This window comes from Pyxidicoccus sp. M15 (assembly GCF_056858435.1).
Genome location: NZ_CM166495.1, coordinates 631395 through 688779, shown reverse-complemented (window position 1 = coordinate 688779; position 57385 = coordinate 631395). Strand labels below are relative to the sequence as shown.

The 57385-nt window shown below is 70.4% G+C and carries 45 protein-coding genes, 4 tRNA genes and 1 pseudogene (2 of these 50 only partly in view); 24 read left to right on the top strand and 26 right to left on the bottom strand.

The window, feature by feature from the left end:
* A pseudogene (locus tag ACX9TP_RS02695) lies at positions 1 to 8506 on the top strand (non-ribosomal peptide synthetase) (its annotated part extends 2093 nt beyond the left edge of the window); the annotation flags it as partial.
* Positions 8507 to 8569: 63 nt separating this feature from the next.
* On the opposite strand, the gene ACX9TP_RS02690 reads toward ACX9TP_RS02695, so the two are convergent.
* The 4 genes from ACX9TP_RS02690 to ACX9TP_RS02675 form a co-directional block, all read right to left on the bottom strand.
* Positions 8570 to 8640, bottom strand: a tRNA-Ala gene (locus ACX9TP_RS02690).
* Positions 8641 to 8662: 22 nt separating this feature from the next.
* Positions 8663 to 8738, bottom strand: a tRNA-Pro gene (locus tag ACX9TP_RS02685).
* 3 nt (positions 8739 to 8741) lie between these two features.
* Positions 8742 to 8813, bottom strand: a tRNA-Gly gene (locus tag ACX9TP_RS02680).
* Positions 8814 to 8838: 25 nt separating this feature from the next.
* Positions 8839 to 8910: transfer RNA gene (locus ACX9TP_RS02675), tRNA-Gly, on the bottom strand.
* Positions 8911 to 9278: 368 nt separating this feature from the next.
* Here ACX9TP_RS02675 and ACX9TP_RS02670 point away from each other — a divergent pair.
* From ACX9TP_RS02670 to ACX9TP_RS02655, 4 genes are all read left to right on the top strand, one after another.
* Complete coding sequence (locus ACX9TP_RS02670) at positions 9279 to 10631, top strand: hypothetical protein (RefSeq protein ID WP_482978129.1); 1353 nt, start codon at positions 9279 to 9281, stop codon at positions 10629 to 10631.
* Between the two features lie 105 nt (positions 10632 to 10736).
* Complete coding sequence (locus ACX9TP_RS02665; RefSeq protein WP_482978128.1) at positions 10737 to 13265, top strand: ATP-binding protein; 2529 nt, start codon at positions 10737 to 10739, stop codon at positions 13263 to 13265.
* Between the two features lie 118 nt (positions 13266 to 13383).
* Positions 13384 to 14709 carry a magnesium transporter gene (gene mgtE, locus ACX9TP_RS02660; protein WP_482978127.1) on the top strand — a complete coding sequence of 442 codons (1326 nt, stop codon included), beginning with the start codon at positions 13384 to 13386 and terminating at the stop codon, positions 14707 to 14709.
* Positions 14710 to 14751: 42 nt separating this feature from the next.
* Positions 14752 to 15675 (top strand): DUF6929 family protein, encoded by a 924-nt coding sequence (locus tag ACX9TP_RS02655; RefSeq protein WP_482978126.1) that lies wholly within the window; start codon positions 14752 to 14754, stop codon positions 15673 to 15675.
* Between the two features lies 1 nt (position 15676).
* On the opposite strand, the gene ACX9TP_RS02650 is transcribed toward ACX9TP_RS02655, so the two are convergent.
* Together ACX9TP_RS02650 and ACX9TP_RS02645 are read right to left on the bottom strand one after the other, a co-directional pair.
* Entirely contained in the window at positions 15677 to 16579 is a 903-nt protein-coding gene (locus ACX9TP_RS02650) for a tetratricopeptide repeat protein (RefSeq protein ID WP_482978125.1), read from the bottom strand.
* Positions 16579 to 16830 carry a hypothetical protein gene (locus ACX9TP_RS02645; RefSeq protein ID WP_482978124.1) on the bottom strand — a complete coding sequence of 84 codons (252 nt, stop codon included), beginning with the start codon at positions 16828 to 16830 and terminating at the stop codon, positions 16579 to 16581. Before ACX9TP_RS02645 ends, ACX9TP_RS02650 begins: the two co-directional genes overlap by 1 nt.
* Before the next feature lie 205 nt (positions 16831 to 17035).
* Between ACX9TP_RS02645 and ACX9TP_RS02640 the strand changes: the two genes are divergently transcribed.
* The 5 genes from ACX9TP_RS02640 to ACX9TP_RS02620 are packed head-to-tail and all read left to right on the top strand — an operon-like array spanning position 17036 to position 20958.
* A complete protein-coding gene (locus tag ACX9TP_RS02640) occupies positions 17036 to 18148 on the top strand; it encodes an AAA family ATPase (protein WP_482978123.1) in 1113 nt (370 codons plus the stop codon).
* The gene (locus ACX9TP_RS02635) at positions 18148 to 19005 is read left to right on the top strand and encodes a hypothetical protein (protein ID WP_482978122.1); all 858 of its coding nucleotides are present in this window, start codon (positions 18148 to 18150) and stop codon (positions 19003 to 19005) included. Before ACX9TP_RS02640 ends, ACX9TP_RS02635 begins: the two co-directional genes overlap by 1 nt.
* Positions 19006 to 19017: 12 nt before the next feature.
* Complete coding sequence (locus ACX9TP_RS02630) at positions 19018 to 19647, top strand: protein phosphatase 2C domain-containing protein (RefSeq protein ID WP_482978121.1); 630 nt, start codon at positions 19018 to 19020, stop codon at positions 19645 to 19647.
* Positions 19648 to 19678: 31 nt separating this feature from the next.
* The gene (locus ACX9TP_RS02625) at positions 19679 to 20128 is read left to right on the top strand and encodes an NADAR family protein (protein WP_482978120.1); all 450 of its coding nucleotides are present in this window, start codon (positions 19679 to 19681) and stop codon (positions 20126 to 20128) included.
* Positions 20125 to 20958, top strand: a complete 834-nt coding sequence (locus tag ACX9TP_RS02620) for an SDR family NAD(P)-dependent oxidoreductase (RefSeq protein ID WP_482978119.1) — start codon at positions 20125 to 20127, stop codon at positions 20956 to 20958. The genes ACX9TP_RS02625 and ACX9TP_RS02620 overlap by 4 nt, the downstream gene beginning before the upstream one ends.
* Positions 20959 to 21052: 94 nt before the next feature.
* Here ACX9TP_RS02620 and ACX9TP_RS02615 read toward each other — a convergent pair whose 3' ends face one another.
* The gene (locus tag ACX9TP_RS02615) at positions 21053 to 22720 is read right to left on the bottom strand and encodes a rhomboid family intramembrane serine protease (RefSeq protein ID WP_482978118.1); all 1668 of its coding nucleotides are present in this window, start codon (positions 22718 to 22720) and stop codon (positions 21053 to 21055) included.
* A 175-nt stretch (positions 22721 to 22895) separates the two neighbouring features.
* On the opposite strand from ACX9TP_RS02615, the gene ACX9TP_RS02610 reads away from it, so the two are divergent.
* From ACX9TP_RS02610 to ACX9TP_RS02600, 3 genes are all read left to right on the top strand, one after another.
* Positions 22896 to 23819, top strand: a complete 924-nt coding sequence (locus tag ACX9TP_RS02610) for an alpha/beta fold hydrolase (protein WP_482978117.1) — start codon at positions 22896 to 22898, stop codon at positions 23817 to 23819.
* A gap of 34 nt (positions 23820 to 23853) precedes the next feature.
* A complete protein-coding gene (locus tag ACX9TP_RS02605; RefSeq protein WP_482978116.1) occupies positions 23854 to 24891 on the top strand; it encodes a sensor histidine kinase in 1038 nt (345 codons plus the stop codon).
* Positions 24892 to 24964: 73 nt separating this feature from the next.
* Positions 24965 to 25687, top strand: coding sequence for a LytR/AlgR family response regulator transcription factor (locus ACX9TP_RS02600; RefSeq protein WP_482978115.1), 723 nt, complete (start codon positions 24965 to 24967; stop codon positions 25685 to 25687).
* Between the two features lie 15 nt (positions 25688 to 25702).
* Here ACX9TP_RS02600 and ACX9TP_RS02595 read toward each other — a convergent pair whose 3' ends face one another.
* From ACX9TP_RS02595 to lspA (ACX9TP_RS02565), 7 genes are all read right to left on the bottom strand, one after another.
* Positions 25703 to 26095, bottom strand: a complete 393-nt coding sequence (locus tag ACX9TP_RS02595; protein WP_482978114.1) for a hypothetical protein — start codon at positions 26093 to 26095, stop codon at positions 25703 to 25705.
* Positions 26096 to 26322: 227 nt separating this feature from the next.
* The gene (locus ACX9TP_RS02590; RefSeq protein WP_482978113.1) at positions 26323 to 26793 is read right to left on the bottom strand and encodes an NUDIX hydrolase; all 471 of its coding nucleotides are present in this window, start codon (positions 26791 to 26793) and stop codon (positions 26323 to 26325) included.
* A 208-nt stretch (positions 26794 to 27001) separates the two neighbouring features.
* Positions 27002 to 27511 (bottom strand): KdsC family phosphatase, encoded by a 510-nt coding sequence (locus ACX9TP_RS02585; protein WP_164001088.1) that lies wholly within the window; start codon positions 27509 to 27511, stop codon positions 27002 to 27004.
* An 8-nt stretch (positions 27512 to 27519) separates the two neighbouring features.
* Positions 27520 to 28680 (bottom strand): MXAN_5187 C-terminal domain-containing protein, encoded by a 1161-nt coding sequence (locus ACX9TP_RS02580; RefSeq protein ID WP_482978112.1) that lies wholly within the window; start codon positions 28678 to 28680, stop codon positions 27520 to 27522.
* Positions 28681 to 28721: 41 nt separating this feature from the next.
* Positions 28722 to 30029: a prolipoprotein diacylglyceryl transferase gene (locus tag ACX9TP_RS02575; protein ID WP_482978111.1), complete on the bottom strand. Its 1308-nt coding sequence runs from the start codon at positions 30027 to 30029 to the stop codon at positions 28722 to 28724.
* A 122-nt stretch (positions 30030 to 30151) separates the two neighbouring features.
* Complete coding sequence (gene lspA / locus ACX9TP_RS02570; protein WP_482978110.1) at positions 30152 to 30772, bottom strand: signal peptidase II; 621 nt, start codon at positions 30770 to 30772, stop codon at positions 30152 to 30154.
* Between the two features lie 32 nt (positions 30773 to 30804).
* Positions 30805 to 31431 (bottom strand): signal peptidase II, encoded by a 627-nt coding sequence (gene lspA / locus ACX9TP_RS02565; RefSeq protein ID WP_482978109.1) that lies wholly within the window; start codon positions 31429 to 31431, stop codon positions 30805 to 30807.
* Positions 31432 to 31572: 141 nt separating this feature from the next.
* Between lspA (ACX9TP_RS02565) and ACX9TP_RS02560 the strand changes: the two genes are divergently transcribed.
* Positions 31573 to 31926, top strand: a complete 354-nt coding sequence (locus ACX9TP_RS02560; protein WP_482978108.1) for a hypothetical protein — start codon at positions 31573 to 31575, stop codon at positions 31924 to 31926.
* A gap of 52 nt (positions 31927 to 31978) precedes the next feature.
* Here the strand turns inward: ACX9TP_RS02560 and ACX9TP_RS02555 are convergent, their stop codons facing one another.
* Complete coding sequence (locus ACX9TP_RS02555; protein ID WP_482978107.1) at positions 31979 to 33583, bottom strand: endonuclease/exonuclease/phosphatase family protein; 1605 nt, start codon at positions 33581 to 33583, stop codon at positions 31979 to 31981.
* 189 nt (positions 33584 to 33772) lie between these two features.
* On the opposite strand from ACX9TP_RS02555, the gene ACX9TP_RS02550 reads away from it, so the two are divergent.
* Complete coding sequence (locus ACX9TP_RS02550; protein ID WP_482978106.1) at positions 33773 to 34534, top strand: Mut7-C RNAse domain-containing protein; 762 nt, start codon at positions 33773 to 33775, stop codon at positions 34532 to 34534.
* Positions 34535 to 34591: 57 nt separating this feature from the next.
* Positions 34592 to 34861: a hypothetical protein gene (locus ACX9TP_RS02545; protein WP_482978105.1), complete on the top strand. Its 270-nt coding sequence runs from the start codon at positions 34592 to 34594 to the stop codon at positions 34859 to 34861.
* Here the strand turns inward: ACX9TP_RS02545 and ACX9TP_RS02540 are convergent.
* The 3 genes from ACX9TP_RS02540 to ACX9TP_RS02530 are packed head-to-tail and all read right to left on the bottom strand — an operon-like array spanning position 34839 to position 38252.
* Complete coding sequence (locus ACX9TP_RS02540) at positions 34839 to 35309, bottom strand: NUDIX hydrolase (protein ID WP_482982354.1); 471 nt, start codon at positions 35307 to 35309, stop codon at positions 34839 to 34841. The two genes, ACX9TP_RS02545 and ACX9TP_RS02540, sit on opposite strands and share 23 nt — an antisense overlap.
* Positions 35309 to 36850 (bottom strand): DUF2380 domain-containing protein, encoded by a 1542-nt coding sequence (locus ACX9TP_RS02535; protein ID WP_482978104.1) that lies wholly within the window; start codon positions 36848 to 36850, stop codon positions 35309 to 35311. The genes ACX9TP_RS02540 and ACX9TP_RS02535 overlap by 1 nt, the downstream gene beginning before the upstream one ends.
* Positions 36840 to 38252: a hypothetical protein gene (locus ACX9TP_RS02530; protein WP_482978103.1), complete on the bottom strand. Its 1413-nt coding sequence runs from the start codon at positions 38250 to 38252 to the stop codon at positions 36840 to 36842. The genes ACX9TP_RS02535 and ACX9TP_RS02530 overlap by 11 nt, the downstream gene beginning before the upstream one ends.
* A gap of 127 nt (positions 38253 to 38379) precedes the next feature.
* On the opposite strand from ACX9TP_RS02530, the gene ACX9TP_RS02525 reads away from it, so the two are divergent.
* Positions 38380 to 38511, top strand: a complete 132-nt coding sequence (locus ACX9TP_RS02525) for a hypothetical protein (RefSeq protein WP_482978102.1) — start codon at positions 38380 to 38382, stop codon at positions 38509 to 38511.
* A gap of 475 nt (positions 38512 to 38986) precedes the next feature.
* Positions 38987 to 41311, top strand: coding sequence for a Kelch repeat-containing protein (locus ACX9TP_RS02520; RefSeq protein WP_482978101.1), 2325 nt, complete (start codon positions 38987 to 38989; stop codon positions 41309 to 41311).
* Positions 41312 to 41414: 103 nt separating this feature from the next.
* On the opposite strand, the gene ileS is transcribed toward ACX9TP_RS02520, so the two are convergent.
* From ileS to ACX9TP_RS02485, 7 genes are all read right to left on the bottom strand, one after another.
* A complete protein-coding gene (gene ileS / locus ACX9TP_RS02515; RefSeq protein WP_482978100.1) occupies positions 41415 to 44315 on the bottom strand; it encodes an isoleucine--tRNA ligase in 2901 nt (966 codons plus the stop codon).
* 35 nt (positions 44316 to 44350) lie between these two features.
* Positions 44351 to 45238 (bottom strand): hypothetical protein, encoded by an 888-nt coding sequence (locus ACX9TP_RS02510; RefSeq protein WP_482978099.1) that lies wholly within the window; start codon positions 45236 to 45238, stop codon positions 44351 to 44353.
* A gap of 37 nt (positions 45239 to 45275) precedes the next feature.
* The gene (locus ACX9TP_RS02505; RefSeq protein ID WP_482978098.1) at positions 45276 to 45599 is read right to left on the bottom strand and encodes a hypothetical protein; all 324 of its coding nucleotides are present in this window, start codon (positions 45597 to 45599) and stop codon (positions 45276 to 45278) included.
* 26 nt (positions 45600 to 45625) lie between these two features.
* Entirely contained in the window at positions 45626 to 46654 is a 1029-nt protein-coding gene (locus tag ACX9TP_RS02500; RefSeq protein ID WP_482978097.1) for a pilus assembly protein, read from the bottom strand.
* Between the two features lie 8 nt (positions 46655 to 46662).
* Positions 46663 to 48321, bottom strand: a complete 1659-nt coding sequence (locus tag ACX9TP_RS02495; RefSeq protein WP_482978096.1) for a pilus assembly protein TadG-related protein — start codon at positions 48319 to 48321, stop codon at positions 46663 to 46665.
* Positions 48321 to 49085 (bottom strand): TadE/TadG family type IV pilus assembly protein, encoded by a 765-nt coding sequence (locus ACX9TP_RS02490; protein ID WP_482978095.1) that lies wholly within the window; start codon positions 49083 to 49085, stop codon positions 48321 to 48323. Before ACX9TP_RS02490 ends, ACX9TP_RS02495 begins: the two co-directional genes overlap by 1 nt.
* 186 nt (positions 49086 to 49271) lie before the next feature.
* Positions 49272 to 50705 (bottom strand): sigma 54-interacting transcriptional regulator, encoded by a 1434-nt coding sequence (locus ACX9TP_RS02485; protein ID WP_482978094.1) that lies wholly within the window; start codon positions 50703 to 50705, stop codon positions 49272 to 49274.
* A 78-nt stretch (positions 50706 to 50783) separates the two neighbouring features.
* Between ACX9TP_RS02485 and ACX9TP_RS02480 the strand changes: the two genes are divergently transcribed.
* Both ACX9TP_RS02480 and ACX9TP_RS02475 read left to right on the top strand, forming a co-directional pair.
* Complete coding sequence (locus ACX9TP_RS02480; RefSeq protein WP_482978093.1) at positions 50784 to 51791, top strand: ATP-grasp domain-containing protein; 1008 nt, start codon at positions 50784 to 50786, stop codon at positions 51789 to 51791.
* Positions 51792 to 51963: 172 nt separating this feature from the next.
* On the top strand, positions 51964 to 52635 hold the full coding sequence (locus tag ACX9TP_RS02475) for a DsbA family oxidoreductase (RefSeq protein ID WP_482978092.1): 672 nt from the start codon (positions 51964 to 51966) through the stop codon (positions 52633 to 52635).
* A gap of 84 nt (positions 52636 to 52719) precedes the next feature.
* Here the strand turns inward: ACX9TP_RS02475 and ACX9TP_RS02470 are convergent, their stop codons facing one another.
* Positions 52720 to 53730, bottom strand: a complete 1011-nt coding sequence (locus ACX9TP_RS02470) for a hypothetical protein (RefSeq protein ID WP_482978091.1) — start codon at positions 53728 to 53730, stop codon at positions 52720 to 52722.
* A gap of 254 nt (positions 53731 to 53984) precedes the next feature.
* Between ACX9TP_RS02470 and ACX9TP_RS02465 the strand changes: the two genes are divergently transcribed.
* The 4 genes from ACX9TP_RS02465 to ACX9TP_RS02450 form a co-directional block, all read left to right on the top strand.
* The gene (locus ACX9TP_RS02465; protein WP_482978090.1) at positions 53985 to 55202 is read left to right on the top strand and encodes a hypothetical protein; all 1218 of its coding nucleotides are present in this window, start codon (positions 53985 to 53987) and stop codon (positions 55200 to 55202) included.
* A 231-nt stretch (positions 55203 to 55433) separates the two neighbouring features.
* Complete coding sequence (locus tag ACX9TP_RS02460) at positions 55434 to 56297, top strand: carboxypeptidase regulatory-like domain-containing protein (RefSeq protein WP_482978089.1); 864 nt, start codon at positions 55434 to 55436, stop codon at positions 56295 to 56297.
* Between the two features lie 115 nt (positions 56298 to 56412).
* Positions 56413 to 56838 carry a hypothetical protein gene (locus ACX9TP_RS02455; protein WP_482978088.1) on the top strand — a complete coding sequence of 142 codons (426 nt, stop codon included), beginning with the start codon at positions 56413 to 56415 and terminating at the stop codon, positions 56836 to 56838.
* Between the two features lie 191 nt (positions 56839 to 57029).
* Positions 57030 to 57385, top strand: the start of a protein-coding gene (locus tag ACX9TP_RS02450) for a sensor histidine kinase (RefSeq protein WP_482978087.1). Its footprint extends 2011 nt past the window's final position; only the first 356 of its 2367 coding nucleotides appear in the window; it begins with the start codon at positions 57030 to 57032; the stop codon falls past the right edge of the window.

Here is a 57385-nt window from a genome sequence, read left to right as displayed (position 1 = left end):
GGTCTTCACCACGCTGTGCTCCGGCGCCACGCTGGTGCAGGCACCGCTGGAGGAGCTGATGCCCGGCGCGCCGCTGCGGGAGCTGCTGCGCGCCGAGGCCGTCACCGTCATCAGCCTCACCCCGGCGGCCCTCGCGGCCACACCCGCCGAGGAGCTTCCGGAGCTGCGCACCATCATCTCCGGAGGTGAGGCGCTGCCCGCCGAGGTGGTGGCGCGCTGGGCCACTCCGGGCCGGCGCTTCGTCAACAGCTATGGCCCGACGGAAGCCACGGTGGTGGCCACGCTCACCGAGTGCGTCGCGGACGGGCGCGTGCCCGCCATCGGTCGCCCGCTGGCCAACGTGCGCGCGTACGTGCTGGACGCGCGCGGCGAGCCCGTACCCGTGGGCGTGAAGGGAGAGCTGTTTATCGGTGGCGTGGGCGTGGCGCGCGGCTACGCGGGAAGGCCGGGGCTCACCGCCGAGCGCTTCCTGCCGGACCCGTTCTCCGGTGAGACAGGCGCACGCCTGTACCGCACCGGCGACGTGGTGCGCTGGCGCGAGGACGGCACGCTGGAGTTCGTCGGCCGCGCGGATGCGCAGGTGAAGGTGCGCGGCTTCCGCATCGAATTGGGCGAAGTGGAGGCCGCGCTGTCGAAGCTGCCCCCGGTGCGCGAGGCCGTTGTCATGGCCCGCGAGGACGGCCCCGGCGGAAAGCGCCTCGTGGGCTACGTCGTGGCGCACGAGGGTGTGCAGACGGACGGCGCCACGCTGCGGGCCGCGCTGAAGGAGACGCTGCCCGAGTACATGGTGCCCTCGGCCATCATGGTGCTGCCGGCCATGCCGCTCACCGCGAATGGAAAGGTGGACCGCAAGGCCCTGCCGGCCGCCGACCTCGCGGGGATGGCCACGCGCGAGTACGTGGCACCGCGCACCGCCACCGAGGAGCGCCTGGCCGGGCTCTGGCAGGAGCTGCTCGGCGTGAAGCGCGTGGGGGCCGAGGACAGCTTCTTCGACCTGGGCGGCCACTCGCTCCTGGCCACGCAGGCGGTCAGCCGCATCCGTCACGCGTTCGGCGTGGAATTGCCCCTCCGCCGGCTCTTCGAGTCCCCCACCGTCGAAGCCGTGGCTCGACTCATCGACGAAGCCCTCGCGGGACGGGGGGCACCGACGGCGGACAAGCGCCAGGAGTCACGCCCACGCCCGAGGCCCACGCGCCCCCTGGAGGACGTCGCGCGCGAGCTGGAAGCGCGGACCTCCTCCACGACACACGGGGCTGTCGCCACCGAGGAAGCCCGGCGACTGCTGGTGGAGTGGAATGCCACCGCCTCCGAGTACCCGCGTGACTCCACCCTGCCCGACGTCTTCGCGCAGGTGGTGGCCCGCTCTCCCGACAAGGTCGCCGTCGTGTTCGGCGACGCGACGCTCACCTACCGGCAGCTGGATGAGCGGGCGAACCAGCTCGCCTGGCACCTGCGCGAGCTGGGTGTGTCCACCGACTCGCGCGTGGCCGTGGCGCTGGAGCGCTCGCTGGAGCTGATTGTCTCGCTGGTGGGCATCCTCAAGGCCGGTGGCGCCTACGTGCCGCTGGACCCGGCGTATCCGCGCGAGCGACTCGCCGCCATGGTGGAGGACTCGGCGCCTCAGGTGCTCGTCACCACGCGCGCCTTCGTGGAGGCGCTCCCCGCGGTGACGCACACGGTGCTCGTGGAGGAGGCGCGACTCTCCGAGCGGCCCACGCACGCGCCGCCTCCCTCCGCGCATCCCGGCAGCCTCGCGTATATCGACTTCACGTCTGGAAGCACCGGACGGCCCAAGGGCGTCGGCACTCCGCAGGCCGCCGTGCTTCGCACCGTCTTCGGCGTCGACTACGCGCACCTCGGGCCGGAGGAGACGTTCCTCCTCATCGCCCCCGTGTCCTTCGATGCGTCCACCCTGGAGCTGTGGGGGCCGCTGCTGCATGGCGCTCGGCTCGTCGTCTTCCCGCCCCGTCCTCCCAGCGACTTGAAGGAACTGGAAGCCGTGCTGGTGAAGCACGGCGTGACGACGCTGCACCTCACCGCGGGCCTGTTCACCCAGGTGGTGGAGTACGGCCTCGCCGCGCTGCGCGGCGTGAAGCAATTGCTCACCGGCGGTGACGTGGTGAGCGCGCCGCACGTGCGCCGGGTGCTGGAGGAGCTGCGCATTCCAGTGACGGCCTGCTACGGCCCCACCGAGGGCACCCTCTTCACCTCCTGCCACCGCATGACGGACGTCGCCCACGTCGGCACCTCCGTTCCCATCGGCCGCCCCATCGGCAATACGCAGGTGTACGTGCTGGACCCCTCCGGCCAGCCCGTGCCCGTGGGTGTCACCGGTGAGCTGTTCGTCGGTGGCGATGGCGTGGCCCGCGGCTACGTGGGCCAGCCCGCGCTCACCGCGGAGCGCTTCGTCCCAGACTGCTTCTCTGCTGTCCCCGGGAAGCGCCTCTACCGCACTGGAGACCTCGCGCGCTGGCGGGCTGACGGCGTGCTGGAGTTCCTCGGCCGCGCCGATGCCCAGGTGAAGGTGCGCGGCTACCGCATCGAATTGTCCGAGGTCGAAGCCGCCCTGCTGGCGTGCGAGGGAGTGAAGGAAGCGGTGGTGCTCGCTCGCGAGGACGCGCCGGGTGACAAGCGCCTCGTGGGCTACGTGGTGGCCTCCGAGGCCCATGACCCCGTGACGCTCCGCGCGCTGCTCGAGGAGCGGCTGCCCGAGTACATGGTGCCCTCGGCCGTGGTGGTGCTGGACGCCTTCCCCCTCACGTCCAACGGCAAGGTGGACCGCAAGGCCCTGCCCACACCGGATGCCACCCTGCTGCGCCGCGCGCCCTCCCGGGCTCCGCGCACGGACACCGAGCAACTGCTCGCGACGCTCTATGAAGAGGTGCTCCACACCGGAACGGTGGGCGCCGAGGACGACTTCTTCGAGCTGGGCGGCCACTCCCTGAGCGCCACCCAGGTCCTCTCGCGCATCCGCCGTGCGTTCCAGGTGGAGCTGCCCCTGGCCGACTTCTTCACCGCGCCCACCGTGGAGGCCGTGGCCCGCCGCCTGGAGGCCCTGGGCGCCGTGCGGAACACGCTCGCGGTGCCTGCGCTCAAGCCCGCGCCGCGCGACGGAAACCTGCCCCTGTCCTTCGCGCAGCAGCGCCTGTGGTTCTTCGCGAAGCTGGAGCCCGAGAGCGCCGCCTACAACCTGCCCGCCGCCGTGCGCCTGGATGGCGTGCTCGACGTGCCCGCTTTCACCAAGGCCCTGCGGGCCTTACAGCAGCGCCACGAGTCCCTTCGCACGACGTTCCGCGACGCGGAAGCAGGCCCCGTCCAGGTCATCGCTCCCGAGCCTCCGCTCCCCGCCGGGTGGATGGACCTGGAGACGGTGCCGGAGCAGGAGACCGCGCTGCGGGCCCTCGTCGAGGACGAGGCGCGACAGGTCTTCGACTTCGAAGCCGGCCCGCTCTGGCGCGTGCTCCTGGTGCGCCTGGGCGAGCAGCGCCACGTGTTGCTGCTCACCATGCACCATGTCATCTCCGACGCGTGGTCCATGGGCGTGCTCATCCATGAGCTGACCACGCTGTACTCGGCCCACCTGGAGGGCCGGACACCGCGCCTGACACCGCTGCCGGTGCAGTACCCGGACTTCGCCCTGTGGCAGCGCGGCTGGCTGCGCGACGAGGCGCTGGAGGCACAGCTCGGCTGGTGGCGGCGACAGCTCCACGGGGCACCGCGTGCCCTGGAGCTCCCCACCGACCGACCGCGCCCCCGGACCCAGTCCTTTCGCGGCGCGGCGTGGCCCTTCCAGTTCCCCCGCGCGCTGTCGGACGCAATGCACGCGCTCTGCCGCCGCGAGGGCGTCACGCCGTCCATGGTGGTGCTCGCCGCGTTCCAGACGCTGCTGGCCCGCTACAGCGGACAGGAGGACGTCTGCGTGGGCTCGCCCATCGCCGGCCGGCACCACGCCGAGCTGGAGGGGCTCATCGGCTTCTTCGTCAACACGCTGGTGCTGCGCACGCGGCTGGACGGAGACCCCACCTTCCGTGAGCTGCTCGCCCGCGTGCGCGACGTGGCGCTCGGGGCGTACGAGCACCAGGACGTCCCCTTCGAGAAGCTGGTGGAGGCGCTGCGGCCCGAGAGGGATTCGAGCCGCTCGCCCCTCTTCCAGGTGATGCTCGCGTACCAGAACGCGCCCATGCCGGAGATGATGGGCCCGGGCTTGAGCCTCCACCGCATCGAGGTGGAGGGCAGCACCGCGAAGTTCGACCTGACGCTGGCCCTGAGCGACACGGACCAGGGGCTGAAGGGCGTGCTGGAGTACAACACCGACCTCTTCGACGCGGCGACGGCGGGCCGCATGGTCGGCCACCTGCGCACGCTGCTGGAGGAAGCCCTCGCCACGCCGGAGCGCCGCCTCTCCGCGCTGCCCATGCTCACGCCCGCGGAGCGGCACCTGCTGTTCGAGGCGTGGAACCAGCCCACCGCCGCCACGGCGGAGGACGCCTGTCTGGAGCGGCTGCTCCAGGCGCAGGCCCGCCTGTGTCCGGACACGGTCGCCGGAGAGCACGAGGGCCAGGCCCTCACCTGGGCGGAGCTGCACGGGCATGCCCGGCAGGTGCTCCGGGGATTGCGCGCGCGGGGCGTGGTGGCACCGGCTGCACCGCCGCCGCTCGTCCCCGTGCCGCGCACGGGCCCCGTGCCGCTGTCCTTCGCCCAGCAGCGACTGTGGTTCATCGACCAGCTCGAGCCCGGCGGCGCCACGTACAACATGCCCGCCTTCGTGCGGCTGGAGGGTCCGCTGGACGTGGAGTCACTCCGGCGCGCGCTCTCGGAGTTGATGCGCCGGCACGAGGCGCTGCGGACCACCTTCATCCAGGTGGACGGCGAGCCACGCCAGCGCATCGCCCCCCACGAGGAGCTGCGGTTGGACGTCGTGGACCTGGAGGGACTCGCGCCCGAGACCGCCGAGAACGTGCTGCGGCGGCAGCTTCGCGAGGAGTTGCTGCACCGCTTCGACCTCGCCACGGGCCCGCTCGTCCACGCACGGCTGTGGAAGCGGGGGCCGCTGGAGCACGTGCTCGCGCTGAACATGCACCACATCGTTTCGGACGCGTGGTCCATGGGCGTGCTGCTGCGTGAAGTCGCCGCGCTCTACGAGGCCTTCAGCCACGGCCGGCCCTCGCCGCTGCCGCCTCCGACGCTCCAGTACGCGGACCATGCCGTCTGGCAACGGCAGTGGCTCCAGGGCGAAGTGCTGGACGAGCAGCTCTCCTGGTGGCGCCAGCACCTCTCGGGGCTCGCCACGCTGGAGCTGCCCACGGACAAGCCGCGCCCGCCCGTGCGGACGTTCCAGGGTGCACAGGTCCCCGTCGCCCTCTCGGCCGCGGCCTCGCGCGCGCTCCGGACGGTGTGCCAGCACGTGGGAGCCACGCCCTTCATGGCGCTGCTGACCCTCTTCCAGGTGCTGCTGTCGCGCTACACGGGGCAGGAGGACATCGCCGTCGGCTCGCCCATCGCCGGCCGGCATCACGGTGAACTGGAAGGGCTCGTCGGCTTCTTCGTCAACACGCTGGTGCTGCGCGCGCACGTGGACGTTCGCGCTTCGTTCCAGCACCTGCTGCGGAAGGTCCGCGAGACGGCCCTCGGGGCCTATGCCCATCAGGATGTGCCCTTCGAGCAACTGGTGGAAGCGCTCCAGCCCGCGCGGGACTTGAGCCGCGCGCCGCTGTTCCAGGTGCTCTTCACGTTGCAGAACACGCCCATGCCTTCGCTCCGGCACGGGGCGCTCGCGCTGCACCCGCTGGAGGTGGAGGGCGCCGCGGCCAAGTTCGAGCTGCAGCTGAACCTGAGAGAGGTGCCCGAGGGCTACCAGGGCATGCTCGACTACAACACCGACCTGTTCGAGGCGGAGACCGCCGCGCGCATGGCGGCGCACTTCGCCACTCTGGCGGAGGCTCTCGCCACCCGGCCCGACGCGCCCCTGGCCACGGTCTCCATGCTGACGGCGGCCGAGCGACAGCGGCTGTTGGTGGAGTGGAACGCCACCGCCAGCGAGTACCCGCGTGACTCCACCCTGCCCGACGTCTTCGCGCAGGTGGTGGCTCGCTTCCCCGACAAGGTCGCCGTCGTGTTCGGTGAAGCGACGCTCACCTACCGGCAGCTGGATGCGCGGGCGAACCAGCTCGCCTGGCACCTGCGAGGCCTGGGCGTGTCCACCGACTCGCGCGTGGCCGTGGCGCTGGAGCGCTCACTGGAGCTGATTGTCTCGCTGGTGGGCATCCTCAAGGCCGGTGGCGCCTACGTGCCGCTGGACTCGACGTACCCGCGCGAGCGGCTCGCCGCCATGGTGGAGGACGCACGTCCCACCGTGCTCATCACCACGCGCGAGCTGCTGGCGAAGCTGCCGGCCGAAGAGCTGTCCACCGTGGTGCTGGGAGAGGTGCCCCTGGAGGCACAGCCCACGCATGCGCCGTCCATGACCGCGCTGCCCGACAGCCTCGCGTATATCGACTTCACGTCTGGAAGCACCGGTCGGCCCAAGGGCGTCGGCACTCCGCAGGCCGCCGTGCTTCGCACCGTCTTCGGCGTCGACTACGCGCGCCTCGGGCCGGAGGAGACGTTCCTCCTCATCGCTCCGGTGTCCTTCGATGCGTCCACCCTGGAGCTGTGGGGGCCGCTGCTGCATGGCGCCCGGCTCGTCGTCTTCCCGCCGCACTCGCCCTCGGATGTGTACGAGCTGGAGTCGGTGCTGGTGAAGCACGGCGTGACGACGCTGCACCTCACCGCGGGGCTCTTCTCGCAGATGGTGGACAGCCACCTGCCCGGGCTGAAGACGGTGAAGCAGCTCCTCACCGGTGGCGACGTCGTGAGCGCGCCCCATGTCCGGCGGGTGCTGGAAGGAACGTTCATTCCGGTGACGGCCTGCTACGGCCCCACCGAGGGCACCCTCTTCACCTCCTGCCACCGCATGACGGACGTCGCCCACGTCGGCACCTCCGTTCCCATCGGCCGCCCCATCGGCAATACCCAGGTGTACGTGCTGGACCCCTCCGGCCAGCCCGTGCCCGTGGGTGTCACCGGTGAGCTGTTCGTCGGTGGCGATGGCGTGGCCCGTGGCTACGTGGGCCAGCCCGCGCTCACCGCCGAGCGCTTCGTCCCGGACTGCTTCTCTGCTGTCCCCGGGAAGCGCCTCTACCGCACCGGAGACCTCGCGCGCTGGCGGGCTGACGGCGTGCTGGAGTTCCTCGGCCGCGCCGATGCCCAGGTGAAGGTCCGCGGCTACCGCATCGAATTGTCCGAGGTCGAAGCCGCCCTGCGCTCGCTGCCCGTGGTGCGCGAGGTGGCCGCCCTGGTTCGTGAGGACGCTCCCGGCGACAAGCGACTGGTGGCCTACGTCGTCGCGGACCCGGGCCTGCCCTGGGAGCCGGAGGCGCTGCGCCACGCGCTCGCGTCCCGGCTGCCGGCGTTCATGGTGCCCTCGCACCTGGTGAAGCTGGAGGCACTGCCCCTGACGCCGACCGGGAAGGTCGACCGTCGGCGCCTGCCCGCACCGGACACACAGCTCCGGAGCGACAGCGCGCCCTTCATCGCGCCCCGGACGCCACTGGAAGAGCAGCTCGCCACGGCCTTCGCGGACGTGCTGCGCGTGCCTCGCGTCAGCGTCAGCGACGACTTCTTCGCGCTGGGCGGCCACTCACTGCTGGCCCTGCGACTGGTCTCCCGCATCCGCGAGCACACCGGCCAGACGCTCCCGGTGGCGGTCCTCTTCCAGGACTCCACGGTGGAGCGGCTCGCGCAGCGGATGCAGCAGGCGCCCGGGGCCACGCGCAACCTGGTGCTGCTGGCCCCGGGAGCTGTCTCCGAGCGCCCTCTCTTCCTCGTACACGGAGGCGGCGGCAGCGTGCGGGGCTACTCCGACCTGGTGCGCGAGCTGCGCGGCCACGGCCCGGTGTACGGCCTGCACGCTTCCGAGCTGGAGGGCGACGTCTCCGTCGAAGCCCTGGCGCGTGACTACCTCGCGCAGGTGCGGGCCGTGCAGCCTCGCGGGCCCTATCTGCTGGGAGGCTGGTCCTTCGGCGGGCTGGTGGCCTACGAGATGGCGCTCCAGCTTCAAGCCGCGGGCGAGCCGGTGGCGTTGCTGGCCCTCCTGGACACCGAAGCGCCCGAGACCCAACCGCGTCCGGCGCCGGATGCGCTCGGCGTGCTGGCGGCCTTCGGCCGGATGCTCGGCGTGTCCTGGCAGGACCTGCGCCTGGACCTGGAGCACCTGCGACGCCTGGGGCCGGAGGAGCAACTGGCCCGCGTGCTGGAGCAGGTGCCCTCCATCGACGGGGACGGCGCCAGGCGGCTCTTCGCCCTCGTGCAGCGGCTCGCCGCCGCGCAGCAGGCCTACGTACCGGCCAGCACGTGGGCGGGCCCGGCGCTCCTCTTCCGGAGCACCGACTCCGCCATGCGTCCGGAGGACCTGGGCTGGCGCGCATGGCTCACGGGCGCGCTCACGGTGTGCGAGGCGCCTGGAGACCACTTCTCGTTGCTGAGCGCGCCCCATGCCACGCAGGTGGCGGAGCGGCTCGGCCATCAGTTGTGGAACCACCGGGAATCGAACCCGGATCTCCCGGACGCCAGCCGGGTGCTCTCCCGTTGAGCCATGATCCCATGTGAAACAGGGTGTTTCGAGTCGGGATGACTGGATTCGAACCAGCGACCTCGCGCACCCCAAGCGCGCGCTCTTGTCCAAGCTGAGCTACATCCCGATAAGCAGTCGGCGGGACTCGAACCCGCATCGTCCTGGTTGGCACCCAGGTACCTCACCTCTCGGCCACGACTGCATGTGTTGCGAACAGACTCCCGCTAAGCAGTCGGCGGGAGTCGAACCCGCGTCGTCCTGAGTGGCGCTCAGGTGCCTTGCCTCTCGGCCACGACTGCATGTGTTGCGAACGGCCCCGGAAACGGCAGAGGCCGGGTTCCCCTCTGGGAGCCCGGCTTCTGGTCACCTCGCGGCTTCGGGTGACGAAGCGTGCGGGCGTCAGAGTCCGGGCGGTCGACCGCAAGCGGCGGGACCGGGCACGGGGGCGGGAGCGGGAGCGGCAGGGTTGTTGAGGGCTTCGGGGTTCATCAGGTTCGCCGAGTTCATGGTCACCGCTCCTTTCAGCGAAAATAGACGCGGCGGAAAATCAATGCCTGACACGGAGATGTCTCATCCTCCGTGTGACACCTCCGGCCGCCAGGGGCTGACCCGGAGGGGTGAATGGAGGTAAGAGGAGAGGAAGGGGCCCTGGACGGCCCTCCCCCCGATGAAGACCGCTCCCCTGCTCGCCCTGACAGCGCTGGTCGCCCTCTGTGGCTGCGCGGCGTCCGACGACTCCTGCATCAACACCCCCCTCTTCAACGGAGGCGTCTCCGGCCCGCCCTCGTTCCGTGTGGGTGTCCCGGCGTCACTCGAGGTCTCCGCCGTCCAGACACTCTCCTGCAACGACAGCGCCGCCTCCCAGGTGCCGGACAGCGTCTCCGCGGAGGTGTTCGACCCGGACAACCACCTCCTCCCCTCCGAGGTGAGTCTCACGGTGAACGGCGTGTCCGCCTTCGTCCGTTTCACTCCCAGGACGACCGGGCGCCACCACGTCCTCGTCGCCTTCGCGCCCGTGGGCAGCGTCCAGCAGCTCGGCGTCTATGTGGCGAAGGACTGGAGCGGGAGCCCCACCGGCACCGCGCTGCCGCTTCCCCGGTGCACGCAGTTGGACCGCACCGCGCGGGGCACCTGGCTGTGCGACGGCGTGGCGCTGCACGAGAGCGGGCGCACGCAGCGGCTCGGCACCTCCACGCTGGCACCGGACGTGGCGGTGGCCGGGAATGTCGTCTGGGTGGTGGGCAACGAGGGCCGCGTGCGCCGCTTCGTGGACACGGGCACCGAGCTGGAGCTGACCGGCTCGCTGCTGCTCAGCACCACTGCGCCGGTGACGACCATCCAGAGCCGGCTCGCCTCGGAGCGTGAGCTGTGGCTGCTCGACAGCCAGCGCCTGCACCGCTTCACCTTCTCGGACACCGGCGTGCTCGCCGCCGCCGGCGCCACCGCGTGGACCTCGGGCGGTGAGCAGCCCTTCGGCACCGACAGCGCGACGGGGCTGCTGGTGCGCACGTCCGCGGACGGGGTGCGGGTGGTGCGGATGCGGAACCGGCCGAACAGCGAGGCGTGCCCGTGGCGACTCGGGCCCGACGGCGCCTTCGCCGTCACGGGTGAGCCCTGCCTGCCGCTGCCGGGCCTGCCGGTGGGCCTCGAGGAGGGCGTGGTGTGGACGCGCGTCGGTGAGCCCTTCCAGGCGGCCGGGCAGACGCTGCGGCGGTGGGTCGTCTCCGGTGACACGATGGAGGAGCAGGGCACGCTGGTGCTGGACGGGCAGGTCGAGGGCGTCGTCTCGCCGCTGCGCGCCGGGTTCGTCGTCCCCGACATCCGCCTGGGCACCCACCCGGGCGCCTTCACCGTGCTGCCGGTGGTGTCCTCCGAGCAGGGCCCCCTCGGCCTGGAGCTGCTCCCCGGCAACTCGACGCTCGGCACCGAGCTGCGCCTCGTGTCCCCCCGCTTCTACTGGGAGGGCGACAACCGGCTGAACAACGCCAGCACCGTGGTGTACGAGCGCTCCGCGGGCTGACGTGCGGACGCTCCTCGCGGAGGCCTTCTCCACCGCCGCCACGGGCGGGGAGGATGGCAACGCGCCGCTCCGCCACCACCTTTGGGCGGGATGAGGATGCTCGTCGTGGAAGCTCCACCGGGTACGGGGCTGGACCTGGAGGACATGCTGGCGCCCCTGGGCCACCCCATCCACCGCGTGAGCGACGGGCACGCGGCATACGAGGCAGGCACCGCCGAGCCCCCCGCCTGCATCCTCATCGACGCCCGCGGCGGCTGGACGGCCGGGCTCGAGATGGCCTTCCACCTGCGCGCGCCCCCGGCGCTGCGGCACACGCCGCTGCTGCTGGTGGGGAAGAGCCCGTGCGAGGAAGCGGCCCTGCTGCGCGGCTATGCGCTGGGCCGGGTGGACTTCCTGCTGGAGCCGCTCCACCCAGAGGTCGTCCGCGCCAAGGTGCGCACGTTCCTGGAGCTGCGAGGCAAGGACGACTCCCGGCGGGAGGCCCAGGAGCGCGCCGGCCACGCGGAGGCCCTGGCGCGCGAGACTGAGCGCATGCTGCACACCCTGCTCGGAAACATCCCGGGCATGGTCTACCGCTGCCACCTCGATCCTCCCTGGCCCATGGTCTACGTCAGCGAGGGCAGCCGGGCCCTGTGTGGCTACGGGCCCGAGGACTTCACCCGGGGCGACGTCCGGTGGGGAGACCTCGTTCCTCCCGAGGACTTCGAGCGAATCTCGAAGGAGATGGAGGAGGCGCTCGCCGCCCGCGCGCCCTTCACCCTCACCTACCGCATCCGCACCCGCTCCGGAGTGGAGCGGTGGATGTGGGAGCGCGGCGTGGGCCTCTCCGGGCCCGGTGGCGAGGTCGAGATGCTGGAGGGCTTCATCACCGACATCACCGACTTCCGGCGCGCGCAGGAGGAGCGGGAGCGGCTGTTGGCCCGGCAGCAGTCGGAGCGGGACAGGCTGGCGTCCATCCTCCAGCAGCTCCCCGTCGCGGTGCACATCGCCGAGGCGCCCTCGGGGCGGACGCTGTACGCCAACGAGGAGGCCGAGCGTGTCCTCGGCCACGCGATGCTGGAGACCACCTGCATCGACGACTTCGCCCGCTACCGCGCCGTGCACCCGGACGGGCGCCGTTACAAGGGCGAGGAGTACCCCATTGCCCGGGTCATCATCACCGGGCGGCCATGGCACGAGCGGGACGTGCTGTACAGCCGGCCCGACGGGGCGCTGCGCATCTTCCACCTGAAGGCCGGCCCCATCCGGGACAGGCAGGGGAAGCTCCAGGCGGTGGTGGCCGGCTTCGTCGACATCACCGAGCTGAAGCGGTCCAAGGAGGACCAGACCTTCCTGGCCGCGGTGAGCCAGACGCTGGCCAGCTCGCTCGAGGCGGAGGCCACGCTCTCCCAGGTGGTGCGGCAGTGCGTCCCCCACCTGGGCGACGGCTGCTTCCTGGACCTGGTGGAGCCCGAGGGCGGCCTCCACCGGCTCACCGTGGCGCACACGGACCCGGCCCGGGAGCTGCTGGTGCGGGAGCTGTCCCGGCGCTATCCGCCCCAGCTCGAGGCCCCCCTCGGGCCCGCCGTGGCCGTGCGCACCGGGGAGACCTGGTGCGAGCCCTTCTTCGACGACGCGGTGCTCTCCCGCTTCGCGATGGACGCTCCGCAGATGGAGCTGCTGCGCGCGCTGGGCATCACCTCGATGCTGTCGGTGCCGCTGCGCTCCAGGGACCAGGTGCTGGGGGTGCTGACGTTCATCCACGGGCGCCCGGACCGCCACCATGACGCCGAGGACCGGCGCGTGGCGGAGGACCTGGCGCGCCGGGCCGCGCTCGCGCTGGACAACGCGCGCCTCTACGCCGAGGCCCAGGCCGCGGTGCGCGTGCGCGACGAGTTCCTCACCGTGGCCTCGCACGAGCTGCGCACGCCGCTGACGCCCCTGCAGCTGACGCTCGCCACGCTGGCGCGCGAGCTGTGGCGGGACGGCATCGCCTCCCAGGACGCGCGCGCGCGGCACCACCTGGACATGGCGCGCGCGCAGGTGCGCAAGCTGACGGCGCTGGTGGGCGCGCTGCTGGACGTGGGGCGCCTCAACCACGGGCGGCTGGCGCTGGAGCTGGTGGAAACGGACCTGGGCGAGGTGCTGCGCGAGGTGGCGAGCTGGTTCGCGCTCGAGGCGGCGAAGGCGGGCTCGAAGCTGAAGCTCGAGTACGCGGAGGACACGCACGGCAGATGGGACCGGCTCCGGCTGGAGCAGATTGTCACCAACCTGCTCTCCAATGCCATCCGCTACGGCGCCGGCGGCGACATCCATGCCCGCGTCGAGGACCTGGGGGACCAGGTGCGGCTGACGGTGCGGGACGAGGGCATCGGCATCTCTCCGAAGGACCAGGAGCGCATCTTCGGCCGCTTCGAGCGGGCCGTGTCCGGCCGGCACTACGGAGGGCTGGGCCTGGGCCTCTTCATCACCCGCAACCTCGTGGAGGCGCTGGGGGGCCACATCCAGGTGGAGAGCCGGCCGATGCAGGGCTCCACCTTCAGCGTCACCCTCCCCCGCGCCGGCAGCGAGACCTCCGAGCTCCCCGAGCGCCCGGCGAAGGTCCTCGGGGCCGTTGGAGCCCACACGGACGGTGCGGGCTCCGGCCCCGGGTAACAGTCGCGCGAAAAAGCGTGGAAAGTCGCCTGCCTGCCTCTCGCGGTGCCCACGGCTCGGGTGTAGAGAGGCCCGCGCGCGGCGAGTACCGAGCGCTCCACCCGCCGGAGGTGAGCCGATGATGGACAGCCCCCAGAGCGCCGCGCTCTCCGTGGAGGACCTGCACGAGGTCTGGCCGGTGCTCTCCGTCGACGAGCGGCTGGAGGGCTTCCGGCTGTTGCCGCCCGCGGTGGCGGACGACTTCTTCATCGGCCTGTCCGCGCGAGACCAGGCGGAGCTCATCCTCCACCTGGCCCCCGGCGAGCGCCGCACCTGGGTGCGCGTGCTGCCGCCGGACGACCTGGCGGACCTGGTGCAGGCGGTGGAGCCCGAGCAGGCGGACGCCATCCTCTCGCAGCTCGACGATGCCAGCCGCCGCGAGGTCAACGTGCTGCTGGCCTACGCGGAGGACGACGCCGGCGGTCTGATGAACCCGCGCTTCGCCCGCGTGCGGCCAGACATGAGCATCGACGAGGCCATCGGCTACCTGCGCAAGCAGGCGCGCGAGAAGGTGGAGACCGTCTATTACGCCTACGCGCTGGACGCCGGGCAGCACCTGCTGGGCGTGCTGTCGCTGCGGCAGTTGTTCCAGGCCGCGCCCGACAAGAAGGTCGCGGACGTCATGCAGCGCGACGTCATCACCGTGGTGGAGAACACGGACCAGGAGGCGGTGAGCCGGCTGTTCAGCGAGCACGGCTTCATGGCCCTGCCGGTGCTCGACGACCAGGGGCGGATGAAGGGCATCGTCACGGTGGACGACATCGTCGACGTCGTGCAGGAAGAGGCCACCGAGGACATCCAGAAGGTCGGCGGCATGGAGGCCCTGGAGGCGCCCTACTTCGAGGTGGGCTTCTTCGGCATGCTGAAGAAGCGCATCGGCTGGCTGCTGGTGCTCTTCCTGGGGCAGATGCTCACCGCCACGGCGATGAGCAGCTTCGAGGACGAAATCGCCAGCGCCGTGGTGCTGAGCCTCTTCGTGCCGCTCATCATCTCCTCGGGCGGCAACTCCGGCAGCCAGACATCCACGCTCATCATCCGCGCGCTGGCGCTGGGGGAGATGCGGCTCAAGGACTGGTGGCGCGTGGCCAAGCGCGAGGCGCTGTCCGGCGTGGTGCTCGGCCTGGTGCTGGGCGTGGTGGGCCTCTTGCGCATCGTCATCTGGCACTCGGTGTCGGACGCGTACGGCGAGCACTTCTTCCGGCTGGGGTGCGCGGTGGCCCTGTCGGTGCTGGGCGTGGTGACGTTCGGCACGCTGGCGGGCTCCATGCTGCCGCTGGTGCTGCGGCGCTTCGGGTTCGACCCCGCGAGCGCGTCCGCGCCCTTCGTGGCCACGCTGGTGGACGTCAGCGGCGTGGTCATCTACTTCACCGTCGCCAGCCTGATTCTGCGCGGTACGCTGCTCTGACGCGGGCGGGCCGGTGGCCCTTTGCGCGCGGGAGGCACGGCCATGATTCGCACCACCCTCAGGCGCACGCTCACCCTCGACGCTCCGGAGGAGCCCGGCCGCGCCGCGCACGTGTCCGCGGCGAGCGGCCTGGTGCGCGCGGGGCCGTGGCTCTACATCGTCGCGGATGACGCCCTGCACCTGGCCGTCTTCCCGGTGACGGGCGACGCGCCGGGCAGGAGCGTCCGCCTGTTTCCCGGCACGCTTCCCGGCGAGCCGAAGGCGCGCAAGGCGGCCAAGCCGGATTTGGAAGCGCTGTGCCTGCTGGGGCCGCTCGGGGACGCGCCGCATGGGGCGCTGCTGGCGCTGCCCTCGGGCTCGGCGCAGACGCGGCTGCGCGGGGCGGTGGTGCCGCTGGGCGCGGATGGGACGCTGGCGGGAGGGGTGCGGACGGTGGACTGCACGGCGCTGTACGCGCAGCTCACGCGGGAGTTGGGGCCGCTCAACATCGAGGGCGCGGCGGTGGTGGGGGGGCGGCTGCGGCTGCTCAACCGGGGCAACGGGGACGTGGGCGTGGACGCGCTGGTGGACCTGGACCTGGAGCGCGCGCGGCGCGGGCTGGAGGTGGGCATGCTGGGGCCGGACGTGGTGCGCACCACGCGGCGGTGGGAGCTGGGCCGGGCCGGCGGCGTGCGGCTGTCCTTCACGGACGCGTCACCGCTGCCGGACGGGCGGCTGGTCTTCACCGCGGCGGCCGAGGACACGCGCGATGCCTACGCGGATGGACAGGTGACGGGCTCGGCGGTGGGCGTGCTGGCGCCGGATGGCTCGCCGGTGTTCCTGGACGCGGTGGACGCGAAGGTGAAGCTGGAGGGCGTGGACGCCCGCGTGGAGGGTGGGCGCGTGCACGTGTTGCTGGTGGCGGACGCGGACGACCCGGCGGTGGCGGCACCGCTGCTGGAGGCGGTGCTCGACGTGCCGGCGTGAGTCAGTTGTGCTCGTTCGAGGCTTCTTCGGGCTTGCCGCCCACGGCCTCCAGCGAGCTGCGCGCCGGGCGGTTGCGGTCGAAGGCGGCCTCGCGGCCCATGGCCTCCGGATGCACGTTGGCGATGCGCTTGCGGGCCCGGGCGATGTAGTCCTGCACGAGCGTGGGGTCCGGGTGTGTCTTCAGGGCCTCCACCCAGGTCTCAATCGCCTTCTCGTTCTCCCCGGAGTCGGCCTTCAGCTTGCCCATCTCGAAGAGGGCGTGCGGGGCGAGCTCGGAGTCGGGGAAGCGCGTGCGCAGGTCCGCGAAGGCGCGCGAGGCCTCCTGGCGGCGGCCCTCCATCATCGCGATGGCCTGGGCCTGGAGGAAGAGCGAGTCGTCCACGAAGGCGCTGGTGGGGAAGCGCTCGGTGAGGCGGCGCGTCTCCAGCTCGCACTGCTGATAGTCCTGCAGCTCGAAGTAGAGCTTGGAGACCTGGTAGTGCAGCTCGGCGCCCTGGGGCGGGTTGAGCTTGAGGGCGGCGGTGAGCTGGTCGATGGCGCCGCGCAAGTCGCGGTAGTGAACGCGCAGCAACTCCGCGAGGATGATGCGGGCGTCGAGCGCCTCGGGCGAGTCGGGGCACTGCTGGATGAGCTCGCGGTAGACGCCGACGGCCTCCTTCACCTTGCGCTGCTCCAGCCAGTAGACGTCGGCGGCGCCCTTGAGGGCGCGGGCGCGCAGGACGAGGGCCTCGGCGGACTCGTCGTGGCGGAGCCCGTCGAAGGCCTTGCGGTACTCGACGAGGGCCTCGTCGGGACGCTTCTCGAACGTTGCGTCGCGAGCGCGCTGGAGGTGGTCCACGGGCTTGTCGCGGCAGCCCGCGCCGGCCAGGGCCAGAAGGGCGAGCGCGAAGCGCAGACGGCGCACTAGCAGGCCTCCGGAATCACGTCGACGCAGCGGGAGTCCTCGCAGCGCACACACTCGGCGATGGGGGAAACGTCGGTGACGCACACGTTCACCCGGGACGTGCGGGGGCAGTCCTCGGAGGTGACGCAGCGGTAGACCTCACCGTTGTCACGGGTGATCTCCCGGGCCGTCGAGCCACAGACCTCCAGGTCATTGCATCCGAGGAGGCCGGCCGCGATGGCGGCAAACGCTCCATAAGCGTCGCGTCTCACGGCGGCCGTTCTAACCGGATTCGCCCGCGCCGTCACGGAACGCGGCGTTTGCCTGCCCGCCCTCGGACCGGACGGGCTCGGAGGGAAGGAAACAGGAAAGACGGGTGTGTCGGGAAGAACCCGGGGGCCTGATTCCAGGTGCCTCAAGGCCTTGGGGTTGTGGCACCGTGGTGGCTACGCGAGGTTGGGAACCGAGGTCGTCCGGATGCCGTTCAAGCTCAAAGTAAAGAACTACCGAGCGCTCCGTCGCGTTGAGTGGAGCCCGCAGGGCGTATGCGCGCTCGTTGGGCCGAACGGCGCAGGCAAGAGCACGCTTCTGGATGTGCTCCAACTGCTTCGTCACACCTTCGAACACGGGATGTCCCGCGCCGTCAATCAACGAGGAGGGATAGGCAGCATCAAGCATTTCGAGGCAACTCCGGATGCCGCCGTGGACTTCTCTCTTCAGCTAGGCAACTCAACGTGGCGCATCATCACAACATCACAAGACGAGCTTGATGAGTTTGAATTCCTGAACGAAGGAGACATACAGCTAGGCGCCCGACAAGACGCCTACCTTGAACTTGGCGGCAAGGAACTGCCTTCCGACGAAAGAAGCCTGCTCCGCGTTGCCTCGGATACTTTCCAGCTCTCAGCTGACGCCACCATCCTCCGCAACCTCCTTCAATCCTACCGTTGCTATGTCGAGTACCACCTAGCTCACCTGCGAGAGAGCGGCTCGACCACCACATCGGATAAGACGCTGGACCTGCATGGGCGCAATGTCTTTTCCCTTCTGCGTAACTGGAGGGACGCACGTGCCGACCGCGTCCGGTACGACTTTGTGATGGACAGCCTCCGCAAGCTCTTCCCGGATGTCTTCGCGGACTTGGACTACGAGACCGCAGGGACGACAGTAACGGTGAGGGTGCTGACACCAAAGCTCGATAAGAGCTACCCGATTACCTTCGCGCCCAACGGTCTGCTCGTTGCCCTGCTCCACCTGTGCGCAGTTGCTTCGGTTCCCAACGAGGGCGTTGTCGCCATCGACGAGGTGGAGAACTCGCTCCACCCTTTCGCCATCAAGCACCTCATCGAGGCGTTCCGTACCTGGTCCGCGAAGACGAACAGCACCGTACTGCTTGCCACCCACTCACCCGTAGTGCTCGACCAGTTCCGCGAGTGCCCCGAGCAGGTGTTCGTCATGGAGAAGGGCCAGCGCACCAACCCGATGCCGCTGCCCAAGGTCCGAGATCCTGAGTACCTCTCACACTTCTCGCTGGGCGACCTCTACGCACACCTGGAGTTCGGTTCCCCGGTGGAGCCTCAGCAGAGCTGATGAAACAGGTCGTCCTCATCACCACGGGCCGGTGCGAGCAGCTTGCGCTGGGTGACTCGCTGAAGCGCTACTTTCCGGATGCGACGTTCATCGCTCCAGAGCCTCGCGACTCATTCACGAGTACGCGCGTACGGCTGACCACTGCACCACCACTCCGGCCGGGTGGCCCGCTGTCCGTGGTTGACCGGCTTGCACAAGCCATGGTTGCGACGACCGACCCCGGGCGCAATGGTGTGCCGCCAGACCTCGTCATCGCCGTCGATGACGTGGAGTTGGTGAACCTGGACCAGCTTGAGGTCGTGACCTCGACGATCCGGAATGCGGTGAAGCGGCACCTGGAAACCTTCGCATGGCCCAGTGCCCGAAGGCGTGAGCAGGCCGCCAACCGCGTCCGCGAGCACTGCTCCTTCCACCTGATGTGCCCCATGGTGGAGGCGTACTTCTTCGGTGAGCCCAAGGCCCTGACGCGCGCTGGCGCGAAGCGAGCCTCCACCGTCGATGCCGTGGCCAACGACCTGGAAGACTTCGTGACTGAAGAGGCCCCGTTCCTCTCGACGCCCGACGGCACGAAGCACTGGGCGACTTCGGACCGCAAGAAGCACCCGAAGCGCTATCTCCAGTACCTCATCGACCCGGAGGGCACGGATGCGAAGTCCTACCGCGAGGCTGAAGGCGGCAAGCGCGCGCTGAGTGAGCTGGACTGGCCCGGGGTGCTCTCCGTCGAGGCCAACACCCAACTGGCCCGCTCGCTCTTCTCGGACCTCGCCGATGCACTGGGCGTGGACAATCCCTGCCCTGGCCCGTGTCACCCGCTCACCGCAAGTCGAGGTGCGGACCGTGTCCTGCGCAACCTCTGACGGAGGTGTCGCATGCAGCGCTTCGAGACAGTCCAGGTAGTGGAGCCTCACGCGCAGACGGGTGCGGACCACGTGGCCATCCTGTCCTGGGGCGAGGCCGCAGTGCTAGTGGTCGCGGATGGCGCGGGCAACTCGCGGCGTGGAGCCGAAGCCGCCGCGGCTGTTGTTCGCGCGGTGCAGGCTGCTGTGGCCGAGCGCTCGGACCTGATGCGCCCTGACGCCTGGAGCGACATCCTGGAGCAGTGCGACCGCCTTCTTGCTTCAACGGGCCATGGAGGAGAGACCACGGCCGTTGCCGCCTGCGTCACCGAAGACCGCATCATCGGCGCCAGCGTCGGCGACTCAGAACTGTGGCTGATTCAGGGCGAAGTGCACACCGTCCTCACGCAGCACCAGCGCCGCAAGCCGCTGCTCGGGAGCGGTGAGGCCACACCGGTCTTCTTCGACGTACCGTGGAACGGCGGAACCCTGCTCGCCGGGACCGATGGTCTGTTCAAGTACGCCGAGACAGGCCGCATCCGCGCGGTGGCTTCCGGTCCAGACCTCTCCGCCGCCGCCCACAACTTGGCCACACTCCCGAGGCTCGCGTCAGGTGGACTGCCGGACGACGTCGGACTCGTGCTGTGCCGACCCCGGCACTGACGCGTTAGGCTGCACTGCGAGGAGGGTGTCCATGCCCGAGGTCATCCAGTTCTACAGCGTCACCGACGACCACGGCTGGTGCTCGAACTTCGCGCCCTACCCCATCAAGCTCCGCGGCAAGACGTGGCCTACGAGCGAGCACTACTTCCAGGCCCTGAAGTTCGAGGACGCCGAGGACCAGGAAGAGGTCCGCCAGGCCCGCACGCCGATGCTCGCCGCGCGCATGGGCAGGGACCGCAAGCGCAAGCTGCGCCGCGACTGGGAGTCCACCAAGGTCTCCGTCATGCGCGAGGCCGTCCGCGCGAAGTTCACCCAGCACGCGGACCTCACCCGCCTCCTGCTCGACACCGGTGACGCGAAGCTCGTCGAGCACACCGACAATGATGACTACTGGGGCGACGGAGGCGACGGCAGCGGGAAGAACATGCTCGGCCGCATCCTGATGGAGGTCCGCGAGGAGCTGCGGAAACAACGCGCATGAGCCTGCCCCCGCGCCCCCGAGCCGTCGTCACCGGTGCAGGCAGCGGCCTGGGCCGCGCGCTCTGCGAGGAGCTCGCACGGCGACAGGCCCGCGTGCTCGTCTCCGACATCAACGCCGCCGCCGCCGAGGAGACCGCCCGGAGCGTCCGTGCCGCCGGTGGCGAGGCCCACGTCCACGTGTGCGACGTCTCCGACCCGGAGCAGGTGGAGGCCCTCGCCCTGGCCGCCGAGCGCGCCTTCGGCGGCGTGGACCTGCTCGTCAACAACGCGGGCGTGCTGAGCGCGGGCCGCGTGGGGGAATTGCCGCTCGCGGACTGGAAACACGTGATGGACGTCAACCTGTGGGGCGTCATCCACGGCTGCCATGCCTTCGTCCCCCGGCTGCGCAAGCAGGGCTCGGGACACATCCTCAACATCGCCTCGGCGGCGGGGCTCCTGTACGCGCCTGACCTCGCGCCCTACAACGCGTCCAAGGCCGCCGTGGTGGCGCTCTCCGAGACACTCTCCGCCGAGCTGCGCGCCGCCGGCATCGGCGTCACCGTCGCCTGCCCCACCTTCTTCCGCACCAACATCGCCAGCGCGGGCCGCTACTCGGACGGCACGCTCCGCACCCTGGGGACGCGGATGGTGGAAACGGCCCGAGTGGGCCCGGACGTCGTCGCGCGCAGGCTCCTGAAGGCCGTGGACCAGGGCGCGCTCTACGTGCTCCCCATGGCCGATGCACGGTGGGGCTGGCGCTTCCGGCGCCTGTCTCCCGGCCTCTTCCACCGCGTCGTCATCGCCCTGGACGGCTACATGCGAAAGCGCCTGCTGCGGCAGGGCAAGCCATGAGCGCACTCCCTCCGTGACGCTCGCGGCGGCGGCGGGCTGTGCACCCGGCCAGTCCGGCGCGGTGCAGCTCGAGCTCATGCGCTGGTATCCCGCCTCACGGCGCCGGCGCGCACAGCTCCAATTCGACGAGCCCCGACGGCAGCTGGCCGTCCTCGCCCGGCACGCAGAAGGGCTGCACCAGGCTGCGCGCCTCGTCCTTGCGTCCCTGCTTCACGAGCACGTGCCCCAGCTCCTCGTGAAGCACGCGCGGCAGTCCGGTGCCCGCGAAGAAGTGCTCCAGGATGTGCTGCTCGGAGAGCGCGGTGCGCAGCTCCCGCTCGGCTCCGGGCAGGTCGTTCGCCTCCATCAGCGCCATCGCCTGGAACAGGTGCGCGCGCGGGTCTCTCGGGTAGCGCTCCAGCAACTCCTTCGCCTGCTTCATCCCCTCTCCGTACTTCTGGGGCAGCGCGTCTTCGGGAATCAGCCCCAGCTCCAGCACGGAGTCCTTCCAGTACTGGAACGCGAACCCCACGCTCACCACCAGGGCCACCACCGCCAGCAGTCCCACCGCGCCCACCGGCAGCGTCGCGGGCGGCACCGGCTCCTTCCGGGCCCACACCCGCGCCAGCACCATGCCCACCGCGCCACCGGCCAGCGCGCCGCCCACGTGCGCCGCGAAGTCAATCTCCCCACCCGAGCGCGACACACCCAGGGGAATCAGCGACGGCACCAGCAGTTGCAGCGACAAGACCTGAAGCTGCGCCCGCTCGGGGCCCACCGGGATGCGCCGGCTCAGCGCCAGCAGCGCCGCCAGCAGCCCCATCAGCACGCCCGACGCGCCCACCGACACCACCGTGTCGGCGTTGATGACCATCGACAGCGCCCCACCTCCCAGCGCGCCCACGAGGAGCAACAGCCCCGTCCACGCGCGGCCCACCAGCCCCTCCACCGTCGCCGTCACGAACCACAGGCAGAAGCCGTTGAGCAGCAGGTGGAAGAGGTCCCCGTGCAGCAGCGGCGCCATCCACAGGCGCCACCACTGTCCCGCCTCCAGCACCAGCCCCGAGTTCACCCCACCCATCGCCACCAGCGTCCGCACGCCCGGCGCCAGCAGCCCGTCCCCCTTCTCCCCCACGCCGAAGAACTGCTCCGCCGCGAAGCCCAGCACCAGCACCGCCAGCAGCGCGGGCGTGAGCACCGACGTGCGCTCCGGCGGCTCCGCCAGCGCCTCCTCCACCACCACCTGGCGCGGCTCCGCCAGCACCCGGCGCAGGTACCGCGCCGACACCTTCGCGCGGCGCCACGTGGGGGTCCACACGGTGCCGGGCGCCGTGGTGTCCACGTGCATCGCGTGCAGGTGCACCTTGTGGAACAGCCCCAGGCGGTACCCCTCCAGCCGCTTCCGGTCCTCGTCCGTCAGCGGCCCTCCGCCCACCTCGATGACCTGGAGCCCCACCGGCAGCTTCGTGCCGCTCACCGTGCCCGTGTACTTCAGGCACGCCTTGCCGATGCGCTCCAGCGCCGCGACGTCCAGGCCGAAGCGCCGCGAGGGCTCCCGCGCGCGGTCCACGATGCAGACCATCACCGCGGACATTCCGTCCGTGTACGTCAGCACCACGTCCGAAGCCGCGGCCAGCTCTTCCGCCTCCGGCACCGGCCCCTCCTGGAAGCCCTGCTCCGCCACCAGCCGGCGGGCGAGGTACCGGGCGAAGGACTCCTCCTCCACGGGGACCACCGGCGCGGGCTCGGAGGGGAGGGACTCGGACGGCTGCGGGGTGAGCACGGGGACGTCCCTTCGCGACAGGTGACGCCCGCTAGCGTGCCCGAAACGCGAAGGCCCCCGCCAGCCACCCCGCCCCCGCGCCACTCATCCCGCCCGTGGACCGCTCATGGAGTATTCGCAGAGGCCACGCCCCGGGTGCGTACCGTTCGTCCCGTACCCACTTCGGGAGTCGCCCATGTGCCGTTGCCGTGCACCCTTCCTCATCTCGATGATTGCCGTGGTCCTGCTCGCCGGCTGCGCCACCACCTCCGGCGCGAGCGCGGCGTCCGCCCCCCAGCCCTTCCACGTGGAGCGCTCGGGCAAGGGCCGTCCGCTCGTCTTCATCCCCGGCCTCGCCTCGTCCGGTGAGGTGTGGAATGAGACGGTGGCGCACCTGCAGGGCCGCTACGACTGCCACGTCCTCACCCTCGCCGGCTTCGCGGGACAGCCCGCCATCCCCGCGCCCTTCTTCGCCACCGAGCGTCGCGCGCTCGCGGACTACCTGCGCGCGCAGGGGCTGGAGAAGCCCATCCTCGTCGGCCACAGCCTCGGCGGCGTGCTCGCGCTCGCGGTGGCCGCGGACGTGCCGGAGCTGGTAGGCGGCGTCTTCATCGTCGACAGCCTCCCCTTCCTCCCCGCCTCCATGGACCCGAGCGCCACGGCCGACAGCGTGCGCCCGCGCGCCGAGGAGATGCGCACCCTGATGCGCATGCAGACGGTGGAGCAGCGGAGCATGCAGTCGCGCATGGCGCTGCGGAACTTCATCTCCGACGAGAAGAAGGTGGACGTCGCCGCGCGCTGGGGCGCCGAGTCGGACGCCGAGACTGTCACGCAGGCCTTCTACGAGCTGAGCACCACCGACCTGCGTCCCGAGCTGTCGCGCATCACCGCCCCCACCTTCGTGCTCGGCTCGTGGGTGGCGCTGAAGGGCCGCGTCCCGCGCGAGGCGGTGGAGGCCGTCTACCGGAGCCAGTACGCGAAGCTCCCCACCCACCGCGTCGTCCTGAGCGACACGGCCCGGCACTTCATCATGTGGGACGACCCGGAGGGCTTCTTCCGCGAGCTCGACGGCTTCCTCGGCGCCCACGCGTCCGTGGCCCAGGTGGAGCCCCGCCACTGAGTGTGATGGACTCAGTCCTTCCCGGAGCTTCTCGATGATGTCCTCGCGCGCCAGGGTCTACGTCGCCTGCCAGCTCGGTGGTTGGGGCCTCTACGCCCTCATCAACACCCTGCTGACCTGGCGCGCGTCCGCGTCTCCGCTGGGCTGGTTCCTCATCTGCTTCTCCGCCGCGCTGCTCACCCACGGGGCCCGCTCGTGGCTGCACCTGCGCGAGTGGGTCTCGCTGCCCCTACCGGCCCTGAGCGTGCGCGTGCTCGCCACGGCGCTGGGGCTCGGGCTGGTGCAGGACCTGGTGGCCTTCGTGGTGGGCGTCTTCGTGCTGCGCCTGTTCACGGTGGAGCAGGCGTCGCTGGGGGGCTTCATCGGCAGCACCGTCATCTGGACGCTGATGATGTTGATGTGGCTGGTGCTCTACTTCGCCGTCCACGCCGTGGAGCGAGCGCGGCGGGCGGAGCTGGAGCGCTGGAAGCTGGAGGCCGCCGCCCAGGCCGCGGAACTGCGCTTCCTCAAGGCGCAGCTCCAGCCGCACTTCCTCTTCAACTGCCTCAACAGCGTGCGCGCCCTCATCTCCGAGGACCCCGCCCGCGCGCAGGAAGTCGTCACCCGCCTGTCCGCGCTGCTGCGCTACGCGCTCGCCGCCCGGGGGCCGGAGACGGTGCCCCTGGAGCGCGAGCTTCAGGTCGTGCGTGACTACCTGGGACTCGAAGGCGTGCGCCTGGAGTCGCGCCTGCGCGTGCGCGAGGACGTAGAGCCCGCCGCGCTCGGCATCCCCGTGCCCGCGATGCTCGTGCAGACGCTGGTGGAGAACGCCATCAAGCACGGCGTGGGCCTGACGCCCGAGGGCGGCGAGGTGGCCGTGCGAGCCCGCGTGCAGGACGGCGTGCTGGTGCTCGAAGTGGCCAACACCGCCGCGCCTCCACCGTCCACGCCGCGCCCGGAGAGCAGCGGCGTGGGCCTGCGCAATGCCAGTGAGCGGCTGCGCCTGTTGTGCGGCGCGGGCGCCTCGCTCCACCTCGACCAGACGCAGGCGGCCCTCACCACCGCGCGCGTCCGCATCCCCCTGTCCGCATGAGCGTCCTCATCATCGACACCGGGCGGCTGGCCCGCACCGAGCCCACCGCACGCATGTGCCTTCCCCTGCCCGCATGAGAGTCCTCATCGCCGACGACGAGCGGCTGGCCCGCACCGAATTGCGCCGCCTGCTGGCCGCCTTCCCCGACGTGGAGGTGGTGGGCGAGGCCACGCACGTGGAGGAGACGTGCCGTCAGGTGGAGGCCCTGTCCCCGGACCTGCTGCTTCTCGACATCCAGATGCCCGGTGGGACGGGCTTCGACGTGCTCGCGCGACTGGAGGAGCCGCCGGACGTCGTGTTCACCACCGCCTTCGACGAGCACGCCGTGCGCGCCTTCCAGGTGAACGCGCTCGACTACCTCCTCAAGCCGATTGAGTCCGCACGGCTGGCCGAGGCCCTGGAGCGCGTGCGCCAGCGCGGCCACGGGGCCCAGGTGCCCGCGCCTTCGCAGCCGGCACCGGGCACTCCGCTGGAGCGCGTGTTCGTGCGGGACGGAGAGCGCTGCTGGCTGGTGCAGTTGTCGCAGGTGCCGCTCATCGCCTCCGAGGGCAACTACGCGCGGCTCATGCTCGAAGGGGCGCAGCCGCTGCTGCTGCGCTCGCTGAGCTACCTGGAGGAACGGCTGGACCCGGCGCGCTTCTTCCGCGCGAGCCGCCAGCACCTCATCAACCTGGACTTCGTCGAGGCGCTGGAGCCCGGCCCGGGCGGCACCCTGGTGGTGCGCCTGCGCGGCGGCCGCGAGGTGGAGATGTCGCGGCGCCAGTCCCAGCGCTTCCGCGAGCGGATGACGCTCTGAAGCCCGGCGTCCGCGTCAGTTCTTGCCCAGCGTGGGCGCCTTGCCGGAGGTGAGCACCGCATCCACCGCGGCCACCGAGCCACCCCGGCGGCGCTTCAGCATGCGGGCCTTCTCCTCCATCTTCTCGTAGTGCTTCATCAGCCCCGCCACGTGCGCGTTGGCCGTCTGGCAGTGCACCTGCGTCACCTGCTGGTGCCGGCGGCCCAGCTCCGCCCACGTCTGGAGCATGGCCTGGTTGCCCAGGAGCCGCTCCTCGACGGAGTCGAGCACGACGTCCATCTGCTGCTCCTCCGCCTCCAGCGCGGCCAGACGCGCCTCGGCCTCGGGAGGAGGCGACATGCAGCCTGTCGCCAGCGAGAGTCCCACCGACACCACGGCCAGCCCGAGCCACTTCCGCCGAATCCCCACGTCGCCTCCCAAGTGTCTCGCGCCGTCCACCGGCCTGATGCGCGAGACCCAAACTAGGGAGGCACCCCCGGAGCGACAACCCGGACAGGCACCCCGGGCAGTCGTTTTTTCAGCAGGTGACGCTTCTCAACATCCGATTCTCAGGGTGCCTGACGGTGGCGGAGGATGAACTCGCAGACGAGGCCATTGGAAACTCGAAGCATGACGCGCTGTTACCCGCGAAAGGGTCAGGCTTCCTCGTCGGGAAGGAGCGTCTGGAGGAGTTCATCGTCGGGCCCCAGCGGGCGCCAGCCGGGTGGGGGCGGCGTGGCCATGAGCGCATCGCCGGCCCGTCTTACGCGCTCCAGGTGCGTCTCTGGCGTATAGGCGGACCACTGGCCCAGAGCGATAGCAACGTCCATGCGAGCCTCATCCTCCAGCACGGCCGGCCAGCCGTTGGGGAGGAACTCGGACAGTTCCCGCACGAGTTGTCCCCGCACCAATCGCGTGAGCTGCTGGGTCCGCTCCGCTTCGGCCACCAGTCCGCTGAACACCTGCACCCCGGCGACCTCACCCTCGCCCAGCTCCTCGGCAAGTTCCACCAGTGTGGCTGTAGGGCGTGCCTCAGCAAAGGCGGTCAGGGAGTCATAGCCACGCTCGCGGACGCTCTCATACAAGCGGGCCTTCCAGTTGCCCTGCCAGGCGCGCCCGTCGGTCATCGGCCTCTCCAACGAGTGAAGCTCATGGGGATTCCAACAGCCCCAGTCTCCATCGCGACTTCACGTAGCGGCGGACAGCGGTGGAGCCGTTTCGCCGCCTTGGGCTTCTCGATGGAGGACGACGAGGAGCCAGGAGCGCGTCACACAGCAACGCGTCAGCGCGCATCGTCCGCTCCCGAGCCCCACGGACACGAAGGTGCCAGGCCCGTCAGGGTGCCTGACGGTGACGGAGGATGAACTCGCACACCTCGCGGGCCGCGCCGAAGCCGGCGGGCTTCTGGGCCACGTAGTGCACCTGCGAGCGCACCTCGTCGGGGGCTTCCGGCGGCACGGCGGAGAAGCCCACCGCCTTGAGCAGCGGCAGGTCCACCACCTCGTCGCCCATGTAGCCACACCGGTCCGCGGAGACCTTCAGCAGCTCCAGCAGCTTCTCGAAGTGGGCCACCTTGTCCTGACTCCCGAAGTGCACGTGCTTCAGCCCCAACGACTGCATGCGCATCTGCGCGGAGAGGCTGTCGCCGCCGGAGATGACGGCGACCTCGAGCCCGGCCTCCTGCAGGCGCTTGATGCCCATGCCGTCGCGCACGCTGTACATCTGCGTCCACCCGGAGTTGGGCACCCAGAAGATGCGGCCGTCGGTGAGCGTGCCGTCGATGTCGAAAATCATCACCGACAGGCGGCTCACCCGCGACTTGAGCGAATCCAGGTCCTGGTTCATGCCGGCGCCTACTTCGGAACGGCCTTGAGCGAGGCCTTGCCGTCCTTGATGACGACCTTGAACTCCACGGCCTTGGCGTTGTGCTGCTTGAGCAGCTCCGGCACCTGCTTGCGCAGCGTGGCCGCCACCGACTCGTAGGACAGCTTGGAGGTGTCCTCCTGGCAGCGGCGCTTCGCGGTGACGTACGCGTCGTACACGGCCCGCAGCTTGTCGTCGGACATGCCACCGGAGCCGCCCGCCGAGGGAGGCCGGGGCGTCGCCGCGGCCACGGGCGTCGGAGTCCGCGCGGCCGCCGCACCCGGCGCCGCGGCAGGACGCACGGGCGGCACCGCCGGAGCCCCGGGACTCGTGGGCGCCTTCGCCGCCATGCCCGGAGGCGCCGCCGGGGTGCCTCGCGCGGGAGTGCCCGCCAGGGGCGACGTCACCGTGGGCATGCCACGCGGAGGCGTGCCCGCCACCGGCGCCACCGCGGGCACCAGCGGAGCCACCGCGGGCGTGCCCTTGAAGGGCGTGCCGCCCACGGCCGGAGTGATGGGCTGCACGGCGGACAGCGGCGCCACCGCCGGGGTGCCGCGCACGCTCGGCGTGAGCGGGGCGATGCCCGGAGCCACGGCGGGGACGCCCTTGACGGGCGTGCCGCCCGGAACCGGCGTCGCGGCGCCGGCCAGCGGCGGCTCGTTGACGGGACGGGGGCGGAGGATTTCCTCCACCTCCTCGAAGTCCATGTCGGAGATGTCCTCCGGCAGCTCCACCACGCCCTTCTGGGCGTCCTTCCCGGGGGAGGCCTGGAGCTTCTCCGCGCGGCGGCGGGCCTTGAAGAGGTCCCGCTTGTACGTGCCGGCCTCAATCTCCTGCAGCGTGCGCGTCCACAGCCGCTCGTAGGTGAGGTACTTGCTGTGGATGGCATTCACCCGGAACTTCGCCGCGGTGCTGCGGATGAAGGTGCCCTTGAGGCGCAGGAAGCGCTTCTTCAGGTCCGCGTGCGCGTTGGTGGGCGGGTGGCGCTCGTTGCCCAGGAAGTACTGCTCGTAGAGGTTGCGCAGGGAGGCCACTTCCGCCTCCAGCGCCTCGCACTCCTGGAGGACGTTCTCGCTGGAGCTGGAGTCCGCCGCGCCCTGCTTGCTGGAGGTGCTCCGGGCGGCGGCCTGTCGGTTATCGGGAGGCGGCATGACTCTCTAGAGTGTCCCCAAGTGGCGCTCGCGGATCAACCTCACGCGGCCGAAGGTGTCGGCCCCAGGCCGCCCGCTGCCTCGCCCGCCTTGCCTCGCCCGTGGCGCGCCAGCAGCACCGCGCCGAAGGCGAACATGCACAGCGAGATGAACTGGCTGGTGGAGATGTTGTACCAGGCCTCCAGCGGCACCGCGCTGGCCAGCCCGTGCGCGCCCGTGGACTCCAGCAGGCCGTGCAGCGTGCCGCGCTCCACGTCCCCACGGAACAATTCCACCGTGCTGCGCAGCACCGCGTACGCCATCAGCCACAGCGCCAGGATGTGCCCGTGGAAGCGGCGGAAGCGCCGCGCGTACATGAGCCCCACGAAGAGGACGAGCTGCCCCACGGACTCGAAGAGCTGGGTGGGATAGACGCCCAGGGTGTGGCCCTGCTGTGCCACCCAGTCGGCCATGCGCACCGCGCCGGGGGCCGCCTGGTGGAGGACTTCCCCGGTCGCCTCCACCACGTAGCGCATGTCGTCCACCTGCGACGAGTACGCCAGGCTGGACGTCCCGCTCACCTGGCCGAACAGGTCCTGCGCCACGCTTCCGCCGGGGAAGTGCACCGCGGTGGACGCCGTCGCGGGCGCCACGTCACCCCAGCAGCAGCCGGCGCTGAAGCAGCCCAGCCGGCCCAGGCACTGGCCCAGCGACACGGTGGGGATGCACACGTCCGCCAGCCGCAGGAAGTCCATGTCGTTGGCGCGCGCGAAGAACCAGCACGCCACCGCCGCGCCAATGAGGCCGCCGTAGAAGACGAGGCCGCCGCCCAGCGAGAAGACCTGCGTCCAGTCCTTCGCGTAGTCCTGCCAGTTCACGAGCACGAAGAGCAGCCGGCTGCCGCCGATGCCGCCCACCAGCGCCCAGAAGGCCATGTCCATCACCTGCTCACGCCGCTTCGGGCCCTCCACGTCCACCCACGAGCCGTCGACGAGCTGCACGCGGCGCCACTCGTCCTGCGCCAGGCGCCCCGCCACCGACACCGCGGCGATGAAGCCGCCCGCCAGCAGCACGCCGTAGGTGTGCAGGGGGATGCCCTCGCCCTTCGCGCCCGGGAAGGCGCCCGCCGGCAGCGCGTACTTCAGGCCGTACCACGCCAGCACCGCGCCGATGCCGCCGAAGGCCGCCGCGCGCAGCAGCCGGTCCATGGGAGAGGCCGGGGCACGCGTGCCCGTCTTCGCGTCCAGCGGGCCCACCGCGCCACGCCAGCCGTTGAAGGCGATGTACGCCACCGTCCCCGCAGCGACCGCGTACAGCAAGAGCTGCGTCCAGAGGGCGGTGAAGGTGAAGCGGAAGAGGACGGGAAGCATGGAGACCTGCCGGGGGAGGCGGGAGGGGCATCAAGCCGCGCGAAGGCTACCCTCCTCCGCCAGCGGGACAAGGCGTGGGAGCACGCCGGCGCCTGGCCGGCTGCTCGGTATGCAGGTGGGCGTCAGGCCTTGGCCTTGGCCTTGGTGACGGCCGGCTCCGGCTTCTCCTTCCGGACGAAGGCATCCACCAGCAGCATGCCCACGCCGACACAGATGGCCGCGTCCGCGATGTTGAAGGACGGCCACGCCGCCTTGTCGAACCAGTGCGCCTCGAGGAAGTCGATGACGAAGGCGCGGGCGATGCGGTCGATGTAGTTGCCCAGCGCGCCGCCGAGCACCAGCGGCAGGCCCCACAGCGCCCACCGCTCCTCGGGCGCCGTGCCGGACAGCTTCCGGAAGTAGTAGGTGATGAGCAGCACCGCGCCCAGGCTCACCACGTGGAAGAGGGGGCCGCGCGTCTCGGGGGGCAGGCTGCGGAACAGGCCCCACGCCGCGCCCGGGTTCTCCGCGTAGCGGATGCGGAAGAAGTTCTCGGACACCTCGACGTGGCGCTTGGGCCGGTAGTGCAGCCCGTTGAAGCCCTGCGGCGGCGGGGACGAGTACATCGCCCCCAGGCGCTCACCGAGGCTCTCCTTCCCATCCATCTGGGTGGTCAGGTCGCGGACGACGAGGTACTTCGTCCACTGGTCCAGGACGATGACGCCGAGGGTGACGGCGAGGAGGATGACGTATTTGCGCGGCACGGACAGGGCTTACACCACGAGCCCCCCGCCCGTCACGGATTGGGGCTCTGCGTCAGCGGCGCGGCGACGGGCTGCGGACGGCGCACCCGCAGCGAGTCCAGCAGCATGAAGGCCACGCCCACACAGATGGCGGCGTCCGCCACGTTGAAGGTGGGCCATCGCATGCCGGGCTGGTTGCGCCAGTGCCAGTCGATGAAGTCGATGACGTAGCCGCGAATCAGCCGGTCCACGAAGTTGCCCAGCGCGCCGCCCGTAATCAGCGCCAGCGCCACGCGCACCAGCCGCTGCTCCACCTCCGTGCGCCGGTACATGAGGAAGATGAACGCCAGCGCCGCCAGGCTCACCACGTGGAAGAAGACCTTGCGCACCCCGTCCGGCAGGTTGCCGAACAGCCCCCAGGCCGCGCCCGGGTTCTCCACGTAGCGGAAGTGCCAGTAGTCCTCGATGAAGCGGTGCGGCCGCGACACGCGACGCGGGCCGTCCACCGGCGGCGGGTCGTTGTCCAGGTTGCGCTCGGCGAGGAAGCCCGTCACGCGCGCCAGCCCCTCCTGACCATCCAGTGCGTTGGTCAGCCGGGACACGGCCAGGTACTTGGTCACCTGATCTGCTACGAGCACGGTGACCGCCACGAGGATGAGAAGGCGGAGTGGGGCTTTCATGATGCGTCCCACACCTCTAACCCGCTCCACGGATTCCTGACAACCCGGAGAGCCCCCCGGCGGCAGGCGGCCCGCCCGCTCTGTCTCCCAGCCAGCGCCCATTTCGGGCATGGTGCCCGCATGTCGCCTGTTGAGCCCGACGTGAATCCTCCCCTGTCCGACACGCCCCCACCCGCGGAGGCCGCCGCGAAGCCGGCGAAGCCTTCGCTCATGGTCCGCTTCAAGAACCTGCTGCTGGAGTACGGGCCGCTGGCGCTGCTGATGAACTACGTCATCTTCGGCCTGGTCATCGTGGGCTTCTACGCGGCCATCCAGCTCGGCTTCCAGGCGGAGACCACGGGCGCGAAGGCCGGCAGCTGGGCGGCGGCCTACGCCGCGTCACAGGTGGTGAAGCCGCTGCGGCTGGCCGCCGTGTTCGTGCTCACGCCGCTCGTCGCCCGGATTCCTCCGGTGGCGCGGTTCATCGAGCGCAACAAGCACAAGTGGAGCTTCTGAAGGCCGGCGGCGGCACCGGGGAGCCCGGGCCGCCGCGCTCACGTCCCGCGCTTCAGAAGTTGGGGACGTGGAAGTCCTTCACCACGCCCATGTGCTGCATGCTGGGGGCGCCGCTGTCGTTGGAGAGTGCGGGCGAAATCTCGGAGATGGGCGTGTAGACGCGGCTGTCGAGCACCAGGCCGTTGGCGAAGGTGCTGAAGCTCGTGGCCCCCCGGACGACGGTGGCCTGCTGGTACTGCCGCAGGTCCGAGTCCACCAGCACGTGGTCATACGGCTTGGAGCGGGAGGCGTTGGTGCCGCCATTGCCGTTCTTGTCCGCCGGGTGGGGACCCGCCGTCGTCACCACCTGGCCCAGCGTGCTGAGGCAGCTCTCGCTGCGACTGTCCGTGTTCAAGTCGCCGCCGATGGTCAGGTAGTCGCCCGCGGGGATGTTGGCCTTGATGCGGGAGACGAGGCTGATGGCCTCCGCGTTGCGGTCACCGGAGCCGGTCGTGAGCAGGTGCACGCTGATGGCCCAGAGGTCCTTCGGGCCGGGGATGTCGATGCGCGCCCAGGCGAAGTCGCGGTTGGAGACTTCCGGGTCGGTCCACTCGCCGGACTCGATGATGGGCCAGCGGCTGATGATGCCGTTGGGAATCTGCGCGCTGGCCTCGCGGAAGTAGGAGAAGCCCGTGCCGCCGACCAGGTCCACCATCGAGCGGATGTCCGCGGTCGAGTTCGTCTTGTAGTTGAACTCCTGGATGAGGATGACGTCCGGCTTCATGCCCTGCATCAACCGGATGCCGTGGCCCGGGTCGTAGTCCTGGCCGTTCCCGCTGGTGATGTTGGCCGCCATGATGCGGATGTCCGTGTAGCCCTGCGGAGTGCCCGCATCCGTGCCCGCGTCCGTTCCACCGGTGCCCGCGTCGGTTCCAGCGTCCGTCCCACCGGTGCCCGCGTCCGTCACCGTGCCAGCATCCGTGCCGCCCGTGCCCGCGTCCGTTCCACCGGTGCCCGCGTCCGTCACCGTTCCAGCGTCGGTGCCGCCCGTGCCCGCGTCCGTGCCGCCGGTGCCCGCGTCGGTGCCGCCGGTGCCCGCGTCCGTGCCGCCCGTGCCCGCGTCCGTCGCCGTTCCAGCGTCGGTGCCGCCCGTGCCCGCGTCCGTCCCACCGGTGCCCGCGTCCGTGCCGCCCGTGCCCGCATCCGGCTCGTCGGTGCCCGCATCGCCCTTCGGGCCGCCGTCCGATTCGGTGCCCCCGTCCTTCGAGTCGCCCGCGTCCGTCTCCACGGGGATGACGCCAGCGTCGGTCCCCGCGTCCTCGCTGCCGGCATCCTCCGTGCCCGCGTCGAGCGCCGCGCACACTTCATTCGGCACGCAGTAGCCCGCGCCGCCGTCCTCATTGCCCACGCAGCACGCCGCCTGGGACGGCTCGCACGCCGCCTGTGGATCACACGCCGGCACGCAGATGGAGCGGCCGTAGTGCTCCACGAAGCGGCAGGACGCGCCCTCCGGGCAGGTAGCGGAGGCGCGCGAGGGCTCGCAGTCCGCCCACAGCACGCCACCGTCCTCCAACGGCAGAGGGACCTGGGGGGTAACCGGGTCCTCACCACCACATGCAAGGACGAGCGCCGTGAGCGACATCGCCGCACACAGGATGGAAGTAAGCGTCTTCTTCATGCGGACGAGCCCAATGATGTGTTGTCGAGGGGGGATGCTGGGCCGTCGCGCCAGGGCGCGGACGACCCAGGGAGTATAGAGGGCCGCCGAGTGACAGTCTTGTGACTTACCGCTCGACTACATGTTTACACCCCGATTTCTGGCCGCAGAGCCATGGAAGCCCGGACAGAGCCGTGCAATGGAGGGGGCATGCAGCCGAAGCCCGGGGTGACGGTGCGCTTCTACGGGGCGCTGAACGACTTCCTGCCGCCGGAGCGCCGGGGCCAGGAGTTCACCCACGCGCCGCAGGGTACCCCCTCGGTGAAGGACCTCATCGAGTCGCTGGGGCCGCCGCACCCGGAGGTGGACGTGGTGCTGGTGGATGGGGAGCCGGTGGACTTCGCGCACCGGGTGGCGCCGGGCTCGCGCGTGGTGGCCTATCCCCCCTTCCACTCCCTGGACATGGCGCCGGAGAAGCGCGTGGGTCCGCCGCCGCAGGACGTCCCCCGCTTCGTGCTGGATGTGGGGCTGGGGCGCCTGGTGGGCTTCCTGCGGATGCTCGGCTTCGACTCGCTGTGGCGCAACGACTACGCGGACGACACGCTCGCGCGCCTGTCGCATGACGAGGACCGCATCCTGCTCACGCGGGACATCGGCGTGCTCAAGCGCGGCGAGGTGGTGCGCGGCTACTTTCCCCGCTCCACGGACCCCGCGCACCAGTTGGTGGAGGTGGTGCGCCGCTTCGGCCTCGCCTCGCGCATGCGGCCCTTCTCCCGGTGCCTGGCCTGCAACGGCCCGCTCACCTCCGCCGAGCCGGACACCGTGCGCGACCGGATTCCCGAGCGCGTGGCGGAGCGGCACTCGCGTTTCCAGCAGTGCGCCGACTGCCAGCGTGTCTACTGGGCCGGCACCCACCAGCAACGCATGCAGGCACTGGTGGACAAGCTGCGACAGTTGGAAGACGCGGGGTAGGCGCGCCTTGCTTGTGACTGATGGGTGCGCGCTCTACCTTCTTGAGAGAAGCCCCTCATGCCCAAGACGCAAATCTCCGCTCACATCTCCCACGCCACGAGAGAGCAGGTCGAGCGCTACGCGGAGGCGCACGGAGTCAAAAAGGGGCAGCTCATCGAAGAGGCTCTGCTCCACCACCTGCAGGCCCTGCGCGAGTTGCCCGCCGACCTCATCATCCCTCCGCGTCTCGTGGTGGAACCGAAGACACTGGAGCGCGTCTCCGTGCACACCCGCGCGCGTCAGGTGGCAGGGGCGCCTTCTCCGGTCAGGCTTCCTCGTCGGGGATGAGCGTCCGGAGAAGCTCATCGTCAGGCCCGAGGGGACGCCAGCCAGCGGGCGGCGGATTGGCGAGGAGCGCGTCACTGGCTTGATCGACGCGGTCCCGATGCGTTTCAGGCGTGAAGCCGAACCACGAACCGAGCGCCATGGCGACCTCCATGCGTGCCTCGTCGTTCATCACCGCCGGCCAACCGTCAGGGAAGAACTCCCACCATTCACGCACGAACTGGCTACGCACCAGGCGCGTGAGCTGCTTGTTCCGCTCCGCCTCGGCTACCAACCCGCTGAACACCTGCACCCCGGCGACGTCGTCCCGTCCGAGTTCCTCGGCCAGCGCCACCAGCGAGGCGGTAGGGCGTGCCTCGGCAAAGGCGGTGAGCGAATCGTAGCCGAGTTCCCGAACCCGTTCAGATAGGCGGGCCTTCAGGTTGCCCCGCCAGGCGTCTCCACCGCTCATCATCCTCCCCAGGGCTCGAAGTTCATCGGGATTCTATAGCGCTTCATCTCTATCGCGACGAGCTTCAAGACTGCATCCCGCGTCAACATCCGCCCGGCCCTGAGCTCAGCTCTTTGGAGCACATCCATGATCATTCGATTCCATTCACCGGGCCACATGCGTCCCAGCTTCCAGTTCCCACCGCCGTGAATCGCCTCGTGGTGTGCCCGCTCCAGCCGGACGCAGAACTGGTTGATGTCCATGTCGTCCTTGAAGCCGCGCGGCTCGAACCACTCACGGTGCTCTCGCGGCAGGACGTGATGCAGCGGGTGCTCGGACATGCCTGCCCCGGCTCTGCCCGTCACCTTCATGCCCCGCACCTCGGGACTGTCGCCCAGCACGTCACGGAGTCCCTCCGGCAAGTCTCCGCTCGCCTGCGCCATCATCACCTGCCCTCCATGAATGCGGACAGCGGCGCTGACAGCCGAAATAGAGATGACGCCCGCTTGCACGAGGTGCCGAATCATCTCCACCCACTCGGCGGAAACGACCCACTGCGAGCCGGCCATGACACCGCCGGAGCCCATGACGAGACTCACGCCGCGCGTCGCTGGAGCGGCGGGCGGCAGACGGGGCAGCGACATCTTCAGCGTTGAGACCATGTTGAGCATCTCCATCGCCTGCGCCGCCGACATGAGCTTCCCGTTCTGCTCATTGGCCCTACGTACGCCGTTGCGGATGGCGCCGAACTCGCGAGTGAGCTGTCCCATCAACTCGGGCATCGCGGTGGCCGCCTCCTCCACCCTTTCGGCGTTTCCAGACGCGAAAGCCGCCATGATGGGCTGCATCCGCTCCTGCACGCGCTCCAGGTCCATGAGGAGCTGCTCGGCGCTGTATGCGGAGCACTCGCGAAGCACGACGTCCGCAAGCTGGAGGAAGTCGAGCCATGCCGCGAGCAGCATGGAGCCGAACATCGCCGACTGAAGGCGCGGGCCCGTCATCCGCAGGACGCCAAGCTCCATGTCCGCGTCGCCAACTTCCTCGGCAACCGCCACCAGCGCCGTCGTGCTACCGAGCGCGCTGTGCAGCCAGGGCAGCTGGTTGGAACAGTGGTCCAGGTATCGAGTGAAGGCGCCATGGGTGCCGCTCAGTCCCCGGTTGCCCAGGCGCGTAGATGGAAGGCTGGCCAGCTTGGAGAGAGCGCTCGCGACGCTGTCGGTCGAGTCCTTCACGCCATCCACTGCTTCGAGCACCGCATCGTGTACCTGCGACGCGCCCGCGCGAGCGCCGCCCGCCACGCCACCCGAGGCGGCCCCCGTCGATTCGTCCTGTGGCGCTTTGCGACGCGTCAGCCGACGTTGGAGCGCATCCCCCGCGATGGATGGCGGCGAAGCGTCCCAGGCAGGCGGGCGTTCCTCGTGCGGTGGTTGCGTCAGCGCGGGCCCCGAAGCACCGCGCGGCACGTCGTAGCGAAGGCTTTCGGTTCGGCTCGGTTCTCGTGAGAGCGACGCGCAGCCGGTGGAGAACATGGCTACGCACATCAGCAGGGCGTTAGCGCGCATGGTCCACCCCCAGGCCCACGGAGGCGAAGGCCCACGGACGCAGGGGCCCCTCCGCTTCAGGGAAGAGGAGCGTGCCGCCCGTGCCCATGGCGTAGAACTTCCCGCCGAGGAAGCGCCACCGGACATCCACAGTGCCGAGGTAGCGCGCCCCAGGCTGGCCCATGCCTACGCCCATTCCTTTCACAGCCAGCTCCAGGTTGCGGCGGAAGAGTTGCACCGCGACCCGCCCGTCCACGTCGAAACGGCCCCAGGTGAAGACCTCCGCGCCAAGCGAAAGCTTCAGGTGCTTCTGGAGCCCGCCGTAGCTGACGGCGTCCCAACCCACCTCTGCCTCGGCATGAAGCGAGTGGCCGTCCGGAAAGGGGGCATCCGCCAGCGGCATGCCTTCCGCGCCCGCCGCCTGGAAGCGCGCAAGCTCATAGTCCGGGCCGAAGACGCCCTGCCGGAAGCCGCCGTGCTGGCGCCGTCCCTCCAGCCGCAGCTTCATGTCCAGCGTGGACGTCAGCACGTCGAGCCCCGCGCCAACCACCGCACCCCATGCGCCACCTTCTCCGGGCCGCCCTCCCCAACCGGCAGACACGAAGGCCTCGTACGTCGGACGCACCCGGAAGACGGCCATCGCGTCCAGGTGTACCAGCGTCAACGAGGGTGCGCTCCCTCCGGCGTGCCCCCAGTCATGCACCGCCGACAGCGCCAGCGTGTAGCAAGCCGGTTCGCGCGGCTGGCCGAAGAAGACATGCTCCAGGTCCAGGGAGAACTCCGCGCCCATGAGACGCGAGCCCAGCACGTCCGAGGCGAAGGCTTCCGTGTAGAGAGGCCCCAACGTGCCGAGGAGGAAGCCTCCCGCCGGGTGGTAGTCCGGGTTCGTCCGGTTGGAGTAGCGCCGGACGAGATGGCCGGACAGGAGGGTGTAGTTCTCCAGTCCCCCGAACCACACGGCCAGAGGTGCGGTGCCGGAGCCCAGCTTGAGGCCGCGCACGAGCTGTCCCCAATCGGAGAGCGTGTCCCAATCTTCACGCCGTACGAGGCCCGCACCCTCACCTCCGCCCCACAACCGCAGCCTCACCGGGGCGCCCACGTTGACGCCAAACTCCGCGCCGCCATCGATGATGAATGTGGGCTCGATTTGAGCAAACCCTTGCTCCGCGCCCATGCCCGCGCGAGGCAGCAGCGCCCATGTCGTCGCCTCCACGCGCGTCAGGTAATGCCACTTGCGCGCCGGAGTCATCGCGATGGGCGCGGCCGCCTCTGGCTCCGACGCGGACGGTGCTTCCTTTGGTGCCTCGATAGCCGAGGCTTCCTCCCGCGCTGGTGGAACTGAAGGCTCGTCGCGCTCCTGCGCCCATGCGACGCACGGTAAGGGCAGCAGCAACCCAACGGCCCAACTTCGCATCCTGCGCATACACGTCTCCTGTGAATGCCCCAGGCGGGGCGTTGAAGCACACACGTTCCGGCTCTATGGTCACGTCTGGACGAGCGGGCCCCAGGTGGTCATCCGGTACTACGAGGCGCATCGGCTGAGTGACGGAATGAGACTGCCCATCTGCGCCTTGGCCCGGCTCGGCTCCGGGCAGCTCCGCAAGCGGCCCGAGTCCAAGCCCGGAACCGCCATCATCGACACCTACTACGCGGGCGTGTTCATCGTGGAGGAGTTCAGGTGAGCGGGCGCACGGACCGCTCCTGAAGCAGGGTCCACCGAGCGCGAGCGCAGGACACGCCCGAACCTCTTAGACGTCCTAACAAAACCGGCGGTCGCGCCGGCAGTGCCGAGGGAGCGGTTGCCGGCAAGGAGGTTTTGTTAGGATCTCTTAGGCACGTCCCCGTCATTCGCGAGCGCGACGGATGCGAGCAGGATGGCGAGCAGTGTGAATCGAGCCGAAAGTGGATTCCACGCGAAACCTGATTCCTGCCAGGTCAAGACAGACATCACCATGCCCGGCACGGCGGACGACAGACACGCGGCAACCCGGTAGCAATTGTCAAACGCGTGCATCAGGGATTTACTCCGCGAATCGGCCTTCCGTTCCCTGACGGCGGGCCGGTGCAAGGAATTGCACTCTCCCATCCACCCCTGCTCGTCCCCCGGCTCCAGGGGAGCGCGGCCATTCCCTGCCACCCTTCAGGCTAGGACTCCCGATGCACAAGCGAAGCAATGCGCAGTGGTCACTGCTCTGCCTCATGGCCCTGGTGGTGTCGTCCACGCTGGGCTGTGGCGCACCCGCCCCCACCGAGGAGACTCCCAGCTCGGGCTCCGTCCAGTTCGCGGGCTCCATTCCCCAGGCGCTCGCGGGGGATGACGTCACCCGGGTCACCGTCACCCTCACGGCCTCGGGCGTTCCCACCACCACGACCACGCTGACCCTGGCGAACGGCGCCTGGGGCGGGACGCTCTACCAGGTGCCCGCGGGAGCCAACCGCACCTTCACCGCGGAGGCCTTCAACGCCGTGGGCGTCCTGCGCTACCGGGGGCAGGCCACGGGCGTCACCATCACCGCGGGCGAGACGGCGGTGGTCGCCATCACCCTCCAGTCCATCGACACGACGCCCGCCTTCGACAACACCGTCCCCTGCATCGACTCGCTCGTGGCGTCGTCCAGCACGGTGCTCCCGGGTGGGAGCATCACCCTGAAGGCCACGGCGCATGACCCGGACGTGAATGACACGCTCACCTACGCCTGGACGGCCACGGGCGGCGGCTTCGGCTCCGCCGGCGCGACGACGACGACGTGGACGGCGCCACAGACCTCCGGGGCCTTCACCCTCACGCTGACCGTGACGGACTCGCGCGGCGCGTCGGCCAGCATCAACATCTCCGTCAACGTCATCTCCACGGACGGCGGGACGGCGGGCAACGCCAGCGTTGGCGTGTCCTTCAACACGTCGCCGACCGTGCGCGGCATCACCGTCTCCCGCTCGCCGGTGCCGGTGGGCCAGAGCACCACCGTCACGGTGGATGCCGTCGACGGGGACGGCGACACGCTGGCCTATCAGTGGACCGCGGCCTGCACCGGAACCTTCACCGGGGCGAACACGTCCAGCGCGTCCTTCACCCCCAGCGCGCTGCCCACCGGAGACCCGTGTGGCAACTGCCCGCTCACCGTCGCCGTGACGGACACGAAGGGCGGCCGGAGCCAGGGCACGCTGCGCGTCTGCGTGGGCCCGGGCACGGGCGCGAGCATCCCGCCCCGCATCATCCTGACGAACCAGTCCGCGACGTCGGTGGCCGGCGGCGGCAACGCCACCCTGCGAGTCATCGCCGAGGACGGTGACGGCAGCGCGCTCACCTTCGGCTGGACGGCGAGCACGGGCACCGTGGGGACGCCGACGAACAGCTTCACCTCCAGCGAGGTCCGCTGGACGGCCCCGGCCTGCGTGTCCTCGGGCGCCTCGCCGACCATCACCGCCACCGTCACCAACGCGCGGGGCTTCTCCGCCTCGCACACCTTCAGCGTCGGAGTCCTCAATGGCTCGGACTGCGGCAGCGGCGGCGCGGCGAAGTGGGAGACCACCGGCAGCATGCTCACGCTCCGCTTCCAGGGCACCCCGGTCCTGCTCAACTCCGGCAAGGTGCTGGTGTCGGGAGGCTACAACCCGACCGTCCTGGCCTCGGCCGAGCTCTATGACCCGGCCACGGGCACCTGGAGTGCCGCGGGCAGCATGACCCGTGCGCGCTGGGGCCACACGCTGACGCGCCTGCCTTCCGGCAAGGTCCTGGCCATTGGAGGTCTCTCCACCACGTCGGGCGACGGCGAGACCAAGAACGTCGACCTCTACGACCCCACGACCAACACCTGGACGGCGGGCGCGCCCCTGACCTTCTCGCGCGGGGGCCACACGGCCACCCTGCTGCCCTCGGGAAAGGTGCTGGTCATCGGAGGGACTTCCGCCGAGACGGGCGGTGGCCGCGTCCCCGAGCTGTATGACCCCGCGACCAACGCCTGGGTCCCCGTGACGAGTCCCACGGCCACGTCGCGCTCCACCCACGTGACGGTGCCCCTGCCCTCCGGGAAGCTCCTGGTCGCTGGCGGCGGAGCTGCGGCCGAGCTCTATGACCCGGCCACGGATTCCTGGGCGCCCGCCACCGGCCTGACGGGCACGAGTTGGACCCGTGCCTGGCTGCTGCCCTCCGGCAAGGTCCTGCTGAGCGTCGGGCTCATCTTCGCGCTGTATGACCCGCTGCTCAACACCCATACGAGCGCGGGCGCACTGGTCCACAACCGCACGTCCCACTCCCAGGTGATGTTGCCGTCGGGCAAGGTCTTCGTCGCTGGTGGCCAGCAGGACCTCGGCGCCCTCACGGAGCTCTTCGACCCGGCCACGGGCACCACCTCCTTCTCCGTGAGCATGCCGGCGGCCCGCTACGGCTTCGCCGCCGTCGTGCTTCCGTCGGGCAAGGTGCTCGTCGCCGGCGGTCACTTCTCGGGCGCCTACTACAACACGGCCTTCCTCTACACGCCCTGAGGACCCGCGCACCCCACCCACGCGCTCGTGAGCGGCGTGGGTGACAACGCAGGAGGCCCCGCGCGCGCAAAGGGCGCGGGGCCTCTCACGGCAGACGCGAGGCTCAGGCCGCCAGCGCCTCGCGGCACTTGAGGCACACCTCACCGCCCTGCCCCACGGCCTCCGAGTACGTCCAGCAGCGCGGGCACTTCTCGCCCTTCGCCGGCAGCACCTCGGCCATGACGCGCAGGCCCTCGCCGAACGCCTGCGCCACGTCCAGAATCTGCGCCTTCTCACCCGCCGAGTCCGACAGCTCCACCTGGCTGGTGATGAACAGGCCCGGCAGCTCGTCCAGGTGCGCCTTGAGGAAGTCGCGCGCCTTCGCGTCCGCCGTCAGCACCACCCGCGCCTCCAGCGACGCGCCGATGAGCTTGTCCCGCCGCGCCGCCTCCAGCACGCCCTGCACCGCGCCGCGCACCGCGAAGAGCTTGCCGTACCGCTCCGCCAGCGCCGGGTCCATCTTCGCCGCCGGCTCCGGGAAGCCCGCCAGGAACACGCTCTCCGACGCGTTGCCCGGCAGGTACTGCCACGCCTCCTCCGCCGTGAAGCTCATCACCGGCGCCAGCAGCCGCAGCAGCACCGACGCCACCTCGTGCAGCACCGTCTGCGCGCTGCGCCGCGCCTTGCCGTCCGCGCGCGACGTGTAGAGCCGGTCCTTCAGGATGTCGAAGTACACCGCGGACAAATCACCCGCGACGAAGTCCAGCACCGTCGCGTAGACGAGGTGGAACTCGTAGTCCTCGTACGCCTTGCGCACCCGCTCCACCACCTGCGCCAGCCGGCCGCGCGCCCACTGGTCCAGCGGCAGCAGCTCCTCCGCCGGCACCGTGTGCTTCGCCGGGTCGAAGTCGTAGAGGTTGCTCAGCGCGTAGCGGATGGTGTTGCGGACCTTCCGGTAGCTCTCCGACAGGCCCTTGAGAATCTGGTCCGACAGGCGCACGTCGTTGCGGTAGTCGCTCGCCGCCACCCACAAGCGCAGCACCTCGGCGCCGTACTGGGTGATGATTTTTTCCGGGGCGACGACGTTGCCCACGCTCTTCGACATCTTCTCGCCCTTGCCGTCCACCACGAAGCCGTGGGTGAGGCAGGCCTTGTACGGAGACATGTCGCGCGTGCCCACCGCCACCAGCATGGACGAGTGGAACCAGCCGCGGTGCTGGTCGCTGCCCTCCAGGAAGAGGTCCGCCGGAATCCGCTGCCGCTTCTCCAGCACCGCGGAGAACATGCACGCCGAGTCGAACCACACGTCGAGGATGTCCGTCTCGCGGCGGAACTCCGTCTTGCCGCAGCGCGGGCACTTGAAGTCCGCGGGCAGGAACTCCTTCACCGGCGTGCGGTACCAGACGCCCACGCCCTCGGTCTCCACGCGGTCCGCCACCCGGTCCATCAGCTCGGGAGACACCACCGCCTCCTCGCAGCCCTCGCAGTAGGCGATGCAGATGGGCACGCCCCACGTGCGCTGGCGGCTGATGGTCCAGTCCGGCCGCGTCTCCAGCATGCCGCGGATGCGGCTGTGCCCCCACGAGGGCACCCACTGCACGCGGTCCACCTCGTCCAGCACCGCCTGGCGGAACGTCTTCTCGCCGCGGAACGGCTTGTCCAGCGGGATGAACCACTGGTACGTCGCGCTCAGGATGATGGGGTTGTGGCAGCGCCAGCAGTGCGGATAGGCGTGCTTCACCGTGTCCTTCGCGTCGTTCAGCAGCGCGCCCTTCTCCACCAGCGTGGCGATGACGAGCGGGTTGGCCTCGAACACCTTCTTGCCCGCGAGCGCCTCGCCCACCGTGTCGTCGTAGCGGCCGTCCGGGCGCACCGGGTTGTAGATGTCCAGCCCGTACCTCAGGCCGACCTCGTAGTCCTCCTGGCCGTGCCCCGGCGCCGTGTGCACCAGGCCCGTACCGGCCTCCAGCGTCACGTGCTCCCCGAGGAGGAGGCGGCCGCGCCGCTCGTAGAACGGGTGCTGGTACGTCTGGTGCTCCAGCTCCTCGCCGCGCACGTAGCCGAGGATGCGGGACGGGTCCACGAGCGCCGCCGCAGAGACCTCACCGCCGGGCAGCTCCACGTGCTTCACCGCCAGCTCGTCCGACTTCACCTCCGCCAGCACCCTGGGCAGCAGGTCCTTGGCCACGCAGATGACGCGCGCGCCGAGCTGGTAGAAGACGTACTCGAACTCCGGGTGGACGGCGATGGCCAGGTTGGCCGGCAGCGTCCACGGCGTGGTGGTCCAGATGACGTACGCCACGTCCCGGCCCTTGAGCACGGGCAGCTTGTCGGCGATTTCCGGGCCGGCCTTGAAGGCCACGTACACGGACGGGGACTCGTGGTCCTCGTACTCGACTTCCGCTTCGGCCAGCGCCGTCTGGTCGGTGAGGCACCAGTACACCGGCTTCTTGCGGCGGTAGAGCATGTCCCGGCGCGCGAAGTTGGCCAGCTCGCGGATTTCCTGCGCCTCGTAGGGGAAGTCGAGCGTCTTGTAGGGCTTGTCCCACGACGCGAAGGTGCCCATGCGCTGGGCCTCGCCCTTCTGGATTTCGATGAACTCCAGCGCGTAGGCGCGGCACGCCTCCAGGAAGGCGTCGCGCGACAGGGTGCGCTTGTCCACCTTCTTGTCCTTGAGGCGCTTCTCCACGGCCTGCTCAATCGGCAGGCCGTGCGTGTCCCAGCCGGGGATGAAGTCGCACAGGCGCCCGGCCATGTTGCGGTACTTCACCACGATGTCCTTGAGCACGCGGTTGAGCGCGTGGCCGGCGTGCAGGTGGCCGTTGGCGTACGGCGGGCCGTCCGGCAGCACGAAGCGCTCGGCCTTCGCGTTGCGCTCCAGAATCCTGCCCCAGATGCCCCGCTCCGCCCACCACCCGAGCATCCGCGGCTCGAGCTGCGCCAGGTTCCCCTTCATGGGGAACTCCGTGCGGGGCAGGTTGACGCTGTCCTTGTAGTCCTTCTCTTTCGGGGGCGTGTCGCTCATGGCGAGAGCGGCCGTAACACGCTCCCCGGGTGCCTTCAATCGCCGCCGGGAGTCGCCGCCTCGGGGGAGACGGTGCGGCGCAGCACCACCACGGACTGCTGGCCGGACTCCAGGGGCTTGAGGATGAGCTCCACCTCTTCCTGACCGGCGCGGAACAGGCGCGGCTTCACTTCCTTGAAGCCCGCCTTGGCCAGCTCCGCCTTGTAGAAGGCGTCGACGTCCGACTCCTTCGCGCGCACCGAGTAGGTGACGGAGCGCACCGTCTCCAGGTCGCTCGTCAGGACGCCTTCCGCTCCCGAGTACACCGGCGCCACCGTGGACGTGGCGCCCGGCGGCTTCGACATGTCCGCCTCGCCCAGGTAGAGCGTGGTGGTGCCGTCCGGGTTGGGCTGGAAGATGACGGTGTAGGTAATGAACCGCTCGGGGTCCAGGGCGGTGAGCATCGGCTCGCGCAGCTTCTGCGGCTGCTGTTCCGGGGGGGCGACGTAGAGGCCCCACTCCACCCACCGGTCCACGATGTGCCCCATCAGGGGCTCAATCTTCTCCTCGCTGCGCACGGCCTTCATCCGCACGGGGATGCCGTCCGCCAGCATCACCCCCGGCACGTCGATGATGTCCTTCACCCGGGGCACGTCCCAGACGAAGGGCTGCCGGTAGACGGGCGGCACCTTCACGTCCGGCGGTATCTCCTTGAGCAGCTCCGGCTCCAGGTCTTCGACCCCGGGCAGGTAGCTCGTCTTCGGAGGCGGCAGCATCTGCGGAGGCGGGGTCGCCGCGGGCGGCTTCGCTGCCGCTGCGCCGGAAGGCTTCTCCTTCTTCGGGGGCTTCGCCTTCTCCGCGGGCTTCGGCGCGGCGGGGGCCCGTTCCTCGGCCGCACCGGTGCCGCTCATGCCCAGCACCAGCGCCAGCACACTCCACTTCATGCGTTACCTCGGCTCACAGGCCCGCGGCGCCCATCCGTCATTGCTCGTCCGGCACGGTCGCCGCCTTCTCCTTGCCGCTGGGCCCGTCCTTCGGGCAGCTGCTGCTGCACGTCTTGAAGGTCCGCTCGTACTTCTTGGTGCACTGCGTGGCGCAGGCCTGGAAGCGGGCACCGTCGCCGCCCTTGCTGGGCATGGCGGGAGGAGGGCAGCGGTCCATGCAGGCCTGGAGGCTCTCGCCGCCCTTGGTGGCGCAGTTGCCCTCGCACGTGGCCCGGTCGGCCAGCGCCGGAGAGGCGGTCAGCAGCGCGCCCAGGAATGCCATGGTGGCCAGGGCGAAGAAGGAGGGTCGCGTCGTCTTCATGGGGGGTGCTCGTCCTTGTCTGTGTTTCAGTCGCAGTCTTTACCGAGGAAGCAGCGGCCCTTGGCGAGCCGTCTCGCCCACGAATAGCCGTACGTGGGCGTCGACAGCGCCATGGGAGAGCCGGGCGTGGTGGGGAACATGCCGGAGCCCCCCAGCTGGTCCAGGGTGGGAACCTGGGTCATGAGCATCTCCTCGCCGGGCGCGCTCATGAAGAAGTAGCGCGAGTTGATGGGCGCGGGGAAGCCGAGGACCGCCAGGGGCATCATGTCCGACATCCACGGGATGATGATGGCCGTGGGCAGGTAGGTGCCGTACACCGCGCTGAAGAAGGGCAGGTTGAGGCACGGAATCGGGACGTAGATGGGCGGGTTCATCTCGTACGGCATCTGCCCGAGCAGCATCTGGCAGGTGCGCGTCTCGCTGCTGAGGATGTTGCCGCCGGCCAGGCCCCAGTCATCCACCAGCATGCTGAACTCGCCCTGGCACTGGCCCGCCACCGGCCGGCCCGTGGAGCACACGCGCAGGTTGGTGTAGCGGCTGTCCACGTGCTGCTCCTTGTACAGGCCCTTGTCCCCGTTGCGGTCGTTCTCCAGGAAGGAGGTGGGCATGCGAATCGCGCTCAGGTCCGCCTGCGCGGTGCAGTGCGCGGGGCCCTGGTCGCGGTAGATGAGCCGCGTGGCGACGGTGCCCTCCCAGTCCGGCCCGGCGCCGCCGGTGTCGCAGTTCACCGTGAGGTTCTGCCCCCGGGTGAAGGCCTGGGTGATGCCCGCGGCCCTGTTGATGTACGACAGGCCGTTGAAATCCGCGTAGCGGCGGGCGGCGTCCCGGCCCGCGTCCTCCACGGAGTCGTCCGCCTCGGTGTAGTCGAGGGCGGTGGTGTGCATCTTCCGGTGCGTGCTGTTCCACAGGGCGGAGATGGCGGACTCCTGCACCTTCAGGGACAGGTAGCCCACCTCCGCGAAGTGGATGCCGAAGGCGATGATGGTCACCATCAGCGTGGTGCCAATCGCGGTCTCCACGAGGGCCGCGCCACGGGCGCGGCGGCGGGACGGCATGCGGTGGCTCATTGAATCCCCCTGAAGCCCACGCCGCGGAGGGCGTCGAAGGTATCCGCCGCGACGCCGGACGCGTTGCGCAGCGTGTTGGAGGCGTCGTCCATCCCGGACTCGTCGATGTCCGGCGCCACGAGGGTGGCCCGCCAGTACGGGTTGAGGAGGTTGGGCGGCTCGGCCCAGTGGTCGATGCCGAGGCTCTCACCGCGGTGGTAGTAGGTGATGCCCGTGGCCAGCGCCGTCTGCACCGAGTTGGGCGTGCCGTCCGCCAGCGTCAGGCCCCGCGAGTCGAACTCCGTGCCAGCGCCGCTCGACCTGAAGCGGAAGCGGGTCATGAAGTTCCAGGGGTCCGCCACCGTGCGCGTGGCCATGTCCCGCTGCACCAGCGCGAAGTTCTTGGGCTGGGCGTAGTTGTCGTCCTCGTCGGCGACGCCCAGGGTGTTGTAGTCGATGAAGGCCGGCCAGATGCCGGGGCAGCTGGAGACACCGCCCGTGCACGGCACGAGGAAGTGAACCAGGGGCATGGCGTCGCTGCCGCCCGTCCACCGGTGCCGGAACTGGAACCCCGAGCCCACCACCTCCGCCTTCACGTCCTCCGCGGGCCCCGGCATGATGGGCGGACACGGCAGGCCGCCGCCGTTGAGGATGTGCGGGTAGATGCCGAGGATGGAGCCCTCGTCCTGCGCGGTGACCGCGGAGCCGTAGGGCGGCAGCATGTTCATCACCGCGCCCATGGTGCCCAGGGCGGCGGGCTGCTTGAAGTACGCCGTCCCCTGCCCGGTGAGGATGAGGAAGCCGGTCCGGCCCGAGCGGAGCAGGGCCACGAGCAGGCGAATCATGTGCGGCAGGTAGTGCTCGTAGTTGCGGTGGGTGACGAAGCGGTAGCCCCGGCTGCCCATGGCCGCGTTGACGGCGTGGGCCACCGTCAGGGGCAAGTCACACAGGGCGCCGCTGTCCGTACAGGCCATGCCGCCCCGCAGCTCGCTGCGGTTCAGCGTCACGCTCCCGGGCATGCGCCACTCCGCGCGGCGGGTCCCCGGCGCGGCCCTGTCCGTGATGTCCCGGGTGAGCTCCTGGTCTCCCACCGCGTCCATCAGGTCGCCGTAGGTCTCCCGCTGCGAGGCGTAGATGGCGAGCTGCGCCGTCTGGTGGAGCAGCAGCTGCAGGCCGGCCCGGATGTCCGCGCCCCGGAAGATGGGGTCGATGATGCGGTCCTCGTTGCGGAACGCATTCATCATGGAGTTCAGGTCCCGCACGCCCCTGTTGCCACACCGGCACGCGCGGGCGCAGCCGCCGTTGAAGGGCGCGCAGGCGCAGAGAATCTGCATCAGCTGGTAGGGCCACTTGGCGCCGCTGAAGGACGAGCGCGCGCCGTTCAGGTAGGCCCGGTACATCGTGGTCCAGGAGATGATGCTCTGCGCGCCGGCCTGGGCCACCGCGTGGCCAATCTGCACGCGGTTGAGCACGGCGATGTTGTTGAAGGTGCGCGCGGTCGCCACCGCGTTGGAGTAGGCGGCCGCGTCCGCCACCGTCTGCACCTCGATGCGCTCGCGCACCTTCATCGAGTAGGACAGCGTGAGGACCACCATCAGCACCACGAGCAGCATGCTGAGCACGAACAGCACCATCGTCTGTCCGCGCCGGAGGGAGGAGAAGCGGGGCGCGCGCATCAGGGCACCGGGGGGCAGTTGGGGGTGGGGAAGTAGCGGGACTTGAGCGGCGTCATCATCCGCATCGTGAAGGTCGTCTCGATGGGGAAGACGTACTGCTCACGGTGGTAGCGGTTGTACATCTCCGTGCTCAGGTCGCCGGCGAGCGTGAACGGGCTCGAGTTCTCCCCGCGATTCCAGTTGGCGTCGCGCTCGGCGAGGATGAGCGGGTTGGCCGCCGTGTAGTCCTCGATGCCCAGGTGCGCCATGAACATGCGGGACATGACCCAGTTGGCGAACGGGATGCGCAGCGGGAACCAGTAGATCATCCGCACCTCGAGCTGCCGCAGGTGCCCGGGCGCGTCGAAGCCGCGGTCCTGGGGCGACGGCACGCCGCCGCCCTCGATGTGCCGGTAGATCCACACGATGCTGCCGTCATGCCCGTTGTCGAGCCCGGCCGCGTAGCGGTTGTCCCGGCGGGCCGCGAAGGCCGCCGCCAGCTTCTGCGCGGGGTTCGTCCCGGGCGTGGAGTTGCCCAGGTAGGAGTGGAACGAGGGCAGCAACGAGAGGATGGCCGAGTGGGTCATCCGCTCGCAGTCGCCATAGCCGACCGCCCCGGCCCGCGTGGCCCGGAACACGGCGTAGTGCGCCAGCACCCGCGCCTGCAGCATCATGAAGAGCTGCAACGTGCCCAGCACGAGGAACACGACGAGGGGAAGCGTCAGCGCCGCCTCCACCATCGCCTGCCCGGATTGCCTCCCTCGCGTCGGACGCAGTGAATTCATGGCGCCCATATGTTCCGGGGATTCCACTCGGATCGCACATCCGTCAACTTGACGGGACCTGTCAGTCGTTCGCCCTACAGATGACCACACCCCTGTCACAGGCGTGTGTCGGGGGCCGGACAATCATGCCCCAAGGGGCGGCCGCGCCGAAGAAAGGGGGCGCCGTCCGGCCGGACAGCGGGGGGGCTAGCGCGGCTTCATGCCCTTGGTGTCGAGCTGGTACTTCTTCACCAGCCGTTCGATGGACTTGCGGTGCAGGCCGCTCTCGCGGGCGGCGCGGGAGAGGTTTCCTTCGCAGCGCGTCAAGACGCTGGTGACGTACTCGCGCTCGAAGTTCTCCAAGAGCTGCTCCTTGGCGTCCTTGAAGGAGAGGTGCTCGTTGAAGGGCAGCGGCCCCTCGCGGGCCTGGCCGCGCACGCGGGGCGGCAGGTGCACGGGGAGTACCTCCTCGCCCTCGCTGAAGGTCAGCACGTGCGACAGCACGTTCATCAATTCGCGCACGTTGCCCGGCCACGCGTAGGACATCAGCAGGCCCAGGGCCTCCGCGGAGAAGCGCTTCTTGCCGTGCTTGCCGACGACTTCCGGGTCCGCCAGGGCGCGCTTGAGGATGAGCGGGATGTCGTCCCGGCGCTGGCGCAGGGGCGGCAGCTGCACGGTGATGACGGACAGGCGGAAGTAGAGGTCCTCGCGGAAGTTGCCCGCCTGGATTTCCTTCACCAGGTCCCGGTTGGTGGCGGCGATGACGCGGCAGTCCACCTCGATGACGTCGTTGCCGCCCACGCGCCGAACCTCGCGGTTCTCCAGCACGCGCAAGAGCTTGGGCTGCAAGTCCAGCCGCAGCTCGCCCAGCTCGTCCAGGAAGATGGTGCCGCCGTGGGCGCGCTCGAAGGCGCCGGGGCGGCCGGCCACCGCGCCGGTAAAGGCGCCCTTCTCGTGGCCGAACAGCTCGCTCTCGATGAGGTTGGGCGGAATGGCGCCGCAGTCCAGCACCTCCATGGGCCCCTGCGTGCGCCCGGACAGCTCGTGGATGGCGCGCGCCACCAGCTCCTTCCCGGTGCCCGTCTCGCCCTGGATGATGACGGACACGTCCAGCGGGGCGATCTTCTTGATGAGGCCGAATATCTGCCGCATCTTCATGCTCTGCCCCACCATGCCGCACAGCTCGCTGTCGCGGTCGGGCTCGATGGTGACCTCCTCGTCCAGCGGCGCGAAGGTCAACATCGAGGAGCCGGCGCGAATCTGCGAGCCGGGGGACAGGTAGGCGCGCTCGATGCGCCGCCCGTCCAGGAACGTGCCGTTGGTGGAGCCCAGGTCCACCAGCAGGTAGCCGCGCTCGGTGAACTGGATTTCGAAGTGGTGGCGGCTGGCGGTGCGGTCCTCCACGAGGACCAGGTCGTTGCCGGGGTGGGCGCCGCAGCGCAGGCGCTCCTTGTCGCTCACCACGGAGCGGCCGGTGTCCGGGCCGGAGGAGACGGACAGCCGACACTTGTGCAGCTTCACCGTGGTGCGGGGGTCCACCACGAGCGTCTCCCCCAGGAGCGGGGAGTGGGCCAGGTCCTGCCCGAGGTCGCCGGGGCTGGTGTGGATGTCATCAGGGTGCTGCGGAGGGGGAGCACTCATCTGACGTGAGGATAGCAAACGGCACCCACTCGGCCCGCCCTGTCGGGTGGGACGGTGCTAGGCTCCCGCGCCCCGCCCATGTCTCCCCGCAAAGTGAAGTCGAAGAAGGCCCCGGCCCTGCCTGGGCTCCAGGCACCCGAGCGTCCCGTGCGAGCGCCGCGCCGCCCGCGCGCGAAGAAGACGGTGGCCATCCTGTCCCGCAAGCGGTCGCTGTACTCCACCCGCCGGCTGGTGGAGGCCGTGAAGGAGCGGGGACACCGGCCGCTGGTGTTCGACACACTGCGCTGCTGCCTGCTGCTGGCCCAGGGCGCGCCGCGGATGACGTACCGCGGTGTCGAGGTGCGCGGCGTGGACGTGGTGGTGCCGCGCATCGGCGCGTCGATTACGGCCTACGGGCTGGCGGTGGTGAACCACTTCGAGATGATGGGCGTGCCCGTCCTCAACCCGCCCACGTCCATTGCCCGCAGCCGCGACAAGCTGCGCGCGCTGCAGTTCCTGGCGCGCTCGGGGCTGGACATCCCCCGCACCGTCATGGCGCATGACCGCAGCAACGTGCGCCGGCTGGTGGAGGAGGTGGGAGGGCTGCCCATCATCATCAAGCTCATCAAGGGCACCCAGGGCGTGGGCGTGATGATCGCCCACACGCTGCCGGAGGTGCAGACCATCCTGGATACGTTCTGGGACCTCGGGCAGGAAATCGTCCTCCAGGAGTTCGTGGCGGAGAGCGAGGGGCGCGACGTGCGGGCGCTGGTGGTGGGCAGCCGGGTGGTGGGCGCCATGCGCCGCAAGGCGAAGAAGGGCGAGTTCCGCTCCAACATCCACCGCGGCGGCGAGGGACAGGCAATCGAGCTCCCGGCGTCCTATATGGAGGCGGCGGTGCAGGCCGCGCGCGTGCTGGGGCTGGAGGTGGCGGGCGTGGACATGCTGGAGGGGCGCGCCGGACCCCGGCTGATGGAAATCAACTCCAGCCCGGGCTTCGAGGGGCTGGAGGGGGCCACGGGGCAGGACATCGCCGGGGCCATCATCGACCACGCGCTGGTGTACGCCGAAGCGAAGGCGGGCGGGCTGCGGGTGGGCGAAGGGTGAGCGAGGAGGCGCTACCCCTGGCGGTGTGAGGCTGCCCGCACGCTTGGAAGCAGGCGGGCCTCCAGGGCAAGGCGCCTTGCATGCTCCTCAGGAACTCAGGAATGCATTTAGTGCCGGTGTGTCCAGAGGAGTTGGCAGCGGCGTGGAGAGCCCTCTAATCTGGCGGCCCTCCATGAAAACGCTGCACAAGCCGCTGCAGATCATCGTGTACCAGGATGTGCTCTGTGCCTGGTGCTACCTCGCCGACCAACGCCTGGACGTGCTGCGCCAGGAGTTTGGCGAAGCCCTCCGCTGGAGCGTCAGGCCGTATCCGCTGCGCCTCCAGGACGCGCTTCCCACGGAGCGCGAGAAGCGCGGGCTGGTGGAAGAAGTGCAGCGTGCGCAGCGCGAGCCGGACCCCGCCGCGAGCCTGCTGTCCACCGACCTGTGGCTCGGCGGAGACCCGCCGCGCACCAGCGTGCCGGCGCTCGCGGCGCTCGAGGCCGCGCGGCTCCAGGGCCCGCAGGCGCGCGCGTTCCTCGCCCGGTCCATGCAGCGCGCCGCGCTGGAGCAGGGCATCAACGTGTCCCGCCCGGACGTGGTGTTCGAGCTGGCGTCGCGCGTGGGCCTGGCGATGAACGAGTTCTCCGCGGCCTTCCGCTCGGAGGAGACGCGCCGGCTCATCCTCGACGAGCACCGCGACGCGGCCAACCGCGGCGTGCGCGGCGTGCCCACGCTGGTCATCGGCGGCCGGTGGATGCTGTGCGGCCTGCGCGAGCTGACCGAGTACCGCGAGCACATCCTCGCGTGCCTGGGGAAGTCCTCCGTGCCGCGCCCGGGCTCCGCCGAGCGGCTGGTGCACTGAAGGTCCCCCGAGGCCCGCGCCCTCCAGCGCGGGCCCATGCAGCGGCTCCCGGGCCCGCGCCTTCCAGCGCGGGCCCGTCGCGTGTCAGGCCTCCTCCGCTCCGTTGCTGAGCGTCAGGTAGAGGCCCGCGAACAGGAGCTGGAAGAAGGCCGCCGCGGGAAGCACGCCCACGCAGCAGGCCAGGACGCCCGCGCCGGTGATGAGGCTGCCGAGCAGGAAGGTGCCCACCATGGCCAGGCGCTGGCCCTTCGCATAGGCGAAGCAGCGGCGCAGCGTCTCGACGGGCTGCGGGTTCTCGCTCCGCGCCATCTCCGGCTGCACCAGCATCAGGGGCAGCATCAGCCACATGCCGGGGAAGACGTAGAGCGCGCCGCCCACGACGAGCATCATCCCCAGGCTGGGGCCCAGCGAGGAGAAGACCCGCACCAGCTCCGCGGACGTGTCGTTCCCGCCATTCGCCCCCATCCAGTCCGCGTCCCGCAAGGTGTCGAGGCCTCCGGTGACGGCCGCCGCGCCCAGCGCGCCGCCAAAGATGAGCAGCACGACGGGAATCATCAGCGCGAAGGTGAGCAGCGTGGTGAGCAGGTACGGCACGGCCTTGTGGAACTGGGTGAACATCCGTGCCACGTCCGCGCGCCGGCCGTCGAGCACGTCGAACATCATCCGCATGAAGCCGAGCGACACCAGGCCCTGCACCACCGTGGACAGGATGAACCCGATGACGAGGAACAGGCCCGTCACGGCCCAGTGGTCCGCCATCCCGCCGATGAAGGAGAGAATCTGGGAGACGACGTTCCCCACCAGGGAGCCGGCGATGACGATGAGCACGCCGACGCAGATCATCACCCACTCGCGCTTGAAGGCGGCCCAGCACGTCTCCAGCAGCGCGCCCACGCTCCAGTGCTCACGGGTCAGCGCGAAGGTGTGCCCCAGCCCGGCGCGCTCGCGGCACGTGGGGCAGGTCAGCTGGAGGCCGCCCTCGCTGCACGTGTCGCACATGAAGTTGCCGCAGCGCGTACAGGTGCGCGACGCCCGCTGCTCGGGGTGAAGCGGGCAGAGCGCGCCCGCCCCCCGTCCGAAGTCCATCTCCGCCATGGTTCCCCGCTCCTCGCTTGCCGGCCCACCAGTCCACCCGGCTCGGGCCGCACACATTTCCACCTACACTACCCGGGGTAGTGTCCACCAGAGGACGGCAGAGGGTATTGTGCGAGGGGGAAGGCGCTCTCGGCGGGGCGATCAGCCGGGGAAGCGTTTCCCGGTGTGAATTTCCGTCGCCTCGGCGCGTCTGATTCCGTGTGGTCGCGAAAGTGGAGAGCCTGCCACTCCACTCCGCCCAGGAGATTGCTCACATGCGCCGCCTGCTCGCACTCGCCATCCCGCTCGCCCTGATGATGGGGACCGGCTGTGTTGCCCACGTCCATGACGGCCCGTACCGGTCGACCTACCGGACCGTCGAGGTGGACTACAGCTACTCGGGTGACCACCCCGTGCCCGACGAGTACGGCGGGGGTTGGTGCTCGGACGTGCACGTGCACGTGCACGACTACCGGCCGGCGACGACGTACTACACGTACACGGACAACGTGTACTACTACCGGGGCCCGTCGGTGGTCTGGTACTGGGACTACCACCCGCTCGTGGTCGGTGGTTACTGCAACATGCACGGGCGGCACTCCCACGACTACTACCCGAGCTCCTCCGGCCGCGGCTACCGCTACGAGCGCAACCGCGGCTACGTGTGGGACCGGACGCACCGGGCGTCCCCCGTGTACAGCTACGTGGGCTCCTCGCGTGGCCAGGCCCGCTCGTCCAGCTACAACAACCGGGACTCGTCCTACACCCGTCCCACGCCGCCGTCCGGCACCGGCTACGGCACCACGCCTCCGCGCGGCAGCGGCAGCGGCAACAACGGCGGCTGGGGCAACGGCGGCAGCCACTCCGGCGGCAACTCCGGCAACGGTGGCTACGGCAACCCGCCCCCAGGGCGCGGCGGTGGCCGGGGCCACGATGACGACGACAACGACCACGGCAACGGTGGCGGCTACGGCAACGGTGGCGGCCGGGGCAACTCCGGCAACGGCAACTCCGGTGGCGGCTACGGTGGTGGCAACTCCGGCAACGGCAACTCCGGCAACGGCAACTCCGGCAACGGCAACTCCGGTGGCGGCTACGGTGGTGGCAACTCCGGCAACGGCAACTCCGGCAACGGCAACTCCGGTGGCAACTCCGGCAATGGCAGCGGCTGGGGCAACTCCGGCAACGGCAGCTCGGGCGGCAACTCCGGTGGCAGCTACACGCCGCCTTCGGGCCGTGGCAACTCCGGCAGCCGGGGCAACAGCAGCGACAGCAGCAGCGGTGGCAGCAGTGGCGGTAGCAGCAGCGGCAGCGGTTGGGACCGCGGCGGCAGCAGCCGGGGCTCCTCCAGCGGCAGCAGCGGCAGCAGCGGCGGCGGCAGCGGCTGGAGCAACGGCGGCTCGCGCTCGGGCTCCAGCAGCAGCGGCTCCTCCTCCGGCTCGACTCCGAGTGGCCGCGGGCGCTCCGGCAAGAGCAACGGCGGCTGGCGCTGACACGCGGACCGCCGCGCACCGGAGCCGAAGCGGGTCTTCCGGAGCGCGGCGGGTGACGCACCCAGGCTGATGGATTCCCGACACCGGGCCGTGTCCCCTGTCCGAAACGGACAGGCGGGCCGCCCGGTGTCTCGCTTTGCGCGCTGAACACTCCACCTGGCGTCGGGCAGGGGACGGACGGCGGGCGGGGTGGATTGCCGCCGCGAGAGGCCGTGAAGATGTTGCCGGCCGATGAGGCACCCTTACCTGATTGCCACCTGTGTCGTGCTGGGGCTCGCTTCGGGCTGTGGCTCCGGCGGAGGCTCCACACCTGACCCCGGCGTCCGCACCGAGGACGCCGAGGCGGTGGACCTGGACAACCTCCACATCCGCGTCAGCGGTCGTGCGGAGGTGCTGCCCGAGGCCGCGCGCCTGCTCGAGTCCCGGGGCCAGCCCGTCCCCTCGCTGGATGGCGTGCCCGTCTCCGTCGAGGAGCCGCTGCGCCGGTCCGTCAACGACGTGAACGCCAGCCTCGGCACCGGCGCGCTGTCCGCGGACGGCGTCTTCCGCGTGGACGAGGTGCCCGTGCGCGAGGTGCACCAGAGCGTGGCGGTGGGCATCGCCGCGCCGGGCTTCGTGCACATGACCACCGTCGTCTACGACACCGCCTTCACCGGCGCACGGCCGCGCACGGACATCATCGACGTGCGCGCCTGGGCACTGCCGGACGCCTTCCACGACGCGCTCTCCGCCGCCGTGGGCGAGTCCCGCCTGCGCGGCCACACGGGTGACAAGGCCGCCACGCTGCGCGACGCGGGCTTCGTGCTCGGCCGCGTGGTGGACCTGGACGGCCGCCCCGTGGCGGGCGCGCGGGTGACGCTCGACCGGGACGAGCTGGCCGACCGCGTCTACTACCCCACCGCCGACTTCGCCGCCGTGACGCAGGCCGGTACCGACGTGGACGGCCTGTTCCTCTACGTCCACTCCGGCGCGGACGCGGACACGTTCCGCCTGGGCGTGGAAGGCGCGGACGCGTATGTCCCGCGCAACGTGGGCGCCGCGCCCGGCTGGGGGCTGTTCCTCACCGTCTACCCGGGCAACTTCCCGCCTCCGTAGTGGCGGGAGCGGGCACTCCGCCTGCTCCCCGCTCTCCTGCTCTCCAGGCGGGCGCGCCGGGCCCATGGGCTCCGGACGTGCCTCGCGCCCACCTTCCGGTCGGAGGTGCGGCGCCATGGAGCGACACATCATGCGGGGCTACGCGAGCCTCCCCGTGCGCAGGCACGAGCGCCCGCCCGCGACCCCACGCCCGCCCCGACGGTGGCTGCCGGAGGACTGCTTCGAGCGTGACAACGCCCTCGCCTCCCTCTGGGGCATGGTGGGCGCCACCGTGGCGCTGTTCCTGGCGCCCGGAGTGAATGGCCTCATCGCCGGCTGGGCGGGCAGCGGTGCCCTGGGCGGCTGCCGGCGGTCTCTGCGCGTGGCGCTGCTGGCGGTGGGGCTCTCGACGCCCGCGCTGTGGCTCATCCTGGGTCCGCTGCACCTGCCCGTCCTCGGGCTGTTCCCGGGCGTCGGCACGGGGAAGGCCCTCCTGCTGTCGGCGGCCGGGCTGCTGCTGGGCGCGTGGGCCCGTGGCCTGCGCTCGCGCGCGCGGGCCTGAAGCGTCCCCCTCCCCCGAGCGCCTCCCCACCGCCCTCCCGCCAACGCCCTGCCCCGCTGGCCGATGCAGGGCGCGCGCACGCGACGCAAGACTTTCCGGGGCGCCCATGCCGGAAGACGGGCCCTTCCTGGACCGGGCCCGCTGCCCGGCCCCAGGGCTGGAGGAGCACCGCGTTTCGGGGGACGCCAGGGATGAGCAGGACCGGAAGGCCCCAGAGTGGTACCTCGGCCACGGTCCGCGCGCTGGCGTGGCTCGCGGCGCTGGGCGTTCCCGCCATCGGGGTGCTGACCCTGGTGGGCCAGGTGCGCGACGTGACGGTGCTGAAGTCGGTGATGGACGGCTTCCCCGCCACCCAGCCCCCGAGCAGCCTGGCGCTGGTGCTCGGCGGGCTCTCGCTGGGCCTGCGCCTGCCACGCCGTGCCTCCGCGCTCCTCTCGGCGCTGTCCGTGACTTGCGCGGTGGCGATGCTGGCCATCGGCGCGTGGAGCCTCCTCCAGGACCTCACGGAGCTGGACGTGGGCGTGGACTCGCTGTTCGAGAGGCGCTC

Coding starts and splice junctions, on each gene's coding strand:
- ileS (WP_482978100.1), bottom strand. CDS start 44,315: ATGAGCGACACGCCCCCGAAAGAGAAGGACTACAAGGACAGCGTCAAC.
- ACX9TP_RS02630 (WP_482978121.1), top strand. CDS start 19,018: ATGCAGCGCTTCGAGACAGTCCAGGTAGTGGAGCCTCACGCGCAGACG.
- lspA (WP_482978109.1), bottom strand. CDS start 31,431: ATGAAAGCCCCACTCCGCCTTCTCATCCTCGTGGCGGTCACCGTGCTC.
- ACX9TP_RS02540 (WP_482982354.1), bottom strand. CDS start 35,309: ATGAGCGGTGGAGACGCCTGGCGGGGCAACCTGAAGGCCCGCCTATCT.
- ACX9TP_RS02535 (WP_482978104.1), bottom strand. CDS start 36,850: ATGCGCGCTAACGCCCTGCTGATGTGCGTAGCCATGTTCTCCACCGGC.
- ACX9TP_RS02530 (WP_482978103.1), bottom strand. CDS start 38,252: ATGCGCAGGATGCGAAGTTGGGCCGTTGGGTTGCTGCTGCCCTTACCG.
- ACX9TP_RS02520 (WP_482978101.1), top strand. CDS start 38,987: ATGCACAAGCGAAGCAATGCGCAGTGGTCACTGCTCTGCCTCATGGCC.
- ACX9TP_RS02545 (WP_482978105.1), top strand. CDS start 34,592: ATGCCCAAGACGCAAATCTCCGCTCACATCTCCCACGCCACGAGAGAG.
- ACX9TP_RS02525 (WP_482978102.1), top strand. CDS start 38,380: ATGAGACTGCCCATCTGCGCCTTGGCCCGGCTCGGCTCCGGGCAGCTC.
- ACX9TP_RS02600 (WP_482978115.1), top strand. CDS start 24,965: ATGAGAGTCCTCATCGCCGACGACGAGCGGCTGGCCCGCACCGAATTG.
- ACX9TP_RS02460 (WP_482978089.1), top strand. CDS start 55,434: ATGAGGCACCCTTACCTGATTGCCACCTGTGTCGTGCTGGGGCTCGCT.
- ACX9TP_RS02580 (WP_482978112.1), bottom strand. CDS start 28,680: ATGCCGCCTCCCGATAACCGACAGGCCGCCGCCCGGAGCACCTCCAGC.
- ACX9TP_RS02465 (WP_482978090.1), top strand. CDS start 53,985: ATGCGCCGCCTGCTCGCACTCGCCATCCCGCTCGCCCTGATGATGGGG.
- ACX9TP_RS02610 (WP_482978117.1), top strand. CDS start 22,896: ATGTGCCGTTGCCGTGCACCCTTCCTCATCTCGATGATTGCCGTGGTC.
- ACX9TP_RS02490 (WP_482978095.1), bottom strand. CDS start 49,085: ATGAATTCACTGCGTCCGACGCGAGGGAGGCAATCCGGGCAGGCGATG.
- ACX9TP_RS02620 (WP_482978119.1), top strand. CDS start 20,125: ATGAGCCTGCCCCCGCGCCCCCGAGCCGTCGTCACCGGTGCAGGCAGC.
- ACX9TP_RS02485 (WP_482978094.1), bottom strand. CDS start 50,705: ATGAGTGCTCCCCCTCCGCAGCACCCTGATGACATCCACACCAGCCCC.
- ACX9TP_RS02625 (WP_482978120.1), top strand. CDS start 19,679: ATGCCCGAGGTCATCCAGTTCTACAGCGTCACCGACGACCACGGCTGG.
- ACX9TP_RS02510 (WP_482978099.1), bottom strand. CDS start 45,238: ATGAAGTGGAGTGTGCTGGCGCTGGTGCTGGGCATGAGCGGCACCGGT.
- ACX9TP_RS02590 (WP_482978113.1), bottom strand. CDS start 26,793: ATGACCGACGGGCGCGCCTGGCAGGGCAACTGGAAGGCCCGCTTGTAT.
- ACX9TP_RS02635 (WP_482978122.1), top strand. CDS start 18,148: ATGAAACAGGTCGTCCTCATCACCACGGGCCGGTGCGAGCAGCTTGCG.
- ACX9TP_RS02585 (WP_164001088.1), bottom strand. CDS start 27,511: ATGAACCAGGACCTGGATTCGCTCAAGTCGCGGGTGAGCCGCCTGTCG.
- ACX9TP_RS02470 (WP_482978091.1), bottom strand. CDS start 53,730: ATGGCGGAGATGGACTTCGGACGGGGGGCGGGCGCGCTCTGCCCGCTT.
- ACX9TP_RS02640 (WP_482978123.1), top strand. CDS start 17,036: ATGCCGTTCAAGCTCAAAGTAAAGAACTACCGAGCGCTCCGTCGCGTT.
- ACX9TP_RS02505 (WP_482978098.1), bottom strand. CDS start 45,599: ATGAAGACGACGCGACCCTCCTTCTTCGCCCTGGCCACCATGGCATTC.
- ACX9TP_RS02480 (WP_482978093.1), top strand. CDS start 50,784: ATGTCTCCCCGCAAAGTGAAGTCGAAGAAGGCCCCGGCCCTGCCTGGG.
- ACX9TP_RS02550 (WP_482978106.1), top strand. CDS start 33,773: ATGCAGCCGAAGCCCGGGGTGACGGTGCGCTTCTACGGGGCGCTGAAC.
- ACX9TP_RS02605 (WP_482978116.1), top strand. CDS start 23,854: ATGATGTCCTCGCGCGCCAGGGTCTACGTCGCCTGCCAGCTCGGTGGT.
- ACX9TP_RS02455 (WP_482978088.1), top strand. CDS start 56,413: ATGGAGCGACACATCATGCGGGGCTACGCGAGCCTCCCCGTGCGCAGG.
- ACX9TP_RS02670 (WP_482978129.1), top strand. CDS start 9,279: ATGAAGACCGCTCCCCTGCTCGCCCTGACAGCGCTGGTCGCCCTCTGT.
- ACX9TP_RS02555 (WP_482978107.1), bottom strand. CDS start 33,583: ATGAAGAAGACGCTTACTTCCATCCTGTGTGCGGCGATGTCGCTCACG.
- mgtE (WP_482978127.1), top strand. CDS start 13,384: ATGATGGACAGCCCCCAGAGCGCCGCGCTCTCCGTGGAGGACCTGCAC.
- ACX9TP_RS02475 (WP_482978092.1), top strand. CDS start 51,964: ATGAAAACGCTGCACAAGCCGCTGCAGATCATCGTGTACCAGGATGTG.
- ACX9TP_RS02500 (WP_482978097.1), bottom strand. CDS start 46,654: ATGCCGTCCCGCCGCCGCGCCCGTGGCGCGGCCCTCGTGGAGACCGCG.
- ACX9TP_RS02575 (WP_482978111.1), bottom strand. CDS start 30,029: ATGCTTCCCGTCCTCTTCCGCTTCACCTTCACCGCCCTCTGGACGCAG.
- ACX9TP_RS02495 (WP_482978096.1), bottom strand. CDS start 48,321: ATGCGCGCGCCCCGCTTCTCCTCCCTCCGGCGCGGACAGACGATGGTG.
- ACX9TP_RS02655 (WP_482978126.1), top strand. CDS start 14,752: ATGATTCGCACCACCCTCAGGCGCACGCTCACCCTCGACGCTCCGGAG.